The organism is Actinoplanes sp. GCM10030250 (assembly GCF_042666575.1).
Classification (GTDB): Bacteria; Actinomycetota; Actinomycetes; order Mycobacteriales; family Micromonosporaceae; genus Actinoplanes.
Map to the genome: position 1 here is coordinate 22,853 of NZ_JBHTDO010000039.1, position 57,186 is coordinate 80,038.

Consider the following 57,186-nt stretch of genomic DNA (forward strand, 5'->3'; position numbering starts at 1 on the left):
CCGGGCACCCCGCTCGCGTCCAGCTGGTTGGCTCGGCTGGTGCTGAGTGGTGCTTTTCGCGGCCGGGCACCCCGCTCGCGTCCAGCCGGTCGGCTCGGCTGGCGCTGAGTGGTGCTTTTCGCGGCCGGGCACCCCGCTCAGGCCCAGCTGGGTGGCTCGGCTGGCGGCGGTGTTGTTTTGCGGGGCGGGGGCGGCGCTTGGAGCCAGGTGGGCGGGATGGCGGGCGCCGGGGATTGTCGGACCCTCGTGGGATGCTGCGCGGGTGAAGGTGGAGTTCGAGTCGGAGTTGTGGATTTGGGAGGCTCGGCGTGACGAGAGCTGGACGTTTGTCAGCCTGCCTGCTGACGACTCGGAGGAGATTCGGGACCTCACGGCTGACCAGCCGCGCGGGTTCGGCTCGGTGCGGGTGCGGGTGACGATCGGCACCAGCAGTTGGGCGACGTCGATTTTCCCGGACAAATCTCGGGGCGCGTATGTGCTGCCGGTGAAGCGTGCCATCCGCACTGCTCAAAAGCTGAAGCCGGGCGATGTCGTCACCGTCACCGTCGAGTTGGTTGACCTCTGAAGAGGGGGAGCGAGTCGGCTGACCGTTGAAGAGGGGGAGCGAGTTGGCTGACCGTTGAAGAGGGGGAGCGAGTTGGCTGACCGTTGAAAAGGGGGATCAGGCGGTCCAGAGGCCGGTCAGGGCGGTGATCAGGGCGTCTGCGGTCTGGGACCAGGTGGTGTCGGCGGTGTTGTCTTCGAGGGCGCGTTCCAGCTCGGCGCACATGTGTACGACCAGGAGCCGCGTCATGTCGGTGCGCTGACGCTGGACGACTGGCGGGAGAGCCGGGACGCGGAGGGTGATCTCGCGGAGGGTGAGCTGGGTGGATGGGGTGGCCAGGGCCTCCTCGGTGATCACGTTGCGGAGGGCCGGGTCCGTGTTGGCCTGGGCGGCGAAGCGGGCGTACCAGCTCGGCCGGTCGAGGGCGGCGAAGTGGTCGGTGATCGGCCGGACCAGGCAGGCGGTCCAGCCGGTCAGGGTGGCGGGTTCGCCGGTGGCGGCCAGCAGGGCGATCCGGCGTTGCTCGATGTCGGTGTTGTGCGGGCGGACGATGGCGCGCATCAGGTCCGGCCGGGACCCGAAGTGGTAGGCGATGACCGAGTTGTTGGCCTGCCCCGCGGCTTCGCTGATCTGCCGGTTGGAGACGGCTGCGACGCCGTGCAGGGCGAAGAGGCGTTCCGCGGTCACCAGAATCCGCGCCCGGGTGCCATCGCCGCGACTGGGCGGGGAAGCGGCGGGCGGAGAGGCGGCGGGCGGGGAAGCCGCGGGCCGGGTTCTCATCCTTGTCATGTTAAGAGGGGCGTCTTAGATTGACGAGGGTCACTATCTAAGGGAGGGTTCCCGTGTCTTCAGACCTGCCGGAATACCCGTTTCCCCAGCCCACCGCGCTGGAACCGCCGCCGGAGTGGGCCGAGCTGCGAGCGAAGTGCCCGGTCGCCGAGGTGCGGCTGGCCAGTGGTGACCCGGCTCTGGTGCTGACGCGCTACCAGGACGTACGGCAGGTGCTCAGCGATCCACGGTTCACCCGGCAGCTCGACGCCGACGGGGCCGCGCGGGTCACCGCCAACGAGTCCGGGGGCGTGTTCGGGGCCGAGCAGAGCGATCTGCCTGCCGCCGGTGACGGGCATCAGCGCTGGCGGCGCCTGGTCGGACGGTATTTCACCGCCAAGCGGATGGCCGCCATGCAGCCGCGGATCGCCGCGATGGCCGACCAGTTGGTCGACGGGATGGTTGCCGGTGGTGGGCCGGCCGACCTCGTTTCGGCGTACGCGTTCCCTCTGCCTGTGTGGGTGATCTGCGATCTGCTCGGTGTGCCCGACAGTGACCGGAACCGGTTCTCCTACTGGTCGGACACGATGCTCAGCCTGAGCCGATACAAGCAGGACGAGATCGACGCCGCCATGCTCGAGTTCGGCGAGTTCCTGTGGGCGCACATCGAGGCGAAACGCGCGAATCCCGGCGACGATCTGATCAGCGATCTGACCGCGGTGGCCGACGCGGACGACGGGCAGTTGTCCCAGCTGGAGTTGATCGGCACCGCGCAGGGCCTGCTGATCGCCGGGCACGAGACCACCGCCAACATGATCGGCAAGATGGTCGCGATGCTGCTCGCCGAGCGCAGCCGCTGGGAGGAGTTGCTGGCCGAGCCGGCCCTGGTCCGTACGGCTGTCGAGGAGGCGCTGCGCTTCGACGCCAACCCGGGTTTCGGGATGCCGCGTTACCTCACGGCCGAGATCGAGGTCGCCGGTACGACGCTGCCCGCCGGCACCACGGTGGTCAACAGCATGGCGGCGGCGAATCGGGACGAGAAGGCTTTCGAGAATGCGGCCGAAATGGACCTGCGTCGCGTACCCAATGCGCATTTGTCGTTCGGGGCAGGACCGCACTCGTGCATCGGGCAGGCATTGGCGCGCACGGAGTTGCAGACCGCGCTGACCGTGTTGCTGAACCGGCTGCCGGAGTTGCGGCTCGCTGTTCCGGTCGAGGAGTTGCCGCGACGGGAAGGGCTGCTGATCGGCGGCCTCGACCAGGTGATGGTCCGATGGTGACCGGGATGGTGGTGACCGGGATGGTGGTGACCGGGATGGTGGTGACCGGAATAGGGGTGACCGGGACGGGGGTGACCGGGATGGGGGTGACCTTGTGCGAGGGCTGACGGACAAGAGCGTCGTCGTTTGCGGCGGTGCGACCGGAATCGGCGCGGCCACCGCACAGCGTCTCGCCGCGGAGGGCGCCCGGGTCATCGTCGGCGACCTCAACATCGCCGGCGCCAGCCAGACGGCGGAGAGGATCGGGGCGGCCGGTGGTGTCGCGGCGGCGGTCGCGTTCGACCTGGCCGACGAGGCGTCGATCGGTGCGCTGATCGATCGGGCGGTGAGCGAGTACGGCACCGTGCACGGCCTGTTCAACGTGGGTGCCGACCTCTCGCCGGAGACCCTGGGACGCGACGGCGACCTGCTCGAGATGGACCCGGCGGTGTGGCGGCGCACCTTCGAGGTCGACCTGCTCGGGTTTGCGCTCGCCTGCCGGGCCGTCATTCCGGTCATGCTGGCGAACGGCGGCGGCGCGATCGTCAACACGTCGTCGCTGGCGTCCTGTGTCGGTGAGGCGACGCGTCCGGCGTACGCCGCGGCGAAAGCCGGAATCAATGCTCTCACCAGGCACGTCGCCTCCCGCTGGGGCACGGAGGGTATTCGCTGCAACGGTGTTTCTCCCGGCCTGGTGCTGAGCGAGACGGCACTGGCCACCATGAGCGACGAGTTCAAGAGCTTCGGGCTCGCCGCCACCCACAGCACCCGCCTCGGACGCCCCGCCGACCTGGCCGGCACCGTGGCGTTCCTGCTCTCCGACGACGCCGAATGGATCAACGGCCAGACCTGGTCGATCGACGGCGGTGCCACGTTCCACGACTGAGAAACGAGGGGTGGCTGACCGTGCACATCACCGTCGACCAGGACAAATGCTGCGGCGCCGGCCAATGCGCACTGCTGGCGCCGGACGTCTTCGACCAGCGCGAGGACGACGGCATCGTCCTGCTGCTGGACCCGGATCCCGCCGAACCGCTGCACACCATCGCCCGCGAGGCCGCCGCGGTCTGCCCGGCCGGCGCCATCACCGCGGACGACACCTGATCGAAATCGCGTTGAGGTCGACCGGCGCTACCGCCAAACCTTCATCTCACCGCCGGGTATCCACCGGTCATTCTTGGTGGAGACCCATTTTGTACGCCCGACGCAAAGCTCTCCACTGTCCACGCGACAGCATGCAACGCGAGGCCGCAGGGCGGGCTACGGCGGTAGTGGTGGGTCATTGTCCGATGGACACCGGCCACTCACCCGTGACGCAGGACGGCGACGTATTCGGAGTGCTCATCCAGCAGGCGCGCCGCCGCACCGGCACCGGTCTCCTCGCCGATCGTGATGGTCGCCAGCCGCAGGCCGGTGCCCTCCAGCAGCAGCGTCAGGTCGGCGGGCGAGTAGCAGCGCAACATCTGGCTGATCTTCTCGTCCGGTTTCGCGGCTTCCCACCAGGTGTCGGTAGCGGTGTTCGTGACCGGGTCGAAGGTGGTCAACTCGTACAACTCGTGGGCGTAGCCGCGGGCCGGATCCGGTGTGCGATGCGAGAGGTCGTCGTGCCAGCGGGCCCAGACGAACGGGTTGCAGACGTCGATCAGGGCGACGCCGTCCGGTCGCAGCCACTCCGAGGCGATCCGGCGGAGGAGTCTGCGCTGGTCGGCGTCCGAACCGACACCGAAGCCGTTCCAGTACGAGACTACGTCGAACGAGTCGTTCAGCCGTACCCCATAGAAGTTGTCCTTGACGACGGTCAGCGAACCGGGCGCCACCTCGGTGTCGAAGCGATCGGCGAAGCCGGCGCGATCAGTGATCTCGATCGCGGTGACCGTGTGCCCGGCTTTCGCGGTGGTGGCGGCAGTGGTCCCGTAGCCGGAGCCCAGCTCCAGCACCCGCAGCGGTGCGGTACCGGCGTGTTCGTGCAGGACACGCACCCGCCGGTGATCGCGGTCGGTGATGCGCGCCTCGGCCGGACCCCACCAGGAGCCGGTCCGCGAATAGAAACCCTCCACCCAGTCCATGACGGAAGTCCACAGCGCCGGCCCGCCACCGGCAACCGAGTTCGGGCGGGCCGCCGTAAGTGGGCCGCCGCAAGCGGGCCGGCACAGCTGGATTCCAGCGGGGTTGCGCAGCTGGGTTCAGGCGGGGTTGCGCAGCTGGGTTCAGGCGGGGTTGCGCAGCTGGGTTCAGGCGGGCTGGTCGGCGGGGTGGCGTAGGCCGGGGTGATCGGCGGGCAGGGTGCGGCGGATGACCCACCAGCTGACGGCGAGGCAGGCGGCTACCAGGGGCCAGGTGAGGGCGATGCGGGCGGCGGTCAGTTCCATGACCAGGCCGGCGGAGTAGAGGGGCAGGAAGATCGCGACCCGGATGACGTACTGCATGACCCAGACCCAGCTGCCGCGCGAGTACGCCTTGAGCAGTGCCGGATCGCGCCGCCACCGGGTCCGCTGGCCGAGGACGGCGCCGACGACGATGCCGAGCAGTGGCCAGCGGATCACGATGCTGACGATCCAGGCCAGGGCGCTCGCGGCGTTGCTCAGCAGTTGGAGCAGGAAGAAGTCTTCGGCGTGGCCGGTACGCAGGGCGATCAGCGCGGCCACGCACACGCCGAGGAGGCCGATCAGCACGGCGCGCGGTTTGTCGCCGGTGCGCAGCCGCCAGAGGGAGATCCCGGCGGCGCAGGCGACAGCAGTGCCCGCGCCGGCCCAGATGGAGTGTCCGGCGATCAGCCAGCCGGCGGTGAACCCGGCAGCGGGCAGTGTGGCGTCGATCGCCGCTCGGCGCCCGTTGAGCAACTGCGTGAGCGATTCCGGCTCTGCCATCTCCACCCTGTCTGTCGAGGTTAGGGGAGCCTAACCCAAGACCGGGTCATCATCGTGGAGCCGTGTCACCGGCCGAACGCTGGGAGCCGACGTGCTCCGGTCGTCAGCCCACTCACCGTGAGCGGGGTCGAGGCCGTTTGCCGTTGTGCGGAATGTTGGCGCTGTGCTGACCACCACGAGATTCCTCAATCCCACACCGCTCGCCCAGCAAACGACCCAGCCGGCCACCGAGCGTCACCAACGGCACCGACCAAGCCTCAGCGGGCGGCGGGCTGGAACAGCTCGATCAGGTTGCCGGCCGGGTCGGTGAGCAGGATCTGGCTGCCGCCGGGACCGCTGACCACGTCCCCGGTGAAGGCCAGCCCTTCGGCGCGCAACCGCTCCACCTCGGCGCCGAGGTCGTCGAACACCAGGTGCACACGGTTGCCCCCGGCGGTGCGGGCCGACTCGGGAGTGGCCCGGGCGCCGGAGCTGGCCGGTCCGGACAGCAGCAGCCGCAGCGGGCCGCGGAACACCTCGGCGAAGGCGGGCCCGGCGGCGGCTCCGGTGGTGAAACCGAGGTGGCCGGTGTAGAAGGCGACGGCCGCGGGGACGTCGTCGACGAGGTAGCGGACGCTCGCGTACTTGTCGTTCGTGGTCATGGCGAGACCTCCTTGAACAGGGGTAGCAGGTTTCTGACGCGAATATCGATGTCCGCGGCGGCGCGGGCGACTGCCGGGTGGCCGCTCGGCTCCGGAACGCTCCAGTGCACGCGCCGTGGATCGCCGGGGAAGTCGGGGCAGGATTCGCGGGCCCGGTCGCAGAGGCTGATCACGTAGTCGAAACGCCTGCCGGACAGGGTGTCCCAGTGCTGTGGGTGCTGTCCGGTCACGGTGATGCCGTACTCCTCGCGCAGGACTCGCACGGCGTCCGGATGCAGCCCGCCGGTGCGGGGCCGGTTCCCGGCGCTGGCGACGTCGACCCGCCCGCCGGTGTGGTGGCGGAACAGCGCCTCGGCGATGGGGGAGCGAACGCTGTTGCCGGTGCAGACGAAGAGCACCCGGCCGCCGGCAGCGCCCGGCAAGGATGGCCGGAGCGCCGGGTGAAGGAGCGCCCCGGCCTCGGTGAGCGCGCCGGAGCAGCGGTCCAGATCGAGGTGGTAGAAGGTGTCCCGGCCGTCGAAGCTGCTGCGGTTCGTGGTGACCAGCCCACCGTCGCGCAGGAGCCGCAGGTGGTAGGAGACCAGGCTCTGCGGCTCGCCGGCGAGGGCGACCAGATCGCGGACCCGAAGGTCGCTCGCGGCCAGCTCGATCAACAGCTGCCACCGCAACGGGTGCGCGGCCAGCCTGACGAACTGGGGCGGTGGCGGATGAGACGCCATGACCGCACGATACATCAAATCAGTTTGATGAAATATGGGCGGGACTAGGATCGGCGACCATGTATGAAGCTCCTGTACGGCCGGCAGCGCCCATGGTGGTCAAGATCGCGGCCGGCGTGGTCGCCGCACTGGCCGTGGTCAACCTGTTCCGGATCGGGGTGCAGGTGCCGCTCACCCTCGCCGACGACAAGTGGAGCTCGGGTGCGAAAAGCGCCTTCCTCGTGCTCAACGTCATCGCCGCCCTGTTCTCGATTTTCATGCTGGTGCTCGCGCAGGCCCTGTGGCGCGGCCGGATGTGGGCGTGGGTGACGCTCATCGTGCTGGTGAGCCTGGCCATACCGGTGGGCGCGATCTTCCTGCTGCCGCAGCTCATCGCCGGCGAGTTCCCCTGGGTCGGGCTGGCCATCGTGGTGCCCTCGCTGGGGTTGCTGCTCGCGCTGACCGTGCCGCCCTCGGCACGCCGTTACATCCTGCGGAAGCCGGCTCAGCCGGTCGCGTATTGAGGCGGAGCACACCTGGCAAATCGGGTGACAACCGCACCCGTCGATGGGCAGCATGGCCATCGTGGATGTACGGGGGCCCGGAAAGTACCTGTGGTGGCTGGCGCGGCAGTGCAAGGGGCGGGTGGCACTCGGCGCGACGTTCGGGTCGCTCTGGTTCGTGAGTATGGCCGTCACGCCGTACCTGATCTCTCAAGCGATCGATCAGGGCCTGCGACCGCGCAGCGTGCCGGCGCTGCTCGCCTGGTCGGCGGCCGTGCTGGTGGTCGGCTTCGCCACCGCCGGGCTGGGCATGATGCGGCACCGCAACATGACGAAGTTGCGGCTGGAGGCCGCGCTGATCACCGCCGATGTGGTGATGAGCCACGCGACCCGGCTCGGTGCCGCCCTGCCGCGCCGGGTCACCACCGGCGAGGTGGTCACGATCGGCATCTCCGACGTGTGGACGATCGGCCGGGCGATGAACGTCGGCGGTGTGGGTGTGGCCGCGCTGCTGGCCTGCACGGTGATCGCGATCCTGCTGTACCGGACCACGCCGGTGCTGGCAGCCGTGGTTCTGGTCGGTGTGCCGGTGCTGGCCCTGGTGGTCGGGCCGCTGCTGGGCCGCACGCAGCGGGCCGGATCCCGGTATCGGGAGCGGCAGGGCGTGCTGAACAGCCGGCTCGTCGACATCCTCGGCGGGCTGCGGATCCTCAACGGACTCGGCGGCAAGGAGGCCCACCTCGAGAGGTACGAGCGGGAGTCGGCCGAGGTGCGGGAGCAGGGCTACCGGGTGGGTAACCCGTCGAGCTGGATCGGCGCGCTCGGTGACGGGCTGCCGGTGGTGTTCCTCGCGGTGGTGATCTGGCTGGCCGCACGCCTCGCGGCGGCCGGTGAGCTCACCGTGGGTGAGCTGGTGGGGGTGTACGGCTACACCGCCATGCTGGTCATCCCGGTGAGCGTCTTCATCTTCTGCGGTTTCGACCTGACCCACGGTCTGGTGGCCGCCCGCCGCGTGACCGCCTTCCTGCGGCTGCCCGTGGCGGACCCGTCCGGCGCGCACGCTCCCGGCGGACCGTCCGTCCTGATCGACCCGGTCTCCGGTGTGGTCGCCGAACCGGGCCGGCTCACCGCGCTGGCCGGTGCCCGTCCCGCCGACGCCGCCGAGGTGCTCGACCGCCTCGGCCGGTACGGCGCGACCACCGCCACCTGGGACGGCCGCCGCCTCGACGGGATCGCGCAGGCCGAGGTCCGCGACCGGATCCTGGTCGCCGACAACGACGCCGATCTGTTCGCCGGCACGCTGCGCGAGGTGGTCGCCGGGCGTCACACGCCGGACGACGACCGGGTGCGCCGCGCGATCGCCACCGCGGTGGCCCACGACGTGGCCGCCGACCTGGACCGGCCGGTCGAGTGGGGCGGCCGCAACCTCTCCGGCGGCCAGCGGCAGCGGCTGCGGCTGGCCCGCGCGGTCTACGCCGACCCGGAGACGCTGCTCGCCGTCGAGCCGACCTCGGCGGTGGACGCGCACACCGAGGCGGCGATCGCGGAACGCCTGACCACGGCGCGGTCCGGTCGCGGCACCGTGCTGGCGACGACCTCGCCGGTGCTGCTGGACCGGGCCGATCAGGTGCACTACCTGGTGGCCGGCCGGGTGGCCGCCTCCGGCACACACCGCGACCTGCTCGCGGCCGAACCCGGATACCGAGATCTGGTGACCCGAGTGTTCGGAGAAGATCAGTGACCGCCACGCTCCCGATCGCGGACCAGCGGATGGTCGCCCGCGCCGCCGCCCGGATGATCGCCGCCGACCGCCGTTCCGTCGCCCTGCTGATCACGCTAGCCTCGCTGGGTGCGCTGGCCGGCCTCGGCGGTCCCTGGCTGCTGGGCCGGGTGATCGACACGGTCGCGGGCGGTGCCGGTGCCGGGGCCGTCGACCGCCTGGCGCTGGCGGTGCTGGGCTGCGCTGTCGCGCAGATGATCCTTTCGAGGTACGCGCTACGCCTCGCCTATCGTGTCGGCGAGCGGACCGCCGCCCGGATCCGGGAGCAGTTCGTCCGGCGGGCGTTCGGCCTGCCCGCCGCCGTCATCGAGCGAGTGCCCGCCGGCGACCTGGCGGCCCGCGGCACCACCGATGTGGACGAGGTCGCCACGGCCCTGCGCGACGTGTTGCCGACGATCTTCATCGCCGTCGTCCACCTGCTGTTCATCGCCGCCGCGGTGCTGGTGCTGAACCCGCTGCTCGGTGGGGTGGGCGTGCTCGGCCTGTCCGGGATCTGGTTCGTCACCCGGTGGTACCTGCGGGTGGCGCGGGACGCGTACCTGGCGGAGGGTGCGGCGAACTCGCGGCTGGCCGAGGAGCTGTCCGCGACGACCGGCGGCGCCCGTACGATCGAGGCCTTCAGCCTCCAGGACCGTCGCCTGGCAGCGGGCCACGCCGCCCTCGCCGAGACCCGGCGGACCCGGCTGGCCACCCTGCGCCTGCGCAACGTCTTCTTCCCGCTGGCCGAGTCCTCCTACGCGATTCCGACAGTGCTGGCCCTGCTGCTCGGCGGCCTGCTCTACATCGACGGCGCCGTCACCCTCGGTACGGTCGGCGCGGCCGTCCTCTACCTGCGCCAGATGGTCGGCCCGCTGGACACCATCCTGATCTGGATCGAGCGCCTGCAGAGCAGCAGCGCCTCGTTCTCCCGGGTCGAGGGCCTGGCCGCGGTCCCGCCCGCCCCGCCCGTCTGCATTGAGTCCCCGCGCGACGAGGTGATCGAGGTGACCGGCGTGCGGTACGCCTACGACGAGGGCCGCGACGTGCTGCACGACGTGGCGCTGACGGTCCGGCCGGGGGAGCGGCTGGCGATCGTCGGGCTCTCCGGCGCGGGAAAGTCCACTCTGGGCCGCTTGATCGCCGGGGTGGACCGGCCGTCCGCCGGCACCGTGACGGTCGGCGGGGTGCCGATCGCCGACCTGCCGCCGGACGAGTTGCGCCGCCAGGTCGTGCTGGTCACCCAGGAGCACCACGTGTTCCGGGAGTCGCTGCGCGACAACCTGATGGTGGCCGCACCGGACGGCGAGTTGGGCCGGGCGCTGGCCACCGTGGGCGCGGACTGGGCCACCGATCTGGACCGGGACCTCGGCGAGGAGCCCCTCGACGGCGCGCAGGCGCAGCAGCTGGCGCTGGCCCGGGTGGTGCTCGCCGATCCGCACACGGTGATCCTCGACGAGGCGACAGCGCTGCTCGACCCGACCGCCGCGCGGACCGCGGAACGGGCGCTGGCGGCGGTGCTGCACGAGCGTACGGTCATCGCGATCGCGCACCGGCTGCAGACCGCGCACGACGCCGACCGGGTGGCCGTGATGGACGACGGCCGGATCATCGAGCTGGGTACGCACGACGAGCTCGTGGCAGCCGGCGGCCCCTATGCGGCGCTCTGGAACTCCTGGCACGGCGAGCCGGCACTACGGAATTCCTGACATTTTCCTGAACCGGTCCAGTTCCGAAACTTCCGACGTCCCGCAATTTCTCGCGATGGGCGTTCCACGCCTTGACTGCATAGATGGGTAGCTATACGTTACGCCTGCGCTATCGGATTGTTTCCGAAACTTTCGATGCCGGGAGGCGTACCCCACATGCGAAGCTTCCTCGCGAGCGCGTCGGCTGTCCTCGTCGCGCTCACGCTCGTCCCCGCAGTCTCATCCCCACCCGCAGCCGCCGCCTCCCCGGGCAGCGGCAGCTATCTGAGCACCCGGCCCGGACCGGGCAGGTTCCCCCTGGTCGCCGGAAGTTCCGGCGCCCCGATCGTGGCGTCGGCGAACGATCACGCGGGTGTCCTCCGCGTGATCGGCGATCTCCAGTCCGACCTGCACGCCGCCACCGGCGTGCGGCCCGCCACCGTGACCGGTGACATCCCGGCCGGCAAGAACCCGGTCATCGTCGGGACGATCGGCCGCAGCACCCTGATCGACCGCCTCGTCTCGTCGGGCAGGCTCGACGTCCGCGGTGTCGCCGGTCGCTGGGAGACCTCGATCCAGCAGGTCGTCGAGAACCCGCTGCCCGGCGTGCGCCGCGCGTTCGTGATCGCCGGCAGCGACCAGCGCGGCACCATCTACGGCGTCTACGACGTGTCCCGCAAGATCGGCGTCTCGCCCTGGCGCTTCTGGGACGACGTGCCCGTCCCGCACGCCGACGCCTGGTACGCGCTGCCCGGCCGGCACACCCAGGGCACGCCGAAGGTCAAGTACCGCGGCTTCTTCGTCAACGACGAGAACCCGGCCACCGGCACCTGGGCACCCGGCTACTTCGGTCCGGGCAAGGCACCCGGCTTCACCGCCGGGCTCAACGCCAACTACTACGCCCAGGTCTTCGAGACCATGCTCCGGCTCAAGGCCAACTACCTCTGGCCCGCCGTCTGGGGCCGCGCGTTCGCCGAGGACGACCCGCTCAACCACGCCACCGCCGACCGGTACGGCGTTGTCATGGGCACCTCGCACGAGGCGCCGATGATGCGCGGCATCGAGGAGTGGAACCGGCACGCCAAGGCGGCGGTCCGCGACGCGAACGGCGAGATCATCACGCCCGGCAGCGACCCGTACGGCGGCACCGGCGAGTGGAGCTTCCGGCGCAACCGCGACGCGCTCGTGCAGTACTGGCGCGACGGCGCACGGCGGATGAAGGAGCAGGGCTTCGAGGGTGTCATCACGCTCGGCATGCGCGGCAACGGCGACGTCAGCCTGCCCGACGGTGACGGCATCGACCTGATGAGCACGATCATCGAGACCCAGCGGGAGATCCTGCGCGAGTTCGGCCTGCAGGACGCGCCCCAGGTGCAGACCCTCTACAAGGAGGTGCAGCGCTACTGGGACAAGGGCTACCAGCCGCCGTCGGACGTGACAGTCGTCTTCTGCGACGACAACTGGGGCAACATGCGGAAGCTTCCGCATGCCGGTCTGCCGCAGCGCGACGGAGGGTACGGGCTGTACTACCACTTCGACTACGTCGGCGACGGCCGCAACTACAAGTGGGCCGACACGGTCAACCTGGTCAACACGTGGGAGCAGCTGAACCTGTCGTACAGCAAGGGTGTCGACAAGCTCTGGGTGGTCAACGTCGGCGATCTGAAGAACGAGGAGCTGCCCACCCAGTTCTTCCTGGACTACGCGTGGAACCCGGACGCGATTCCGCTGTCCGGCATCAACGACTGGGAGCGGCGGTACGCGGCCGAGAACTTCGGGCCGGCCCTGTCCGCCGAGATCGCCGAGGTGCTCAGCGAGTACTCGCACCTTCAGTCGAGGCGCAAGCCGGAGCTGCTGAACCGGCGGATCACCGGCGAGGGCACGACGGTCATCTACGACGACGAGGGCAACCCGTACAGCCTCACCGACTATCGCGAGATGGACCGGGTGGTGGCCGAGTGGCAGCGCCTGGCCGCCCGCGCCGACCGGATCCGGCACCGCGTCCCGGCGGCCTGGCAGGACGCCTATTACCAGCTGGTCGACTACCAGGTGCAGGCCACCGCCAACATCTACGAGCTGCGCCGCGCCGAGTTCACCAACATCAAGTACGCGGGGGAGCAGCGGGCCGCGACGAACGACCTGGCCGCGGAGGCGGAGGCGCGTTTCGCCGAGGACCAGGCGATGAGCGATTACTACAACACCGAGCTGGCCGGCGGGAAGTGGGCGGGCTGGCAGACCCAACCCAAGATCGGGTACGGCAATGCCGCTCGCTACAACAACGCGGCGTGGCAGCAGCCGCAGACCGACAACCACGTCGCGCTGCCTGACGAGATCTACCCGTACCTGAAGCGGATCGAGGTGCCCGCCGCGGCCGCCATGGGTGTCGCCCTGGACGGCGGTGACGACGACACGCTGCCCGAGTTCAGCCCCTGGCAGTCACAGCCCCGGCAGTACCTGGAGGTCTACAACAAGGGGACTACGCCGTTTTCGTACAAGATCACCGCGGGGCAGCCGTGGGTGAAGGTCACGCCGGCCTCGGGACGGGTGGACAAGCAGGTCCGGGCCACCGTCTCGGTCGACTGGCATCGGGCACCCCGGGGCACTTCCTCCGTACCCCTCACGATCGAAGGCGCGGGAAGCACGAAGGTCGTGCGGGCCCCGGTGCGTAACCCCGCGCTCAGGCCGCAGGGTTTCGCGGAAGCGAACGGTTACGTCGCGATCGACGCGGCGCACCACGACCGCCGGACCGGCAAATGGCGGGTGCTGCCCGGCATCGGTAAGAACAGCGACGGGCTGACGCCGCTGAGCGAGGGCGCGAAGCTCGAATACCGGATGACGCTGACGACGACCGGGCCGGTCAGGGTGTCCGCGCTGCTCTCGCCGCGCAACAACGTGCTGCCGACACCGGGACTGCGGTACGCGATCTCGATCGACGGCCAGGCTCCGCAGACCGTCGACATCATCGCCGCGACGGGTGCTGACGACACCGGGATGAACCGGCAGTGGGCGCGCAACACGTCCGACAACGTCAACGTCACCACGACCACGCACACGATCGACCGGCCGGGGACGCACACGCTGACGTTCTGGGGGGTCGACCCGACGGTGATCGTGCAGCGGCTCGTGGTCGACACCGGCGGCGTGAAGTACAGCTACCTGGGCCCGCCCGAGAGCCGGAGGTACTAGCCATGCGCCGACGTACCGTGCTCGCCTCCGGCGGGGCGGCCGCCTCCGCCGTCCTGCTCGGCCGCGGAATGCAGACGCACCCGCGCTGGGTGCACACCTGGACCGCGATGCCGCAGCTCACCGAGCCGCACAACCTGCCGCCGGTACCGTTCACCGGAACCGACTCGGTGCTGGTGGACACCACCCTGCGGCAGACCCTGCGGGTCTCGGTCGGCGGGCGGCAGCTGAGGGTCCGCTTCTCCAACGCGTTCGGCGGGTCCGACCTGCCGATCACCGGTGCCGCCGTGGCCCTGCCCGCGGGCGGGCTGTCCGGGGTGGCCGACATCCGGGCCGGCACCTCCCGGCCGCTCACCTTCGGCGGGAGCCGCTCGGTGGTGGTACCGGTCGGTGCGCAGATCGTCTCCGACCCGGTGGACATGCCGGTGGCGGCCGAGACCACCCTGACCGTCACCACCTATCTGGCCGCCGGGCAGGCCACCCTGTCGCTGACGTCGCATCCGGGCTCGCGGACGACGTCCTGGCTGATCAACGGTGATCAGCTGGCGGCGACCACGCTGACCGGGGCCACCCCGACCGATCACTGGTATCTGATCAGCGGCGTCGAGGTGACCGCCTCGGCCACGAACGGCCTCGTCCTGCTCGGTGACTCGCTGACCGACGGCCGCGGCTCCACCACCAACGGCAACGACCGCTGGCCCGATCAGCTGCTCGCCCGGCTGCGCGGGCGTGAGGTGGCGGTGCTCAACCAGGCGGCCGGCGGGAACCGGGTGCTGCGCGACGGGCTCGGGCCCAACGCGCTGGCGCGGCTCGACCGGGACGTGCTCTGCGTCAGCGGGGCGACCTGGCTGCTGGTCTTCGAGGGGGTCAACGACATCGGCACGGCTGAGGCCACCCCGGCGGCCCAGCTGCACGTGGTGGCGGAGCTGGTGGGCGCGTACCGGCAGATCGTGATGCGCGCGCACGCGCAGGACCTGACGGTGTACGGGGCGACGCTCACCCCGTTCGGCGGCAACATCTACGACGACCCGTCCGGCCTGCGGGAGAAGGCCCGGCAAGCGGTGAACAACGCGATCCGGGGCCGGCTCTTCGACGCGTACGTGGACTTCGACGCCGCCGTGCGAGATCCGGCCGAGCCGCGGCGGCTGGCACCGGCGTACAACGTCGGCGACCACCTGCACCTGAATCCTGCCGGGTACGCGGCGCTGGCCGCCGCCGTGCCCCGCCGCCTGCTCCAGCGGCCTTCTCCTTAAGTCGAGCGGCACCGAGCCGATGGGGGCGGGGTTGACGGATCCCGCCCTCGGAGGTGAACGCCCATGAACAATGCCGCACGGGCTGCCGCCATCCGCTCCGGAGCGGTGTACTGCTGCCTTCCCATGCTGCTCACCGCCGTCTATGCGGCGGCGACCTGGGGCGCTCCGCACCGTGGCGCGATGCTCGCCGTGGTGGGTGCCGTCCTGGCCTCGACCGGGCTGGCCATGCTGGTGGCGACCCGGATCGCCGGGTCGAAACGGTGGATGATCCCCCAGCATCTCGGTGCGGTCGGCAACCTGGCCGGCTACGTCGCCCTGGCCCTGCTCGACGGCGGGATCGGTGGCCCGCTCGGCACCTTCATCCCCACGTCGACGGTCCTGCTGGCCACCGTGCTGCTACCCCGTGCCTTCGCTGTCGTCCTGGCGCTCAACACCGTCGGCTACGGCATCGTCGTGGTGTACGGCGACCCGGCACCACCCGGCTACTGGCTGGTCCACATGCTCGCCTTCGGCGCCGCGGCGGTGCTCTGCCTGCGGCACTCCATGGTCCTCGCGTCGCTGCGCCGCCGCCTCGCCGAGAGCTCCCGCACCGACCCGCTCACCGGCGCCCTCAACCGCCGCGGCTACGACCAGCGGATCGCTGCCGAGCTCGCCGCCGACCGCCCGGTCACGTTGGTGCTGCTCGACCTCGACCACTTCAAGCAGGTGAACGACGCACACGGCCACCGCGCCGGCGACGACCTGCTCGCCTGGGTGGGCCACGAGCTGCGGGCCGCGGTGGGCGGGCGCGGTGTGGCCTGCCGGCTCGGCGGCGACGAGTTCGCGCTGATCCTGCCCGGCGTCGACGGCGACGCGGCGGCGGGAATCGTGGACGCGGTGCGGGCCCGGCTGCGCGACGGTGCGCCGTCGAGCCTGGGGTACGCGACCTACCCGTACGAGGCCGGCGACGCGGACGTGCTGGCGAGCGTCGCCGATCGCCGCCTCTACGCGGACAAGGCGGCCCGCGAGCGCAGCGCGCCGACCGCCGAGCAGGTTCGCGTGGTCCGGAGCCTGCTCACGGCGGGACCCTCGGCGACCGTTTCCGGACGGGAACGACGGCGGCACTCGATCGCCGACCCGGGCTGGATGGCCGTGGCGCAGACCTCCGTCGCCATGGTCTACATCGCGCTCTTCACCGCCGGGCACGAGCACCGGGCCGAGATGCTGGCGATCTGCCTCTGGGGGTTCGGCACCGGCCTGGCGGTCGTGCTCGGCGCGGACTGGCTGAGCCGGGCGCGGTGGGCCCGGCCGCTGATGCTGGCGTTCGCGGTCAGCTCGTTCGTCGGCTGCGGATCCATCGCGCTGCTCGACGGCGGGGTGAGCAACCCGCTCGGCGCCGGGATGCTGATCGCCATCCCGCTGCTGGTGCTCGGCATGCGGCCCCGGGTGGCGGTGCCGGTCGCCCTGGCCGCCGGTGCGCTGTACGTGACGGTCGGCGTGGTCGGTGGCGACGCCGGAGCCTGGTACGTCGTGACCAACCTGCTGAGCACGACCGCCACGTCGGCCGCCTGCGCGCTGCAGGGACGGGCCGCCGCCCGGCAGCGCCGGATGCTGACCAGGCTCTCCTCGGCCGACGTGCTCACCGACGTGCTCAACCGGCGCGGCTTCGGGGAACGGTTCACGGCGGAGATCGCCCAGGTGCGGCGCACCAGCGGTGCCGCGGCACTGCTCGTCGCCGACCTGGACGGGTTCAAGCAGCTGAACGACGCGTACGGGCACGCGGCGGGTGACGAGCTGCTGCGCTGGGTCGCGGCGACGATGCGTGAGCAAGCCCGGCCGGAGGATGTGGTGGGCCGGCTCGGCGGGGACGAGTTCGTCCTCCTGGTCCACGGTGACTTCGTGGCCACGGCCGAGAAACTGCGGGCGGCACTGGGTGCGCGGACCGGGGTGAGCCTGGGTCTCGCGGAGCTCGACCGGGACGGCGACGATTTCGACAGCCTGTACGCGGTTGCCGACGCCCGTCTCTACCGGGAGAAGGGTTCGCGGCGCGCCGCGGTGGATGAAACGGCCCGGGAACGGGAAACCATGCTGGGATGACGGACGAATCGACATTTCAGCCGCCGCTCTCACCGGACCCGCCGGCGCCTCCCGGCCAGGAGGATCTGCGGGTGCCCGACCTTCCGCTGCCTTTGAGCGAGGAGCGGGAGATCCCTGAGGACGCCGGAACTGACGAGGCGACGGATTAGTCGCCGGCGCTGGGCTTGAAGGCGCCCGCCGCACTGTGGCGGCCCGGGTGCGGGCCGCCACTGATGTGGGCCTTACTTCTTCTTGGCCTTCTTGCTCTTCTTGTCTTTCTTGTCCTTCTTCGACTTCTTCGCCATGGTGAAGCCCCCTTTCGCGGGGTCGCGATGATTCGCAACCGGAAATTAACCTAAGCGGCCATCGTGTGGCCTGTCATCCAACGCAAGGTGAACTAACTGTGTGTTACGACATGTAGGCGAAGGTCGATGCCGCTGCTATCACGCGCGTTTACTCGCGGGCACCCAATAAGGCAATGGGCCGTTCCCGAGTGGCCGACAGTGAGGTGAAAACGCTGGTCAGCGACGTTGCGGCGAGGGTCAGAACGGCCACGCCGGCAAGCAGGAGCCAGGGCGGATCGAGCGTCGCCGTGCCGGTCACCGCCTCGGTGGTGCGCACGATTGACAGAGAAGCGACAGTTGCGGCGGCCAGCCCCAGAATGACGCCGGTCATTGTGACAGCCGTCGACTCAGTGAGTGCCGACCGCACCACCTGAATGCGGGAGAGGCCGGTCACCCGGGCCTCGGCGAACTCCCGGCGGCGTGCGGCGGCGCCGATCACGACCGCGTTGACCACGCCGACCAGGGCGTACAGGCTGCCGAGGCCGAGGATCAGCACCATGATCTTGTCGCTGGTGGAGCTCCTCTCCCGCGCGTCGGCGGCGAGCCACCTGTCGACGGTCGTGACCCGGCCGTGCGCGGCGAGCGCCGCCGACACCGCGGACCGGTCCGCACCGTCCTGAAGCCGGACGAGCGTGGTGCTCGGCGCCGACGCGAGCATGGCCTCCGGCACCCGATCGCGCGGCATCAGCACATCCGGGCCACCGCTCAGCGCCACGGGCACCACTCCGGTCACCGCCACCTCGCCCAGGTCCAGGTCCGGCAGCTCGATCCGGGCACTGCCGGCGCCGATGTCACCGCCCGGCCCTCCGGTGATCCCGTGCAGCTCGCTGCCCGGGTGCACGGCCGCGTACGCCGCCGGATCCACCACCAGCACCGAAATCGTGTCGGACTCCCACTCCTCACCGTCGAAGAACGCCGCCCGGCCCGGGATCGCGATCCCCGCCGAGGCCGCGGCGACCCCGGGCACGGCTGCCGCCCGGTCGCCGATCGGGCCCGCCGACTCGACCACCAGATCCGCCGAGATCAGGCGGCGCTGCTCGGCGATACCGGCCGTGGTGAACGACGTCGACACGCCCGCCTGCCCCACCACGAGCGCGACCAGCACCATCACCGGCGCGGCCACCGAGGCGCTGCGCCGCCGCCCGTCGCGCAGGTTCGCCCGCGCCAGGGAGCTGAGCGGGCCCGGTACGGCCGGAATCAGCCGGGCCACCGCCGGTACGAGCAGCGGGCTGAACGCGGCGACCGCCACCGCGGCGCAGAGCGGGGCGTTCATCGCCATCGCCATGCCGCCCGCCGGGCCGCCGTACGGGGCGACGATGATCAGAGCAGCCGCACCGGCCAGGAAGAACAGCCCGGCGACCCACCGGCCCGCGGTCATCACCCGGGCCGCTTCGCCGCTGTCGCGCAGGGCCTCCAGCGGGCGCACCCGGGCCGCCCGGTGCGCGGCGGTCATCGCGCCGGACACCGCCAGCACCAGCCCGGTCCCGATCGAGGCGCCGATGATCCACATCCGCCACTCACCGCGGAAGCTGTCCGGGACGAAACCCATCGTCCGCATCAACCACGACTGCACGGCCATCACGCCCAGGCCGGCCGGGATGCCGAGAGCCGCGCCGAGCCCGCCCAGCAGCACCGCCTCACCGAGCAGCAGCCGCCGCAGCTGACCCCGGCTGCCGCCCACCAGTCGCAGCAGCGCCAGGTCACGGCGGCGCTGGTCGACGGTGAAGGCGAACGTCGAGCTGATGATGAAGACCGCCAGGAAGGCGGCGCAGCCCATCACCACACCGAGCATCGAGACCGACGCCGCCCGCGCGTCGTCGAACAGCATCCGCCCGGCGGCGTCCAGGCCAGGCGGTGGGTCCATGGTGGCGGCGGTGATCAGCAGGAGCAGCGAGGACTGCACCAGCGCCACACCCAGGCACACCGAGAGCACCGCGCCGGCGAACAGCGGCATGCGCTCGGCCAGGCCCGCTCCACTCATCCGCAGCATGTGAATGCTCCCCTCGTGCGCGTTTCCGGCCACTTCACCCGTTGCATCTGAGCTCGTTGCATCTGAGCTCGTTGCATCTGAGCTCGTTGCATCTCAGTGCTCCCAGGCGGCGAGTCGTTCGGCGACCGCGTGGATGTCCGCTCCGGCCATCCGGTCGACCACCCGGCCGTCGCGGAGGAAGACGATGGCGTCGGCTTGCGCCGCCGCGGCGGGGTCGTGGGTCACCATCACGATGCTCTGTCCGGCGTCTGCCATGGCACGCAGAAGATCGAGCACGGTACGGGCGGACGACGAATCCAGAGCGCCGGTCGGCTCATCGGCGAACAGCACCTCGGGCCGGGTCACCATGGCCCGGGCGATCGCGACCCGCTGCTGCTGACCGCCGGACATCTCCCGCGGACGGTGCCGCACCCGGTCAGCGAGCCCGACCGCGGCGAGCACCCCGCGCACCTCGGCCCGGCCCGGGCTGCGGCCCGCCAGCCTCAGCGGCAGCGCCACGTTCTGCTCGGCGCTCAGCGACCCGATCAGGTTGAAGCTCTGGAAGACGAACCCGATCCTGGTCCGCCGCAGATCCGTGAGCGCGGCGTCGCCGGCCCGGGTGATGTCGGTACCCCCGACCACCACCTGCCCGGAGTCCGCCCGCTCCAGCCCGGCGGCCAGGTGCAGCAGGGTCGACTTGCCGGAGCCGGACGGCCCCATCACCGCGGTCCACCCGCCACGGGGCAGGTCCAGATCCACGTTGTCGACCGCCCGTACCGCGGCACCCCCGCGCCCGTAGGTGCGCGTCACCCCGCGCAGCGAGACCGCCGCGGTGGTTCCCACTGTCGTCGTCATGCCGTTGACGCTATGGATTCGGGCGGCCGGAATCGCTGACGCCTGCACCCGGGTTCCAGGGGGAGAAAACCCTACCCCTGACCACCCCGGGCGCCCATCTCACCGACCGTCAGCGCCAGCGATTCGCCGGTCAGGGTAGTTCGACGATTTCGCGGCCGAGGGGCCACAAGGCGGCCGGGACCAGCTTGAAGTTGGCGATGCCGAAGGGGATGCCGATGATGGTCACGCACTGGGCGACGCCCGCGACGATGTGTGCCAGCGCGATCCACCAGCCGGCGACCAGGAGCCAGACGATGTTGGCGATGCCGGAGGGTACGTTCGCGCCGGGGCGGTCGACGATCGTGCGGCCGAAGGGCCACAGGGCGTAGACGGCCAGCCGCAGTGAGGCGACGCCGAACGGGATCGTGACGATCAGCAGGAAGCAGATCAGGGCGGCGAGCCCGTACCCGAGGGCCAGCACGAAGCCGCTGCCGAAGATGAACCAGAGGACGTTGAGGATCAGTCTCACCGGTTCAGGGTGACGGGTGCCCGCCACCCCGAACCGGTGAGGGCCGTTCAGCCGGCGAAGCGGGGCTTCACCGTACGGTCGCTGTCCCGTGCCGGCAGCCGGAGCAGCCGACGGCGCTCAACCCGGTCCAGCTGTTGAGGTCCGAGCTGGTGGCCGTCCACACCCCGCCGTTGGTGTATTTGTCGACGTAGATGCGCCAGCGGCCGTCGTCGAGCCGGACCAGCGACGGGCCCTCGTAACCGGAGGACCACAGGGTGCCCCGGTTGACCCAGCCCTCGTAGAGGTTCGCCGTGGTGGTCCAGTGCTCGATGTACTTGGTCGTCTCGTTCTTCGTGAAGGCGTGCCAGGTGCTGCCCGACTTCACCACGAAGGTGTCGATGTGGTTCGTGCCGAGACCCCACATCTGCGAGGGGCCGCTCCAGGAGGTCAGGGCACTGTTCTGGGCGGTGTAGACGTACGGGCGGAAGCACCACGCGCAGGCGGTCGAGGCGACACTCGTGATGAGCCGGACGACGCCGTTCTCCACGTAGAACTCGGGGGCCCACGTGTAGTTGGCGCCCGAGATGCCGGCCGGCACGCTGGCGACGTTCGACCAGGACGTCAGGTTGGTGCTCGTCGCGATGTTGAAGTAGGTGGAGTTCGTCGTCCAGGACTGCACCGTGTACGCGATGTAGTAGCGGTTGTTGTACTTGAGGATGCTCGGATCCCGCAGGACGCCCGTCGGTCCCCGGAAGTTGGTGTCGGAGAGCACGCTGTAACTGGTGCCGCCGTTCGTGGACTGGTAGATCCACAACTCCTGGTCGGCCGCACCGTCGCCCTTGAACGTGGAGTAGATCAGCGTGGTCGCGGCACGCGCGGGCTGCGGCGCCACCAGGGCACCGAGCAGTACGGCGAGCAGGGCGATCAGGGAACGTTTCATAACGCCTCCGGTGAGCGCTAACAGGGTCTCGACTAGCGGACGAGAGACCGGCCGGCCTCGATCGCGGTCAGTCCGGCGACGAGAGTGAGGATGAGGACGGAGAGGGTGAAAATCGTCCGGTGGACGAGTTTCCGGTGCTGCGTGGGCATGGCGCTCCCCTTCGTGCCGCGAAGGCGCGGCAGGACACGGGATGGCGGCTCACGTTTCCCGGCGGTGGCGCGGTGCCGGCGAGCCGATGGCGGGGGGCGGGTGCGCGAATGGCCCGAAACGCGTACCCGGACTTCATGTTTCGTCTATGTTAACGATCACAACATTGCTGTCAAGACACGTCGATGCAACCGACTGCCGCCGAGCCCGCGGTCAGCGAGGATGGACGCGACCGGGGGTGCGGCGGAGGGCGGGACAGTGCGACTGGATGTGTCAGGCACGTCGGTGATGACGTTCGACGACAACTCGCCGGTGCGGGCCGCCTCGGCGATCGCGCCCTTCGGCGACGGCTGGCTGGTGGTCCAGGACGACGCCTCGCACGCGGCCTGGGTACGCCCCGGTTCCACCACCGCGGTGCGTGTGGTGGAACCGGTCGAGGGCTATGACGTGTTCAGCACGGACGCCGGCACGAAGCACCTGAAGCCTGACTTCGAGGCGGCCTGCGACGTCGGCTCGGGTGTGCTGCTGCTCGGCTCCGGATCGTCCCCGGCCCGCATGCGTGCCTCTCTGGTGCGCCTCGGCCCGTCCTTCACCGTGGCGGACCTGACCCCGCTGTACCGCGCGGTCGCCGCCGCACTCGGCCTGCACGAGGACCAGCTGAACCTGGAGGGTGCCTGCCTGGTCGGTGATCGGCTGCGCTGGTTCCAGCGGGCGAACCTGGCCGCCGGGGCGCCGACGGGCAGCGTCGACGTCGATCTTGCGGGGCTGCTGGCCGCACTGACCGGCACCGGCGAACCGGACGCGATCGCAGTGGGTGCGGTGCGACGCTACGACCTGGGCGCGATCGACGGTGTCGCTCTGGCGATCACCGACGCGGTGGCGTTGCCCGGCGGCCGGGTGCTGGTCAGCGCCGCCGCCGAGGACACCCCGAACGCGGTGGACGATGGCCCGGTGGTGGGCGCGGCGGTGGCACTGCTCGACGACGACGCGGTGCTCGCCGTCGCCGCGCTGCCCGCCGCCGACAAGGTCGAGGGCCTGGCAGTCGCGGAATCCCGGGCCGACGGCGTGCGGCTGGTCGCGGTAGTCGACGCGGACGACCCCGACGTGCCGTCCCGGCGCCTCGACCTGCGACTGACCTGGTGACCGCGGCTCTGACCGCCCGTGGCTGAGCCGGTGACCGCGACCGCGGCCGCGATCCGTGCATGCGGCCGGGATGCGGCGCCTGTTCAGGAGACCAGCGTGACCAGGCCGGAGTCGAGGTCGTAGCGGGCGCCGGCCACCACCGTCTGGCCTTGCTCCACCTTCTCGCGGACGATGTCGCTCTGCTCGACCACGGCGGCCACCTGGGCGCGGATGTTGGCGCGCACGGAGAGGTCGACCGCGTCGGGGGAGTTCACGTACGGGGTGACGATCGGGCGGAGCGCGTCGACGATGGCGGCGATGTGGCCGGGCGGCTGGGTGCCGGTGCGGACCGCGTCGATGGTGGCGGAGACGGCACCGCAGCGTTCGTGGCCGAGGACCAGGAGCAGGGGCGGGACGAACTCCTCGAGCGCGTACTCGATGCTGCCGAGCAGCAGGTCGTCGACGATGTTGCCGGCCACCCGGTCGTCGAACAGGTCGCCGATGCCCTGGTCGAAGATGATCTCGGGGGAGACGCGGGAGTCGGCACAGCCGAGGATCACCGCGAACGGGTGCTGGCCGGCTGCGACCTCACGTACCCGATCCGGGGTTTGGTGTGGGTGGCGCGCGTGACCGGCGGCAAAGCGCCGGTTACCGGTCAGCAGTTCGTTGATCGCGGCCCGGGGGGTCGCCGGCGGCCTTGCCGTGGCGGTGGCCGACCCGGCCAGGGCTAGCGAACCCGCAACGGCGCCGCCCGCGGTGAAGAGCGCGCGGCGGCGGAGTGATGACTCCAGCATCGGATCTCCAAAGTATCGAGGGATGCCGAAATCCTTCTCCGGTCCGGGCGCGCGGCCTAGACATCTATCGTGATCATCACATGGCCGTAGGATGTATTGAATCGTTCCACCGCATCCGTTGACCGCCGCACAACCAGGCTGACAGGATGCGTGGGAATGCGCTTTCCGGCAGGCTGAAACCTGGCGTCAACCGTCCGCGGCAGTGACGCTCGGCGAGGAGGAGCGGAACGTGTCCGAAACCCGATATCGCGCGGCCATCGTCGGAACCGGTGCCATCGCCGCCGCCCACGCCCAGGCGCTCAAGGACCACCAGGACCGGATCCGGCTCACCGCCGTCGTCGACGTGGACGCCGGGCGGGCCCGCACCTTCGCCGGCGCCTGGGACGCGCGGGCCGTCCCCGACCTGGCCGCGCTGCTGCACGAGGGAGTGGACCTCGTGCACCTGTGCACGCCGCCGTCGACGCACACCCCGCTTGCCCTGCAGTGCCTGCGCGCCGGCGTCAACGTGCTCGTCGAGAAGCCGCCGACGCTGTCGCTGGCCGAGCTCGACACCCTGGCCGGGGCGTCGCGCGAGACCGGGGCGTCGCGCGAGACCGGGGCGTCGCGCGGGACCGGGGCGTCGCGCGGGACCGGGGCGTCGCGCGGGACCGGGGCGTCGCGCGGGACCGGGCCGTTCGTGGCCACCGTCTTTCAGCACCGGTTCGGGGCCGGCGCGATCCGGCTGCGCGAGATGGCCGCCGCCGGCGAGCTGGGCCGCTCGCTGCTGGCCACCTGCGAGACCCAGTGGTACCGCGACGCCGCCTACTTCGAGGTGCCGTGGCGGGGCCGATGGGAGACCGAGGGCGGCGGCCCGACCATGGGGCACGGCATTCACCAGTTCGACCTGCTGCTCTCCGTCCTCGGACCGTGGGAGCAGGTCACCGCCGTGGCGGCCCGCCGCGGTCGTGAGGTGGACACCGAGGACGTGTCGATGGCCCTGGTGACCTTCGCCGACGGCACCCTGGCCTCGGTGGTCAACTCGGTGGTCTCGCCCCGGCAGACGTCCCGCCTGCGGTTCGACTTCGAGCATGCCACCGTCGAGCTGGACCACCTGTACGGCTACCGCGACGCCGACTGGACCGTGACGCCCGTCCCCGGTCATTCAGCTGTAGCCGCCCGCTGGGCCGCCGACCCGTCGGAGGCGGAGAGCGGTCACACCGAGCAGCTCGCCGCGGTGCTCGACGCTCTCGACGCCGGCACGCCGCCACCGGTAACCCTGGAGGAGACGAGACGGACCATGGAGTTCGTGGCCGCCCTCTACGCGTCGGCGTTCACCGGTGCGCCGGTCCGCAGCGGCGAGATCGGCCCGGGCAGCCCGTTCGCCGCCCGCATGGACGGGACCGGCGCGCCGTGGACCCCGGTGCGTGCCCGATGAGCGTCACCGTCGATCACCGCCTGGACGAGTCGGTCACCGTCTCCGCCGGAGGGGTCGGCCTCTTCACGTACGTCTACCGGCCGGACACCCCGCAGTTGGAGTCACCGAAGCCCTACCTGCACCCGATCCGGACCCGGGCGGGCCACCTGGTCTCGCTCTTCCGCCCGCACGACCACGTCTGGCACAAGGGCATCGCCTGGAGCCTGCCCCACGTCGGTGAGCACAACTTCTGGGGCGGCCCGACCTATGTGCACGGCCAGTTCTACGTGCAGCTGGAGAACAACGGCAGCGCCACCCACCGGGAGATGACCGAGCTCTCGGCCACCGGCGACTCCGCCATCGTCGCGCACAGTCTGGACTGGACCTCGCAGCAGGGCGCGCCGGTCATCACCGAGGACCGGTCGCTCACCGCCGCGCTGGCCGGTGACGACAGCTGGACGCTGGTGTTCGAGACGCGGATGACGAACGTCTCCGGCGGCACGCTGACCTTCGCCTCGCCCACCACGAAGGGCCGGGAGAACGCCGGGTACGGCGGCCTGTTCTGGCGTGGCCCGCGCTCGTTCACCGGCGGGACGGTCCTGTCGCCCGATGGGAGCGGGGCCGACGACCTGCGCGGCAAGCGGGCCGAGTGGTTCGCATTCCGGGGCCGCCACGACGGTACGGACACCGCGTCGACGATCGTGATGGTCGACGACACCGCCAACCCGCACCATCCACCGCAGTGGTTCACGCGCAGTGCGGAGTTCGCCTGCCTGAACCCGGCGCCGTTCTTCAGCGAGGAGCTCGACCTGCCCGCTGGGGAGAGCCTGACCTTCCGGTACGCGGTTGTTGTTGCCGACGGTGACCAGGGCGAGTCGTTCGCCCGTACCCTCGCTGATCTTGGAAGAAACGCCCTGGCGGCCGGGGCAGCACGGTGACCGGCCACCCGTTCCCCGGCGGCACCTCGGTGACGCGCCTGACGGTCTATCCGGATCGCTGCGCCGCGGACGGCCTGGCCGGCGGGACCCCGCACGTGCATCTGGCCTCCACCGAGGCCTACGTCGTGATCGGCGGCGCCGGTGAACTGCACACCCTGAACGTTTCCGGTCACCGGACGACACCGCTCGCGGAGGGTCAGACGGTCTGGTTCACGCCCGGCACGATCCATCGCGCGGTCAACCACGGCGACCTGCGGGTGATCGTGGTGATGTCCAACGCCGGGCTGCCCGAGGCCGGCGACGCGGTGATGACCTTCCCGCCGGAGGTGATCGCCGATCCGCGGCGGTACCGCGAGGCGGTCGCTCTGCCGGTGCCGGAGCGCCGGGAGCTCGCGGTCGAGGGTTTCCTGCGGCTGGTGACCGACCGGCGGGCCCTGGCGGAGTTCTACGCCGGCGCGACGGCCCTGATCAGGCCACATGTGGCCGGGTGGCGTGAGCTGTGGGAGGCGACCGCGGCGGCGGAGGCTCGGCGCACGGAGGCCGTGCTCGACGCGCTGAGCAGCGGCGACGGCGCTCACCTGCGGGAGGCGGGTGTCTTCGAATCGCCGCAGAGCGACACCGACCGTCTCGGCATGTGTGGCCGATTACGTACACACGAGGTGAGATTCGTTCAGTAATCGGCACGGCTGCCGATCGTGTCTTTCATGCAGCACATCCACGACGTGCTCGACCTGCGCGCCGTCACCCCGGTCTTCCAGCCGCTGATCGACCTGGCCACCGGCCGTGTCCTGGGATATGAGGCGCTGAGCCGCGGCCCGGCCGGCACTGCCTGGGAATCACCGATGGCCCTGTTCGCCGCGGCCCGCGCGGCCGGCCGGGAAGCCGAGCTGGACTGGATCTGCCGTGCCGTGGCCTACCGCGCCGCGCTCGCCGGCGGCCTCGGGCCGGACCTTACGCTGTTCGTCAACATGGAGCCGACCGCGTGGCGGGCCGAGTGCCCGGCGGACCTGGCTCCCGTCGTCGACCAGGCACGCCACCGGCTGCGGGTGGTCACCGAGATGACCGAGCGGGTCATCGCCGAGGACCCGGCCGCCCTGCTCTCGGCCGCCGAGAACTGCCGTGAGGCGGGCTGGGGTGTCGCCCTCGACGACGTCGGCGCGGACCCGATGTCGCTGGCGCTGATGCCGTTCGTGCACCCCGACGTGGTCAAGCTCGACATGGGTCTGCTGCGGGCACCGGACGACCCGGCCACCGCGCGGGTGGTGGCTGCGGTCTACGCGTACGCCGAGGCCAGCGGCGCGATCGTGCTGGCCGAGGGCATCGAGACGGAGCGGCAGCTGGAGATCGCCGGGGTGATGGGCGCGACGGTCGGGCAGGGCTGGCACTTCGGCCGGCCGGCGCCGCTGCCGCCGGTCCTGCCGCCCGCCGCCCGCCTGCCGCTGCTGCCTCCGCCGTCGCGGGGCGGCCGGACGCCGTTCGAGATCGTCAGTGCGGTGCGCCCGGTCACGAGTACCACGAAGAAGCAGCTCATGCCGCTGAGCCGGCACCTGGAGGCACTCGCCGGCAGCGGCACGGAGCCGCCGGTCCTGCTCGCCTGTTTCCAGGAGGCGCGGCACTTCACCGCGCACACCGCGACGCGCTTCGAGCGGGTCGCGAGGCACAGCCCGCTCGTCGCGGCGCTGGGCGCGGGCCTCACGGCGGAGCCCGTGCCGGGAGTACGCGGAGCGTGCCTCGGCGACGACCGGCTCCGCGGTGAGTGGAACGTCATCGTTGTCGGGCCGCACCGGGCGGCCGCCCTGGTGGCGCGGGATCTCGGGGACGACGGCGCGGACGGGTCACGGCGGTTCGAGTTCGCCCTGACGCACGATCGGGGTCTCGTGGTGGAGGCGGCGCGCTCGCTGCTGCACCACCTGGCACCGGTTCAGGTGCCGGCGCTGCTCACGAGCTGACGGTCAGCCGGGCCAGCTCGGTCAGCATGTCCGGGAGTGATCCGGTACGCCGGAACAGCTCCCGCTGCCGCCGCGCGCCCGTGCCCTCCGCACGCACCCGGGTCAGCTCGGCCCGGATCCGGTCCTCGTCACCGTGCTGCCGCAACGCGGGCGTGACCTCGGTGACCAGGTCGCCGACCAGGTCCCACGCCGGTCGCGCCCGGGCCTGCCGCAGGTCCAGCAGGGTGCCGTCCATGCCCTGGTGTGCGGCGTTCCAATGGGCCGCGCGGAGGACCTCGTCCGGCACGTCGTCGGTGGCGGCCGGCTCGGTGGCGACCAGGGCTCTGATCAGGCCGGTGAGCAGCACGGTGTCGCTGGTGGTGAGGCAGACGTCCGCGACACGGACCTCGAGCGTCGGATAGGCCGCCGACGGGCGGGCGTACCAGAGGACCAGGGACTCGTCGAGCATCGCGCCGGAGGCGACGAGCAGGTCGACCGTACGATCAAAATCTTTCGCCGACCGGAAAGCCGGAGTGGGTCCCAGGGTCGGCCACCGATCGAGTTGCATCGAGCGCCAGCTCGCATGACCGGTGTCCGCGCCGGCGTGGAACGGTGAGTTGACGCTGAGCGCCTGCACCACCGGCAGCCATATCCGCAGGTGGTTGCCGATCCGGACGGCTGTTTCCCGATCCGGTACGCCGACGTGCACATGGCATCCGCAGACTGCCGGGTCCCGCACGATCGGCCCGTAGTGCTCGGCGATCGCGCGGTGACGCGGGTTGTCAGAAACGGTCAGCTGCGGCTCCCCGACGGGGGTGGCGCCGGCCGCGACCAGCCGGCAGCCGGCTGCCTCGGCGGCGCTCGCGGCGGCCCGCCGGTGCCGTCGCAGGTGCTGCTCGATCTCGGTCAGCGTGGTGCAGACCGGCGTCACCATCTCGAACATGCTGTGCCGGAACTCCCGGCGGCTGTGCTCCCGTAGCGCCGCGGGCAGCTCGTCCAGGACGGCCGGTGCCGCGGGCACGTTCTCGCCGGTCTCGGGATCGAGGAGCAGGAACTCCTCCTCGACGCCGACGGTGAGAGGCGTCCTCACGGGCGGGTGGCGGTCAGCACCACGACGGCGATGCGTTCCGCGTGGGCGTAGGCCGGGCCGTCCAGCTCCTCGTCGTAGACGTCAGGATCCACCTCCCGATAGGACCACGTGAGATCAGTCTCGGACAGCCGCTCGGCCGCGGCCGCCCGGAACGGGTCCTGTCCCTCGACGATGCCGGTGCCGCTGAAGAGAACGAGCGACCCGCCCTCGGCCAGCCTCTCGGCCGCCACGCCGATGATCGACAGTGACAGCTCGTAGCCGTGCTCACCCCCGTCGCGATAGGCCCGCCCCGCCGGGTCGATCATGAACGGTGGGTTGGAGATGATCAGGTCGAAGGTCCCGTCGACGTCAGTCAGCAGGTTGCTGTGGCAGGGCCGCACCGTGCTCACACCGGCCAGCTCGGCGTTGACCCGGGCGAACCGCAGCGCCTCGGGGTTGATGTCGACCGCCAGCACCTCCGCGCCCGGCGCGCGCTTGGCCACCGTGATCGCCCCGGCACCGGTACCGCAGCCGATGTCCACCGCCCGCCGCACCGGCCGGCTCCGCGCCTCGACGTGCGCCGCCGCGGCGTCGGCCATCCGGTAGGTGTCCGGGCCGAAGAACACCGAGTCCTCGGCATTCGTCGGGAACGCCGAGTGCACGAAGATCTCGTCGTCGTAGCTGGAGAACCGGACCAGGCTGCGCTGAAGCCCGTCGCCGGTGGTCGCCAGCGCGCCGGCGGCGTCGAGCAGCTTCACGATCCGGTCCGGCAGCAGGCCGGGCTCGAACGGGCGGCTCCATCCCAGCACGTCACGCAGGCTCTTCGCCCGCTCGTTGCCGGGACGGCGGTTGACCCGCTCGTGGGTCGCCGGAGTCACCGTGGTGAAGTGATATCCGGAGTCCCGCAGCTCCCTGCCGAGTTCCACGAGCGTCATGCGGCCACCCTTTCCACGGCGTCGCTGTGTGCCGTCCGCAGCGACGACTCCCCGGCGTCCCAGGCGTCCAGCACCTCCTGGGCCCACAGGTCGTCCAGCGCGAGCGCGCACCGGGCACCGAACAGCACGTCGCCGGCGAGCTCCGGCTCGGACCGGGCGAACGAGCCGGCCAGGTCGTACGCGGCGATCTGCTCGTGCACCGCGTCGGCCTCCACGTGCTCGTCGTAGAAGGCCGTGGCCACCTCGTCACCGCCGAGCCGCCGCAGGCCGTTGCCGTACGAGCGGTTGGGCTTGGTGGAGGTCATCTCGTAGGCGGCGAGGTGACCGATCAGGGAACCGCGGCGGCGCCGGTGCAGACCGAAGAAGGACATCACGTTGTTCGTCGCCAGGGTCGCCGCGCCGGCCGAGTCGACGTAGGCGCCGTACGTCAGATCCAGGTCGAACCAGCGCATCGTCTGCTTGAACAGCTCCTGGTGCATGCGGTTGGTGACGCCGCCGCCGTACTCGTCGAGCTGGATCTCGATCAGAGCGGCCTTCGGGTCGCCGGCGAGCCGCGGTATCGCGAACGTGTGCGGGTCGGCCTCCCGCAGGTGATAGATCGAGCGGTGCATGACGAACTCACGGAACTGCTCGTACGTCGCCCGTCCCCGCAGCCGCCCGGACAGCGACGGCCCGTCGTCGGACTCGGTCAGCTCCCGCAACGCCCCCGGCACGGACTCGGGGTCCACCGGCGACGGCGGGCCCGCGAGCGCGTACAGCTCGGCCTCGAACTGCGCCTCGGCCGCCGCGCGCAGGCGTAGCAGGCGGACGTCCCACTCCCACGCGTCGTCGACGCCGTCCCAGCCCCGGTACGCCAGCTCGTAGCAGACGAAGAGCGTGAGGTGCAGGTCCTCGTGGTCCCAGGGACCGGGCCGGCGCGGCAGGGCGCCACCCTTCCCACTCAGAACGTCGATGAGTGCGGCCGACACCGGCCCCCGAGGTGCGGGAAGTTTCATGGGCCTCTGGCTTCCCCGGTTACGGGGCCGCAAACGATCTGTTTCCGACAAGCGTTCCAGGGAATCTGTCAGGCATGTCGACCTCCATCGTCCCCTACGAGGACGGCCCGCTGATCGTGCGGGGCGACTTCGAGCTGCGTACGCCCGACGGCGAGCCGATCGATCCCGGACGCGGCACTGTCGCGCTGTGCCGGTGCGGCCGGTCCGCGATCAAGCCGTTCTGCGACGGCACCCACAAGGCGGTCGGCTTCCGCGCCGCGGCCGGCCGTCAGACCCCCGCACCGCGCAGCTCCTGATCGTTCATGCGAGCGCTGATCTGCTCCGGCGGGACCGGCCGGGAGTAGAGGTAGCCCTGGCCGTACTCGTAACCCAGCTCCCGGATCAGGTCGCGCTGCTCCTCGGTCTCGATGCCCTCGGCCACCGAGGCGAACTCCAGCGCCAGGGCCATCTGGCTGACCGCAGTGGCGACCGCCGCCTGGCGGCCCACCGTGGTGATCGACTCGACGAACGAGCGGTCCAGCTTGAGGGTGGTGACCGGGCAGGTCAGCAGCAGGCCCAGCGATGACGCGGCGGTGCCGAAGTCGTCGAGGGCCAGCTTCACGCCGAGGCCGCGCAGGGCCAGCATCGCCTCGTTCGACTCCTCGTCGTCGAGGACCGCCGTCTCGGTGACCTCGATGCTGAGGCAACCGGCCGGCAGCCCGGTCGCGGCGAGCAGCGCGGCCACCTCGCCGACCAGGGCGGGGTCGCGCAGCTGGCGGCCGGCCACGTTGACACCGACGGTCAGCGGCTCGGCGTCGGGGAAGGCCCGCCGCCACTCGGCCGCCTGCCGGCAGGCCTCGCCCAGCGCCCAGCGGCCGATCGCGACGATCTGCCCGGTACGTTCGGCGACCGGGATGAACTCCACCGGCGAGACCAGCCCGCGGGTGGGGTGGTTCCACCGGATCAGCGCCTCCACCCCGGTCATCCGGTCGTCGGCGAGCCGCACGATGGGCTGGTAGACCAGGGTGAACTCGTCGGCCTCGATGGCCTGGGTCATCTCCCGGATCAGGACCGCCTCGGCGCTGATCCGGGCGCCCATCTCGTCGGTGTACTCCACCCACATGCCCTTGCCGCGGCGCTTCGCCTCGTACATCGCGATGTCGGCGTTGCTGAGCAGCGTGGACGGGTCGTCACCGGGCCGGGAGCCGGTGACACCGACGCTGGCCCGGGTGACGATGGTGTGCTGCTGCACGTCCATCGGCTCGCCGAGGCTGCGCAGGATCTGCTCGGCCACCAGCCCTCCATCCGCAGGACCGGCGCCGGGCAGCAGGACGGCGAACTCGTCACCGCCGAGCCGGGCCACCACGTCGTTCCCGCGGACCGCCTCGCGCAGCCGCTGCGCCACGGTGACCAGCAGGGCGTCGCCGGCGGCGTGACCCATCGTGTCGTTGACGGTCTTGAAGTCGTCCAGGTCGATCAGGAGCACCGCGACGTCGTCCGGTCCGTCCAGCATCGCCTCGCTGAAGTGCGCGCGGTTGGCGAGCCCGGTCAGGCTGTCGTAGGAGGCGCGGACACGCAGCTCCTCCATCGCACCGTCGAGACGCCCGATCAGCACCATGTTGTCGTGGAAGGCGACGAGCTGCCGGCCGGCGACCAGGCACGTGATCACCACGACGCCGATCGTGGCGCCCACCAGCTGCGAGGACGCCCGATCAGGCAGCATCAGGAAGAAGACCACAAACGTCACTGCGATCATTCCGTACGGCAGCAGGCTGTACGGCCGGCGCTTGATGTTCTCCTGCGGGTCGCTGGTCCGCAGCACGATCTCCTGGATCCGCGGTCCGACAGCGATCAGCACCGACGGCAGCAACCGGATCACGAAGACGTACGGGTTGTCGACGCTCTGGAAGGCGCCCGGCAGGAACGTGCTGACACCCTGCACGATGGGTGCCGCCACCATCGGCCAGGCCGCGATCCTGGCCATCGGCGGCTTCTTGATCAGCGCCACCTTCGTCGCCGAGAACGTCGCGACGAGCACCAGCGCGGCGGTGACGCTCGCGTTCAGGCGGTCGGTGTCGCTGCCCGACACCGGGTTGAACGCGAAGCACCAGGCCACCACGCCGCCGCCGACCAGCACGGTGGTCGCGTCCAGCCAGAAGACGAACTTCTCCCGGTAGGTACGCAGCCCCTGCGGGAAGATCAGGCAGGCGACCACGTTGCTGCACATCCCGATCGCGAACAGCACGGTCTGGAACGTGTTGCCGGTCAGCGAGGCCGGGCCCGGCGCGACGAGCGTCTGCACCGCCTGGACCGAGTCGCCGACGGTGAAGGCGGCACCGGCGAAGCTGATCATCGACCAGAACCGGCGATAGCGGACGTGCGCGAGCCCGCGCAGGCGCCAGGCGCCGGTGGCGAGAGCCGCGTCCAGGGGTACCTGTGCGAGCCAGTAGACCTGCATCTGGCGTACCGGATGCCCGGCGAGGACGAAGAAGAGCACGCTGCCGAGAAGCGTGACGCCGATCAGCGCGCGCAGCACGGGGTCCCGCCGGAGGCTGTGGAACGCCATCCGCACTCATCCTCCCTGGGTCCCCGCGATGGGGTTCTCCCACGAAGGATCGGACCGTGCGGGGGAGATCCAAGGATTAGGCCGTCTTCGTCTCCCACAAAATCCCGGCGAGGGCGGTGGTGTACTCGCGGGCGTGGTGGATCAGGGGTGCGCCCTCCGGCCCGAGGATCACCTCGAGCACCGCCGCGACCACGACCGTCGAGTCGCCGACCGGGACCCGGTGCAGTGGCGCGGCGCGCAGGCGGGCGAGCGCCCCGAGCAGGACCGGCTCGCCGGTGGGCAGGACGTCCCAGCCCTGCTCGGGGGTGAAACGCGGCCCGCCCCTGCGGGCGAAGTCGTGCGCCAGGCCGGCGTGCTCGTGGCCGAGCAGGTTGACCACGAAGCTGGGCGCCTCGACGACGGCCCGCGCCGACGGCGAGCCCATCACGGAGAACGACAGGGCCGCCGGGTCGAGCGACACCGAGGCCACGCTGGAGACGGTCAGGCCCGCCGGTCCGTCCGGTCCGGCAGCCGAGATGATCGCGACCCCGGTCGGGTAGCGGCGGAACGCGGCCTTGAACCGTTCGCTGAGCACGTGGCGACCCTAAAACCTCAACTCGGCTTGAGGTCAAATCGAGGACCGGACTCTTGACGGGTTGCCAACAGGTATCTATCTTTTGTCGCAAGTATTTTCAGAAAGTTTCAGGCTTGTTGCTGCAAGAGATCCCCGCCTCCCCCATCAGGAGATCCATGTGGACACCTCATCCCCCCGGCGCAGCCGGCTCGCCACCGCGCTAGCCGCCACCACACTCGCCGTCGGCATCGGCGGCTTCGGCCTCGCCTCGGTCGTCAGCGGCCCCGACGCCTTCGCCTCCCCGCCCGGCTCCAAGGACGTCACCGCTGTCATGTTCGAGTGGACCTTCGCGTCGGTGGCCCGCGAGTGCACCACCAAGCTGGGCCCGCTCGGCTACGGCTTCGTTCAGGTCTCCCCGCCCCAGGAGCACATCCAGGGCAGCCAGTGGTGGACGTCGTACCAACCGGTCTCCTACAAGATCGCCGGACGGCTCGGTGACCGGGCGGCGTTCTCGGCCATGGTGAAGACCTGCCACGCCGCGGGCGTGAAGGTCATCGCCGACACCGTGGTCAACCACATGAGCGCGGGCTCGGGCACCGGCACCGGCGGCACGTCGTACTCCAAGTACAACTACCCGGGCCTCTACTCCGACCAGGACTTCCACTCCTGCCGCACCGCGATCAGCAACTACGCGAACCGCTCCAACGTGCAGGACTGCGAGCTGGTCAACCTCTCCGACCTGAACACCGGCAGCGACTACGTCCGCGGCAAGATCGCCGGCTACATGAACGACCTGGCGTCGCTCGGCGTCGACGGCTTCCGGATCGACGCCGCCAAGCACATGGCCGCCGCCGACATGGCCGGCATCAAGTCGAAGCTGAGCAACACCGGGGCGTACTGGAAGCAGGAGGTCATCTTCGGCGCCGGCGAGGCGGTCCAGCCGACCGAGTACACCGGCCTCGGCGACGTGCAGGAGTTCCGCTTCGCCCGGGACCTCAAGCGGATCTTCCTCAGCGAGAACCTCGCCTACCTGTCGAACTTCGGCGCCTCGTGGGGTTACCTGCCGAGCAACCAGGCCGCGGTGTTCGTCGACAACCACGACACCGAGCGGGTCGGTGACACGCTCAACTACAAGAACGGCTCGGCGTACACGCTGGCCCAGGTGTTCACGCTGGCCTGGCCGTACGGCGCGCCCGACGTGAACTCCGGCTACGAGTTCAGCAACCACGACGCCGGCCCGCCGAACGGCGGCACGGTGAACGCCTGCTACGCCGACGGCTGGAAATGCCAGCACGCCTGGCGCCAGATCGGCAACATGGTCGGCTTCCGCAACGCGGTCTCCGGCACCGCCGTGACCAACTGGTGGAGCAACGGTGCGGACCAGATCGCCTTCAGCCGGGGTAACCGGGGATATGTGGCGATCAACCACGAGGGCAGCGCGCTGAGCAGGACGTTCCAGACGTCGCTGCCGGCGGGGAACTACTGCGACGTTCAGCACGGGGATCCCACCAGCGGGGGCGGCTGCTCCGGTACGACCTATGCCGTCAACTCGTCCGGTCAGTTCACCGCGACCATCCCGGCCGGTGAGGCGATCGCCCTGTACGTCGGAGCCAGCGGGCCGGCCCCGACCACCTCGACACCTTCCACCTCGCCGCCGGCCTCGACCTCGGGCGCGACCTTCGGCGTCAACGCCACCACGTCGGTGGGGCAGAACATCTTCGTGGTCGGCAATCAGCCGGCCCTCGGCAACTGGGCGCCGGCGAGTGCGGTGGCTCTTTCCTCCGCTACCTACCCGGTGTGGAGCGGCACGGTGTCGCTGCCGGCCGGTACGTCGTTCGAGTACAAGTACCTGCGAAAGAACAGTGACGGCTCGGTGACCTGGGAATCCGGCGCCAACCGCACCGCAACAGTCCCGGCAAGCGGCCGAGTGACCCTCAACGACACCTGGCGCAACTAAGCCGTTTTCCCCTTCGGCCCCGCGCTGCCCCTCCGGCGCGGGGCCGGGTCCATCTTCCGGGGCTTTCCGGGTTCGGGAGATGGGGTCGTGGGTAGAAGGTCTCCTGTCCCGTTAGCCGGATCTAGGAGGTCTCATGAGTGCTGTCGCCGATCCCGCCACCGTTGAGGACTGCCTGCGGGTGGGTGCCGGATTCTCGCAGGGTGACCGCACCTGGATCGCCGAGCAGTGCGCCACCCTGGACGCACGGCTCGCCGCGTTCCACGCCGACACGACCGAGCTCGAGATCTCGGTGAAGGACCGTGGTGCCCGCGGTCAGAAGGTCACCCTGGAGTGCTGGATCAGCGGCCGCGAGAAGGTCGTCACCACCTCCAGCGAGGAAGATCTGCACGCTGCGGTGATGGACTGCCGCGACGACCTGCGCCGCCGCCTGAACGACTCGAAGACCAAGCAGGAGCCCCGGCACAACCGCCACCTGCGCGAGGTGCCGCAGCCCGACGCGGCCCTGCTGGAGACCCTCGAGCCCTGATCCACCCGTCCCCGCCCCGGCCCACCGCCGGGGCGGAGCCATGTTCAAGGACACTCGTTCAAACAGGTGGGAAACGCCGCCCCCGGCCTGATTCCGTGCACCGTCGCCCCGGAGTATGTCCCGCGACCAGCACGGCGAGATCTTGACGGAAGGACGCCCGACCCGTGACCCTGACCCAGCACACTCCCGCACCGCTCACGCCTACCGCACCTCTCACGCCGGCCGGCACCACCGCGAACCAGGCCGTGTTGATCGTGCACGGACGCGACCGGACCGGGATCGTGGCGGCGATCAGCGCGGTGCTCGGCAAGCACGAGGCGAACATCGTGTCGCTCGACCAGCACTCCGACAACCCGCACGGAGGGGCGTTCTTCCAGCGCACCGTGTTCAGCAAGCCCGGCCTCAAGGCGGCGCTACCGCACATCGAACACGACCTGCGCGAACACCTCACCGACGGCTTCGACCTGGAATACACGCTGCGCGATCTCTCCGTACCCAAACGGGTTGCGATCTTCGCCTCCAAGGCCGACCACTGCCTGCTCGACCTCCTCTGGCGCCACCGCCGCGGCGAACTACCCATCAACGTCGCGATGGTCATCTCCAACCACCCCGACACCGCCGACGAGGTCCGCTCCTTCGGCATCCCGTTCTTCCACGTGCCCTCCGCGGGCCCCGACAAGTCCGCCGCCGAGGCCCAGCACCTGCGCCTGCTGGCCGGCAACGTCGACTTCATCGTCCTGGCCCGCTACATGCAGATCCTGTCGGGCGATTTCATCGAGCGGGTGGGCGTACCCATCATCAACATCCACCACAGCTTCCTGCCCGCGTTCATCGGCGCCGGCCCCTACGCCAAGGCCAAACAGCGCGGCGTCAAGCTGGTGGGCGCCACCGCCCACTACGTCACCGAAGACCTCGACGAGGGCCCGATCATCGAGCAGGACGTGGTCCGCGTCAACCACGCCCACACCGTCACCGAACTCCAGCGCCGCGGCGCCGACGTGGAACGCGCAGTCCTCTCCCGCGCCGTCCAATGGCACAGCGAAGACCGCGTGATCCCCCACGGCAACCACACGATCGTCTTCCAATAAGGCGCCCCGCCCCTTGTGGCGGTCGATCCGCCCGGGTCCGCTGACTCTTCCCACCAATCAAGATCAACACCGTTTTCTTGTACGCGTTTCCGCCCCGCCGTCGCCCGCCGTCGCCCGCCCTTCGCCGTCGGCAGTTGCGGAGGGGCGGAACTTGTCGTACCCGTGGGCGATTATGGGTCGACGCCTGACGGAGGAGAAACGATGATCGGCACCTTGAAAACCGTCGTGCTGGACGCCGGCGACATCACCGCCCTGGCCCGGTTCTACCAGGAGCTGGCCGGCTGGACGCAGATCTATGCCGACGACGAGTGGATCACGATGACCACCGACGACGGCTGGCGGATCGCGATCCAGTCCGCACCCGACCACGTCCCGCCTGACTGGCCGGATCCCGCCCACCCCCAGCAGGCCCACCTCGACCTGCGGGTGCCCGATCTGGAGGCGGCAACCGCCCACGCGGAGAAACTCGGCGCAACCCTGCTCCGCCGCAACGAACGCTGGCACACCCTGACCGATCCAGCCGGCCACCCGTTCGACCTGTGCATCAACGCCGACGACCCCCGCACCACGCTGATGGGCGTGATGCTCGACTGCCCCGACGCCAAGACCCTGAGCGCCTTCTACGCCGAACTCCTCGGCAAACCCGTCACCTACGAGGCCGACGGCATGGCCATGATCGGTGAAGACGGCTCCCGGCCCCTCCTCTTCCAGCAGGTAACCGACTACTCACCACCCCGCTGGCCCGACCCCGCCCACCCCCAACAGTTCCACCTCGACATCCACGTCGACGACGCAACAGCCGCCGAGCCGAAGGCGCTCGCTCTCGGCGCCACCCGCCTCCCGGGCGAGGGCGACAACTGGCGGGTCTACGCCGACCCCGCCGGCAAGCCCTTCTGCTTCGTCTGGAACTCAGAAGCCTGACCGAACCGATACCCGCCGGGCGGCTGCGCGCGGGGCGGCTGCGCGCGGGGCGGTCACGCGCCGAGCGGCGGCTGCGTGCCGAGCGGCGGCTGCGTGCCGAGCGGCGGCTGCGTGCCGAGCGGGCACTGCCGAGCGGGCACGCGTCGGCGGCCGGGCGTTGGCGGCCAGGGGTCGGGTAGCCGCGCGCTGGCAGCCGCAGGCGCACACGTTGAGGTTGCGTGTGCGCTGGTCATGCCTATGACGTGGGTAGACGCGCACCGAACTCCAACGTGTGCGCCTCTTGTCCCGAGCGGGGGTCGGGCGCCGAGTGTGGCGGCTGTTCAGCGTGCCAGCCAGCCTCCGTCGACTGGCAGGACGGTGCCGTGGACGTAGCGGGCGGCGTCCGAGGCGAGGAAGATGATCGCGCCCGCGAGGTCGTCGGGTGTGCCCCAGCGGCCGGCGGGGATGCGGTCGAGGATGGCGGCGTTGCGGGCTGGGTCGGCGCGCAGGGCCTCGGTGTTGTCGGTGGACATGTAGCCGGGTGCGATCGCGTTGACGTTGATCCCATGGGCCGCCCACTCGTTGGCCAGGGCCTTGGTCAGGCCGACCACCGCGTGTTTGGCCGCCGCGTAGGCCGGTACCCGGAGCCCGCCCTGGAACGACAGCATCGAAGCGATGTTGATGATTTTGCCCGAACCCGCGCCGTCCGAACCCGCGCCGTCCGAACCACCCGAACCCGCGCCGTCCGAACCACCCGAACCCGCGCCGTCCGAACCACCCGAGCCCAAGCCGCCCGAGCCCGCGCCCGAACCGCCCGAACCTCCCGAGCCCGCGCCCGAACCTCCCGAGCCCTGGGCGATCATCACCCGGCCGGCGGCGCGGGACAGGTAGAAGACGGCGTCGATGTCCACCCGGAGCACGTCGTCCCAGTCTGCTGCCGTCGTCTCCAGAGCGGGCGCGCGCCGGATGATCCCCGCGTTGTTCACCAGGATGTCCAAGCGGCCCAGCATGTCCCGCACCGTGTGCACCGCCGCGGCGATCTCCGCCGGTCCCGCGGTGGCCAAATCGCACCGGACCTGCGGGAACGGAACCGGATCATCCGTGCGGGTCAATACCACCACCGACGCCCCCGCCGAGGCCAGCGCCGAAGCTGCCGCCGCGCCGAGGCCTCGGTTGCCGCCGGTGACCAGGGCGACCCGACCGTCGAGACGGAAGTTCACCATGGGTCCGTCCAGTCCGGGAGGGTCACTCGGGCCAGAGCTTCCAGATAGAAGTAATCGCCCCACAGGTTGCCCTCGTCCACACCGACACCCTTGGGCTTGTCATAGACGCCGTGCAGGAGCAAGGCCGTCGAGCCCGCAGCCGTCGAGTCCGGCGCCGTCGAGTCCGAAGCCGTCGATCCCGGCGCCGTCGCGTACCCGTTGATCAAAGATTGGAGGATGTCGCCGGCCGCCGCCCGGTATGTCCCCACCCCGGACTGGGTGGCGAGCTCCAGCAGCCCGCAGACCGCGATCGCCGCCGCCGAACTGTCCCTCTCCTCACCGCTGCCGTCGCCGAATTCCAGGTCCCAGTAGGCGATCCGGTCGGCCGGCAGGTGCTTGAGGAAGTACCCGGCACACCGCTGAGCCGCCCGCAGGAACGACACGTCACCCGTATAGCGGTAGTTCAGCGCGAACCCGTAGATCCCCCAAGCCTGCCCCCGCGCCCAGCACGAGTCGTCCGAGTTCCCCTGTTCGGTCTCGCCGCGTAACGGCTCGCCGGTCTCCGGGTCCCAGTAGAACGTGTGGAAGGTGGTGTCGTCGGGCCGCAGGATGTGGTCGCGCAGCTGGGCGGTGTGCCGGCGGGCGGCGTTCGCGTAGCGGGGGTCGCCGGTGGTGCGGCTCGCCCAGAAGAGGAGCGGGGTGTTCATCAGGCTGTCGATGATGGTGCGGCCGCGCTGCCGGGGGTCGGTCAGGTCGCCCCAGGCCTGGATGATGCCGGCCGGTTCGAGGACGCGGGAGAGCAGGTGGTCGGCGGCGGCGAGGGCGGCGGTGCGGGCGGGTGACCGGCCGGAGCGCTGCCACGGGACGATGCAGGACAGGGTGTAGAGGAAGCCCAGGTCGTGGGTGTCCAGGTCGACGCCGTTGTGGACGCGGTCGGCGAAGCTCGCCGTGTGTGCCTCGGCGGCGCGGCGGTAGACGTCGGCGCCGCTGAGGTCCCAGGCGAGCCAGAGCATGCCGGGCCAGAAGCTGGTGGTCCATCCGACGTTGCCGCCTTCGGGCACGTCGCCGGTGGCCGGGCGCAGCCGGTATCTGCCCTGGACGGTGGTGTCGCCGGGGTATCGGTCGCCGAATGCGGCGAGGTTCGTGTCGATGGTGCGCAGGGCTGCGGTCACGGCGGTGCTGAGAACCTCGGCGTCGGTTACCGTCATGAACGTCCTTTCACGGGGGTGAACGTGTATCGGCTGTTGGCCCAGACCACGTAGAGCAGCGGGGCGGCGGCCAGTCCGGCGGCGATGGCGGGGCGGCTCACCAGCAGGGCCTGGAGCACGGTGAGCACGGCGAGCGAGATCGCGGTCAGGTACCAGCGGCGCACCGCGAGGTAGGCGCAGGCGCGGGCGGCGTCGCGCAGCCGCACGTCGGGGCGTTCCACCAGCAGCACCAGCGTGAGCAGCGTGGTGGCGGCAACCAGGACGATCGTGACCGCGAGCACCGGGATGGCGACCGCGCCGGCCGGGCGGCCCCAGAGGGCGGCGATGTCGACGCCGAGGACGACGATCAGCGCGGTCGCCGCGGCGGTCACCAGGGTGGCGCGCCGCCAGGTGGCACGCCAGGCCCGGCTGAAGGTCGCGACCACCGTCGTGGCACTGCTGTCGGTGTACCGCGCGAGCACCGTGAACACCGCGCAGAGCGCGGGCCCGGCCATCGGTGCGAGCAGGGCGAGCAGCGGCCAGGTCTCTGCCGGGTCGGTCAGCAGAAAGATCACCAGCAGGGGTACGCAGGACGCGCTCAGCATCAGGTTGGTCATCAGGAAGACGTACGCGGCATCGAGTACCACCGTGAACGTCTCGTGGCGGATCCGCATCTCCTCAGCCCTTCAGCCCGGTGGTCGCGACTCCCTCGACGAAGTACCGCTGGCCGAGCAGGAAGATCACCACGATCGGGAGTACCGAGAGCACCGAACCCGTCATGATCAGCGCGTACTCGGCGTTGTACTGGCTGATGAACGACTTGAGCCCGATCTGAATCGTCCACACGTCCGGGCTGCGCAGGTAGAGCAGCGGCCCGAGGAAGTCGTTCCACGTGGTGACCAGCGTGATCAGGCTGAGGCTGGCCAGCGCCGGCACCGAGAGCGGCAGCATGATCCGGCGGTAGATGCCGTACTCGCTCATTCCGTCGATGCGGGCCGCGTCGATCAGTTCGTCGGGGATCGAGTCGTAGAACTGTTTCATCAGGAAGACGCCGAGCGGCCCGAACGCCTGGAGCGCGATGATCGACCACAGCGTGTCGGTGAGCTGGAACTTCGACATCAGGACGAACTGCGGGATCATGTACGACTGCCAGGGCACGGCCAGGGTGCCGATGTAGGCGAGGAACAGCGCGTTCCGGCCGGGGAACCTGACCTTGGCGAACCCGTACGCGGCGAAGCTGCCGGTGAAGACCTGGAGCAGGGTGACCGCCGCGGCGAGCAGCACGGTGTTGCCCAGCCAGGTGGTCATCTCGGATTTGGCCCAGATGTCGGCGTAGTTGCTCCACACCGGGTCGCTCGGCCACCACTGGATCGGAATCGTGAAGACCTCGTTGTTCGTCTTCAGCGACGACATGACCATCCAGTAGAACGGCATCAGGATGCCGACTGCCGCGACGCCGAGCGCCAGATAGCCGAGGGCCCGCCAGAGGTAGCGCCTCCGGCGGCGGGAGGGTGAGGAGTCGAGCGGCAGGGCGCCGACCGGCGCGGGCCGCAACAGAGTGCTCATAGCGAGATCACGCATCCCTGCGCTTGTTGACCACGAACTGGACGATCGTCACCAGGAAGCAGATGGCGAACAGCACGATGGACAGCGCCGACGCGTAGCCGAACTGGTTCTCCTCGAAGCCCTTCTGGAAGATGTACTGCGACAGCACCAGCGTCGACTGTCCCGGCCCGCCGTCGGTCATCACCAGGATCAGGTCGAAGACCTTGAAGCTGTTGATGGTCAGCAGGACCGTGATGAAGAAGGTGGTCGGCCGCAGCCCGGGCAGGGTGACCGCCCGGAACCGCTGCCAGGCGTTCGCGCCGTCGACGGTCGCGGCCTCGTAGAGCTGTGCCGGGATGGTCTGCAGCCCGGCGAGGAAGAGCAGCATGTAGTAGCCCATGTCGCGCCAGGTCCCGACGATGATCACCGCGGGCATCGACCAGTCGGCCGACGTGGTCCAGCCCGGCGGGCTGTCGACGCCGATCGCCCGCAGCAGCTCGTTGATCGGCCCGAATCCCGGGCTGAACAGCATGTTCCAGATCTGCGCGATCGCCACGATCGACGTGATGTAGGGGAAGAACGCCACGGTGCGGAAGAACGCCACTCCCCGCAGCTTGCGGTTGAGCAGCAGGGCGAGGCTCAGCGAGACGACGAGGGTGAGCGGGAGGTGGAAGGCCGCGTAGTAGAAGGTGTTGCGCAGCGCGGTCCAGAAGCTGGCGTCGCCTGCCATCTGCCGGAAGTTGGCCGTCCCGCTCCAGGTGCTGCCGCCGAAGATGTTCCACTCGGTGAACGAGTAGTAGAAGAGCAGCACCACCGGCACGAGGGTGAGCACCGCGAAGCCGGCGAAGTTCGGCAGCAGGAAACTCCACCCCACCGCGGTGTTGCGGAGGCGGGTCACGGGCGTGGTTGACATCAGGACTCCTTACGGGCGTCCGGGTCCGGTGGTGTGCCGGACCCGGCGAGCACACCCCTATTTGCTGAGGACCTCGTTCTTGGCCCGGTCCTGTGCCTCGGTGATCGCGGCGTCCAGCGGCTTGCTGCCGGAGAGCACGGCGCTGTGCATGTCGTTGAGGATGTTCTGCAGCGGCGCGGTGTACTTCGACACCGGGTTCTCCGGCTTGGTGTCGTGCGTGGCGAAGGTGAACTTCGACAGGTCGTCGGTCGGCAGGCCGGAGACGGTGAAGAAGGAGTCCTTCGTCGTGGTGGTGTCGGCCGGGGTGATGGCGATGCCGGCGAGGGCCTTGGCGCCCTCCGGACCGGCCGCGTAGGCCAGGAAGTCCTTGGCGGCCTGGGCCTTCTTCTCGTCGATCTTCGGGTTGATGCCGAAGCCGGTGGGGTCGGCGAAGGTCACCGGTGTCGCCGAGGTGCCGGTGGTGGCCTTGGTGAGCTGCGGTGCCGGGGCGATGCCCCACTCGAACTTGTCGGCGTCGCCCTTCTCCTGCTGGCTGCGCAGTGTTGCCATGTACCAGGTGCCCATCACCATCATGGCGGCCTGCTGCTTGCCGAACTGCGCCTGGTAGGTGAGCTTGTTGGTGGTGGCGTCGCCGAAGCTGGCCTGCGCTCCGGCGGTCTGCAGGTCCAGCGCCCGCTGGTAGTACGGCTTCAGGTAGCTGAAGTCACCGCTCTGGAGGTCGGCGCCGGCGGTCTGGGCCAGCGCGAAGCCCTGGAGGGTGGACTGCCAGGTGTGCTGGTAGGTGCCGAGCGCCTTGGAGCCCTTGGCCTTCAGCTTGGTGGTCAGGTCCTTGGCCGCCGCCGCGTAGTCGTCCCAGGTCCACGACCCGTCCGGGTGCTTGACCCCGGCCTGGTCGAACAGCGCCTTGTTGTAGTAGACGACCCACGAGTCCTGCCGGTACGGAATCGCGTACGTCTTCCCGTCCACCTGGTACGCCGACAGCCCGCCGACCGTGCTGCCCAGCTTGCCCGCCACGTCCGAGACGTCGAGCAGCTGTTTGCCGCTCTGATAGGTGTAGAAGTTCTTCAGCGTCTTCTGCGTGTAGATGTCCGGCGCCTTGCCGGCCGCCAGGTCGGCGATCATCTGCGTGTCGTAGTTGGCGGCGTCGTACTCCTTGACCTCGATGGTCACGTCCGGGTTCACCGACCGGAAGCCGTCGGCCAGTTTCTGGAACTCGGGTGTGGTGGCCAGGCTCCAGCCGGCGAGCGTGATCGTCGCCGGGCCGGAGGCCTCGTCCGAGTCCCCGCCGCTGCAACCGGCCAGGACCAATGAGATCGCCGTGGCAGCGCCGAGGGCGGCCGCGATCGAGCGTTTCATCTTTGCTCCTTCGATTTTTACTTTTGTGAGGGTGTGTCGATGCGGGTGCGCGTGGAGATCCCGTCGGGCCAGGTGATCCGGACTTCGGGCCCGTCGAGTTCGCACACGGGTGTCGTGGTGGCCGCCGGGTCGCCGGTGAGCTGCACGAGGGTGGCTGTCCAGGTGCCGGGGGCGATGGGGTGGTCGATCCAGGGCACCCGGACCGGGGTGCCGAGCGGCCCGCCGTCGTCGTAACGGGCGATGCCCGCGGTGCCGCCCGCGGAGACGAGGCGAGAGGTGAGCCCTGCGCCGGTCACCGTCACCTCGCCGGTGCCGGTGGCGGCCGGCCCGTCCCCGGCGACCGGCCAGCCGGCGAAGCGGAGCCGGGCCGCGGCCGGAATCGGGTCGTCGACACGGGCGAGGCGCACCTCCCACGGGCCGCGGACCAGTGAGAAGACCGTGAGGTGGCCGGCCGTCTCGGACGAGCCGGTGCGCCCGGCGCCGTGGTCGATCTGGCCGGGGCCGGGTTCCACCCAGCGGGCCGGGCCGGTCGAGCCGGCGACGCCGACCGGTGCCGGGCCGTCGTCGTCGACCCGGACGGTGAGGGTGCGCATGCCGGTCCGGTGGGTGCACCGGCCGGCCTCGTCGATCAGGGTCACCGACATGTCCACCGGCGCGGTCCAGCCCGGTTCGGACAGGATCGGCGCGGTCGCGGTGGAGTAGCCCAGGCGGGCGTACAGGGGTGAGTCGGCGCTGGTGGCGCCCTCCGTGGCGTGGTCGGTGCCGTGGTTGACGACACGGACGATGCCGTCGTCGCGCGTACCGGAAAGGATCCATCCGGGGGCGCGGACCGCGCGCAGGGTGTCGGCGGTCTCGACCGGCAGGGGTTCCTCGGGCGCGGTCCAGACCGGGTGGCCGGCCGGGAGCGCGATGCCGAGCATGCCTTTGACCGCCCAGTACGGCGAGCCGGGCCCCGAGTACGACTGGGCGAGCCGCGGCCACGGATCGTGCCAGCCGAGCGTGAGCAGGCCGTCCTCGCCGGGTGCGCCGTTCGTGGCGAAGTGCCCGACGATCTGGGCGGCCGCGTGGCGCAGCCGTCCCGGTGACACCGACGGCACCCCGGACAGCGCACCGGCCCAGAACGGCGCGGCGGCGGCGAACCGGTAGGTCAGGCTGCGGCCCTGCAGCAGCGGCGATCCGTCCCCGCCGACCAGCTCCCCGGCGTCGCGCAGGAAGCGGTCGAGCGCGGCAACGTCCCGCTCGCGGCGGCCGGCGGCCAGGTCGGCGGCGCCCGCCATCCGCGCCCAGAGCGCCGGGTAGAGGTGCAGCGCCCAGCCGGTGTAGTGGTCGTACGCCCGGCGCGTGCCGTCGGACAGCCAGCCGCCGGCCCGCCGGAACGTGTCGTGGGTGGCGAGGTCCTCGGCCATCTCGACGAGCGAGTGCGGCCCGCCGACCGAGCGCAGGAAGGTCTGCACCACGAGCCGGAACCAGACCCAGTTGATCTGCGGGTAGGTGTCGTCGCCGACGGCGGGGGAGAGGTAACCGATCACCCGCTGCTGCACGGCGGGAGTGAGGCGGTCCCAGATCCACGGGCGGGTCATGTCGAGGATCAGGGCGATCGAGGCGGCCTCCACCTTGGCCTGGCCGTGTTCCTCGAGGCGTACCCAGCGTTCGGGGGAGTCCGGGTCGGTGCCGGTGGTGATGCCTGTCGCGTACCACTCGGCGAGGTCGGCGGATGCCGCGTCGTCCGGGCTGCCGGCGATGCGGAAGCCGGCGAGCAGGAACGTGCGGGCGAAGCCTTCGAGGCCGTCGACGTCCCGGCCGTAGCCGCCGGCGGGCCCGGGCGGGGTGATCCGGGCGTGGCCGGGGGAGGCGTGACGTCGTGCGGCGGTGAGCATCCGGTCGGCCAGCCGAAGCCAGTCGTCGCGGCTTTTCAAGGGGGTGTCGGGCACGCGTCGCTCCCCGGGTCAGGTGAACGGCTGTGGTTTCGGGAAAGTTAAACGCTCACAATCAATCATGTCAATGGTTGCGCAAACATCCCGTGAATTTGCAGGTCAGACAGCTTCTCGTCGAACCGGTCTTGTCTCGGAGGCGACGAAACGATCTAATGCGATCAGATTCGTTCACGGTGAGAGGCGGGGATGATGTCGTTGCCGGTGCCTACCGCGAGCGACCGGCAGGTGTGGGACTGCGTGGACGTCCCGACGCTGCGCGCCCTGACCGCGCGTGCCGAGGCGAGCCGGGGCACACCATGGCCCGTGCCGCTCGCCTCCGGATATGCCCGGTACTTCCGGGACGGCGACCGCGACGCGTACGAGCAGGTGCTCTGGGCCCGGCAGGAACGGCTGACCCGGGCGGCGGTCCTGGCCGCGGCCACCCTCGACCCGCTGTGGATCGACGAGACGGCCGACGGGGTGATCCTGCTCTGCGAGCAGAGCTCCTGGTGCTGGCCCGCGCACGACGACACGTTCACCCGGCACGGCGCGGTCGTCCCGACCGTGACCGACCCGTGCGTCGACCTGGGCGCCGGTGACGTGGCCGCGCTGCTCGCCTGGATCGACCACCTGCTCGGTGACCAGCTCGACGAGCACGTGCCGGGTGTCCGCGCCCGGATTCGGCACGAGGTGGACCGCCGGGTCCTCACCCCGTTCCAGCAGCGGCGGGACTGGCACTGGCTGGGGCTGGACGGCCCGGCCGGCAACTGGACCGCGTGGATCCACGGCGACATCCTGGCCGCGGCACTCCAGCTCAAGCCGGAACCAGAGCTGATCGACCTGGCGGTCGCCGGCCTGCGCCGGTTCGCCGCCGGACTACCCGAGGACGGCGCGATCGACGAGGGTTACCACTACTGGTGGAACGGGGCAGGCCGGCTCCTGGAGGCACTGGAGCTGATCGGCGAGGCCGGGAACCCGCAAACCCTGGCCTTCCCGCACCGGATGCAGCTGGGCGGCCCCTGGCACCTCAACCTCGCCGACGGCCCGGCGCGGTATCCATCGGAGCGGATGTGGGCCGACCTTCCGTGGGCCGCGCTGCACCGTCTGGCGCGCCGGGCCGGAGACACCGAGGTGCAGGCGTACGCCGCCGCGCACCGCCGCCCGGACGAGGGCGTCGCGGACGAGTCCGGCGGCGTCGGCCGGCTGGTGCGGGCGCTCACCGATCCGGAGTGGGCCGCCGCCCGGCCCGGCCCGGAGCCGCTGCCCCGCGACGTGTGGCTGCCCTCCATCCAGGTGCGGATCGCCCGCACCCGGGACGGCAGCGCGGCCGGGCTCACCGTGGCGATCAAAGGCGGTCACAACGACGAGCACCACAACCACAACGACGTGGGCAGCGTGGTGATCGCGCTGAACGGGGTGCCGGTCGTCGTCGACGCCGGGCGGCCCACCTACACCGCGCAGACCTTCGGCCCGGACCGCTACCGGATCTGGACCATGCAGAGCACCTGGCACAACGTGCCGACCATCCGCGGTACGGCGCAGGGGCACGGGCGGGAGTACGCGGCACGGTCGGTGACCGTGGACGAGGAGGGTTTCGCCATCGAGATGGCGGATGCTTATCTCCGTACCGATGTGGTGTCCTGGCGAAGAACCGCCCGCCTGGACCGGACCGCCGGCCGGGTGATCGTCGGTGATGCCTGGCAGTTGACCCCGGCTGATGATCCGGAACCGACAGTCCTGCATCTGCTGCTCGCGGGTGAGGTGACCGCCGGGCCGGGCCGCGCCGAGGTGATCGCCCTCGACGGCGCCGGCGTGCTGATCCTCACCTGGGATCCGGCCCTGCCGTGCGACACGGTGGTGCGCGATCTGGACGACCCCATGCTGACCTCGGTGTGGGGTGATCGGCTGACCCGGCTCGACATCGACGTCACCACGATCGGCCCGGTCGGTAACCTCGACCTGACGTGTGAGGAGCAGCGGTGAGCGGATCGGAACAACGCGGGCCCCTGCAGGCGACCCGCCAGGCCCGGCTGCTCGAGGCGCTGCAGCGTGACGGCGTGCTCCGGGTCTCCGACCTGTCCGAGACGCTCGGCTCGTCGGTGGTGACGATCCGCCGTGACATCGCCCGGCTCGCCGCCGAGGGCCTGGTCCGCCGGGTGCACGGCGGTGTGACGCTGCCCAGTACCGACGACGGGCCCGATACCCCGACCGGCCGGGCGCTCGGCATGCTGGTGCCGTCGCTCGACTACTACTGGCCGCACGTCGCCCGCGGAGCCGAGGAGGCCGCCCGCGAACTCGACATGCGTGTGGTGTTGCGCGGCTCCTCGTACGAGACGGTGAACGACAAGCCGCAGCTGGCCCGCCTGCTGGACCAGCAGGGGGTCGACGCCCTGGTGGTGGCGCCGCGGATGGACGCGCCCACCGCGCAGGGCACCATCGAGTGGCTCGCCGGCACCGGCATCCCGGTCGTCCTGCTGGAGCGCACCGCTGCCGCCGGGCCGCACCACGCCGTCCTGGAGTCGGTGGTGACCGACCACGCGCTCGGCGCCGCGATGGCGGTCCGGCACCTGGCGTCGCTGGGGCACCGCCGGGTCGGCCTGGTGCTCGCCGAGAACAGCCCGACCGGCCCGCACGTCCGCCGCGGCTGGGCGGAAGCGGTCGCCGACTGCGGGCTCGACACCACCACTGTGGACGAGCGCGTGCCGGACGCCGCGCAGCCGGAGTGCACCGCGGCGCTCGACGCCGTGCTCGACCGGACGCTGGCCAGCGGGACGACGGCGCTGCTGGTGCACGCCGACGCCGAGGCGATCGCCCTGGTGCAGCGGTGCGAGGAGCGGCATCTGACGATTCCCGGCGATCTGTCGGTGATCGCCTACGACGATGAGGTGGCGGGGATGTTCAGCCCGCCGCTGACGGCGGTGCGGCCGCCGCGACGGTCGATCGGGCGGGCCGCGGTGCGCCTGGTCGCTGACCGCCTGGCTGATCCGGATCGGCCGACGCACCGGATCGTGATAAGCCCCGCGCTGCGCATCCGGGGGTCGTCCGCCGCGCCCGGGCGTTGATCACCGGCTTTCCCGGGGCGGGCCGGTGGAGCCCCGGACCACCAGTCGGGTCGGCACGATCACGCCGTCCGTGACGTTCTCGCCGCCCAGCAGCGCCAGCACCATCTGCCCGGCCCGCGTGCCCTGCTCGCGCACCGGCTGGGCGACGGTGGTCAGGTCGGTGAGCCCGGCCAGCGGGTGATCGTCGATGCCGACCACCGAGACGTCTTGGGGTACCCGCAGCCCGGCGCGCCGTAGCGTGCGCATCGCCCCGAGGGCGACCTCGTCGGAGTGCGCGTAGACGGCGGTCGGCGGCTCGCGCAGGCTGAGCAGCTCGGCCATCGCGCCGGCGCCGCCGTTGCCGCCCCACGGGATCTCCACGATCAGCCGGGGATCGACCGGGATCCCGGCGTCGGCGTGCGCCTCGTGGTACGCCCGGGTGCGGCCCGGGCTCACCGGCCAGCCGGGCTGAGCGGGGTCGACCGCGGCGATCATGCCGATCCGGCGGTGCCCCAGGTAGAGCAGGTGGCCGACGGCCTGCCGCCCGGCGGCCAGGTCGTCGATCGCGACGAACGGAAAACTCTCGGCCTGCCCGCCGGCGGCGACGATGTGCACGCCCATCAGCCCGAGCCGGTCGCGTTCCGGCTCGGCGACGGGCATGCCCAGCACCACGACCGCGTCGGCCTTGCGGCGGGCCGGTAGCCGCTGGAAGAACGCGCTGCGGTCGGCGGCGTCGCCGACGTGGTAGATCAGCACGTCGAGATCGGCCTCCCGCAGCACCGCCTCGAGACCCTCGAGCAGCGCGCCGAAGAACCAGCGGGAGATGTGCGGTGTCACCACGGCGATCCGGCCGGTGCTGCCGCCCGCCAGACGGGACGCCTCGGGGGAGATCACATAGGACAGTCGCTCGGCGGCGGCCAGCACCCGGGCGCGGGTAGCGGGCGCCACGTGCGGGTGATCGCTCAGGGCGCGCGACGCGGTCGCCATCGACACCCCGGCGAGACGGGCGACGTCGGCCAGCTTGACCACCGCCGGACGGTATCAGTCTGGAAGCGGTTCCAGGACCGCGTTTCCGCCAAAATTCCAGATTGTGACGACTGTGTTGACATGAGACCCACGTCACACCAGCGTGGATTGCTGGAAGCGATTCCACAGGAGGCATTCCTCCCAAGGAGGCATCGTGTCCGGACCGAGAACTCGGACTGCCGCTCTGACCTCACTCACCCTGCTCGCCGCGACGCTCACCGCATGCGGTGGCGGCGACGGCGGCGCCAACTCCCTCACCTACTTCATCGCCGACGCCGCCCAGCAGGACGTCGCCGAACGCTGCGCGGCGGAGTCCGGCGGCGCCTACGTCTTCAACATCCAGCGCCTGCCGAACAACGCGGCGGGCGGCCGGGAGCAACTGCTGCGCCGGCTCGCCGCCGAGGACAGATCGCTCGACATCGTCAGCGTCGACCCGCCGTTCATGGCGGAGTTCGCCAACGCGGAGTTCCTCCGGCCGTTCACCAGCGAGGAGCAGGCCGACTTCTCCAAGGGCGTGCTGAAGGGTCCGCTCGAACAGTCCACCTTCCGCGACACCCTCTTCTCCGCCCCGCTCTACGGCAACACGCAGCTCCTCTGGTACCGCAAGTCGGTGCTCGCCAAGGCCGGCGTCGACCCGTCCGCCGGACCGGTCACCTGGGACCAGCTGATCCAGGGTGCGAGCCGGTCGGGTGTGACCCTGGCCGCGCAGGGCCGCCGCAACGAGAGCCTGATGGTCTGGGTCAACGCCCTGATCGCCTCGGCCGGCGGCTCGATCCTCGCCGAGGGCTCCCAGGACCTCCCGGCCGACCAGGTCAAGGGCGGACTGGACAGCCCGGCCGGCGCCACCGCCGTCAAGATCATGCACGATCTCGCGGTCTCTCCGGCGGCGCCGGCCGGGTTCAGCACCGCCGGCGAGGAGGACTCCCGGGCCGCGTTCCAGGCCGCCGACGGAGGCTTCATGGTCAACTGGCCGTACGTGTGGGCGGCGTTCGACTCGGCGATCGAGGAGGGCTCGCTGCCCGCCGACTTCAAGAACGACGTGGGCTGGGCGGCGTACCCGCAGGTGGATGCCGGTATGCCGACCGCACCGCCGTCCGGTGGTCTCGGCCTGTCGGTGAGCGCCTTCAGCAGCAAACAGGATCTCGCCGTCGAGGCCATCAGGTGCCTGGCGTCGCCGCAGAGCCAGAAGGAATTCATGATCAAGGCGGGCAACCCGGCTGCGCTGGCCTCGGTCTTCGACGACCCGGAGATCAGGGAGATGTTCCCGATGGCCGACGAGATCCGCACCGGGATGGACACCGCGACACCGCGGCCGGTCAGCCCCTACTACGGCGACGTCACCGGCTCGATCCAGGCCGGCTTCCACCCGCCGGACTCGCTCGATCCGCGGACCACTCCCCGAGAGGCCAACCAGCTGCTCGAGGACGTCCTGTCCAACAAGCGACTGATCTAGGAGGGGCTGTGAGCGTGACGATCCCCGCGGTGCGGCGGCGCACCCGGCGCGTCGTACTGACCGACCGCACCCGCCACGAGCGCAACCTGGGCTGGATGCTCGCCGGACCGGCGTTCATCGTGATGGTGGCGGTCACCGGCTATCCGATCCTGAACGCGATCTGGCTCTCGCTCTTCGACTACCGGCTCACCGACCCGGACGGCCGGCAGTTCATCGGCATCGGCAACTACACCATGATCCTGAGCGACTCGCTGTTCTGGCAGCAGTTCGGCGTGACCTCGATCCTCACCGTGGTGACCGTGGCCGCCGAGCTCGTGCTCGGCTTCGCCCTCGCCATGGTCATGCACCGGGCGCTCTACCTGCGGACCGCGCTGCGCACGGCCATCCTCGTGCCGTACGGGATCATCACGGTGGTCTCCGCGTACGCCTGGGCCTACGCTTTCAGCAACACGTACGGCTTCGTCAACCCGCTGTTCGGGATCGGCGACTTCGACTGGTTCGGCGGTACGTGGTCGGCGCTGTTCACCGTCGCCGTGGCGGAGATCTGGAAGACCACGCCGTTCATGTCGCTGCTGCTGCTCGCCGGGCTCGCCCAGATCCCCGACGACTACCTCGAGGCGGCGAAGGTCGACGGCGCCAAGGCCTGGCAGCGGGTCAAACGCGTGATCCTGCCGAACATGAAGGCCGCGATCATGGTGGCGCTGCTGTTCCGGACGCTCGACGCGTTCCGGATCTTCGACTCGGTCTTCATCATGACGGCCGGCGCGCAGGGCACCGAGACGCTGTCGTTCCTGGCGTACCGGCAGACGATCAGCCGCGTGATGATCGGCTCCGGCTCAGCGGTCAGCGTCATCCTCGCGATCCTCGTCGTGCTCATCGCGTTCCTGTTCATCAAGGTCTTCCGTACCGACCTGTCGCAGGCGAGGGGGGATCGCAAGTGAAGGCCAGCCGCAGGACACAGGCACTCTGGATCATCGGTGCCATCGTGATCATCGCGTACGCCATGGTGCCGGTGCTCTGGATCGTGTCGCTGTCCTTCAAAGCGGGCGACGACATCACCAACAACGCCTTCCTGCCCACCGTGTGGCGCTGGGACAACTACCGGACCGTGTTCGCCTCCGACCTGTTCACCACCGCGCTGCGCAACTCGGTCGGGATGGCACTGATCGCGACGACCATCTCGGTCGTGCTGGCGACCATCGCGGCGTACGCGATCTCCCGTCTTGAATTTCCCGGCAAGCGCCTGGTCCTCGGCGTCGCCCTGGCGATCACGGTCTTCCCGGTCATCTCGATCGCCACGCCGCTGTTCAACCTCTGGCGCACGATCGGCCTGTACGACACGTGGCTGGGACTGATCATCCCGTACCTCTCCTACTCGTTGCCGCTGGCGGTCTACGTCCTGGCCGCGTTCTTCCGCGAGATCCCGTGGGAGATGGAGCAGGCGGCCCAGGTCGACGGTGCGACCGCCTGGCAGGCGTTCCGGCGGGTGATCGTCCCGCTCGCCAGCCCCGGCGTCTTCACCGCGGCGATCCTGACGTTCTTCGCCGTCTGGAACGACTTCGTCTTCGGCATCACGCTCACCTCCAGCGAAGCCGCCCGGCCGGTTCCGGCGGCCCTCGCCTTCTTCCAGGGCGCCTCGCAGTTCTCCCAGCCCACCGCCCCGATCGCGGCGGCCGCCGTGGTCGTCACCATCCCGGTGATCGTGCTGGTGCTCCTCTTCCAACGCAAGATCGTGGCCGGCCTGACGTCCGGCGCCGTCAAGGGCTGAAGGGACCAGTCATGGCAGCCATCGAGATGCGCAACATAGTCAAGGAGTACGGCGACGGCTTCAAGGCGGTGAACGACGTCAGCCTCGACATCGCCGACGGCGAGTTCATGATCCTGGTCGGGCCGTCGGGCTGCGGTAAGTCCACGCTGCTCCGCATGATCGTCGGACTGGAGGACATCACCTCCGGCGACATGCTGATCGGCGGCAACCGGGTCAACGAGAAGGCGCCGCGGGACCGCAACCTGTCCATGGTCTTCCAGAACTACGCGCTCTACCCGCACCTGACTGTTTTCGAGAACATCGCCTTCCCGCTGCGCCTGCAGAAGGCTCTGAAGGAGGAGGAAATCCAGCGGCGGGTCCGCGAGGCGGCCTCGATGCTGGAGCTCAACGAGCACCTGGACCGCAAACCGGCGAACCTCTCCGGCGGCCAGCGGCAGCGCGTCGCCATGGGCCGGGCCATCGTCCGGCAGGTGCAGGCGTTCCTCTTCGACGAACCGCTGTCCAACCTGGACGCCAAACTGCGTGGGCAGATGCGCACTGAGATCTCCCGGATGCAGCGCCGGCTCGGCACCACCACGGTCTACGTCACCCATGACCAGACCGAGGCGATGACGCTCGGCGACCGGGTGGCGGTGCTGCGACGCGGATTGCTCCAGCAGGTGGCATCACCGCGTGAGCTGTACGAGCAGCCGGTCAACATGTTCGTCGCCGGCTTCATCGGCTCCCCGCCGATGAACTTCCTGCCCGCCGTCGTCTCCGGCAGCCGGCTGCAACTGCCGTTCCTGGAGGCGGACGTGCCGGCGGCCGCGGCCGGCCGGGTCACCGACGGGCAGCTGCTCATCGCCGGTATCCGGCCGGAGCACTTCGAGGATGCCCGGGTGCTCGACTCCGCGAAACGGGAGAAGGGTGTCCTGTTCCGGGCTCGCGTCGACGTCACCGAGTGGCTCGGCGACTCGCAGTACGCGTACATCCCGTTCGACTCGAACCCGGAGGTGGCGCAGCAGCTCGCCGACCTGGCCGCCGAGCTCGACAGCGAGGCCCTGCGCAGCCAGCTGATCATCTCGATCGACGCGATGAGCCGGCTGCGGGAGAACCACGAGGGCGAGTTCTGGGCCGACACCCGCCGGATGCACCTGTTCGACCCGCGTACCGGTGAGAACCTCACCCGCGACGAGGACGCCGCCGCGGACCTGGCCCGGCTCGAGGAGGAGGAGCTGCGCGAGCGGATGGATCAGCCGAAGTGAGCTCGTCCGCCTGGTGGCGCCACGCGGTCATCTATCAGGTGTACGTGTGGAGCTTCGCCGATTCGGACGGTGACGGTATCGGCGACCTGCCCGGCGTCCGGTCCCGCCTGCCGTACCTGCGAGAGCTGGGCGTCGACGCCGTCTGGCTGAACCCGTTCTACCCCTCGCCGCAGGCCGACAACGGGTACGACGTCGCGGACCACCGCGGCGTCGACCCCCGGTTCGGCACGCTCGCGGACGCTGAGGCGCTGATCGGCGACGCGCACGAGCTGGGGCTGCGGGTCATCCTCGACCTGGTGCCCAACCACACCTCCGACCAGCACCCGTGGTTCCGTGCCGCGCTCGCCGCCCCGCCCGGCAGCCGGGAACGCTCCCGCTACCTGTTCCGCGACGGCCGCGGCCCGGACGGCGACCTGCCGCCGAACAACTGGATCAGCATGTTCGGCGGCCGGGCGTGGACCCGGATCACCGAACCGGACGGGCGGCCCGGCCAGTGGTACCTGCACCTGTTCGCCCCGGAGCAGCCCGACCTCGACTGGACCGACGGCGAGGTCCGCGCCGAGTTCGAGGACATCCTGCGGTTCTGGTTCGACCGGGGAGCCGACGGCTTCCGGGTCGACGTCGCGCACGGCCTGGCGAAGGACCCGCAGATGCCGGACCTGGGGGAGAAGCACTTCATGCTCGGCCCGGCGCCCGAGGGGCACCCGCACTGGGACCTCGACGAGGTGCACGACGTCTACCGGGCGTGGCGGGCGCTGAGCGACGGCTATCCCGGTGAGCGTGCGTTCGTCGGCGAGGTGTGGGTGCAGAGCCCGGCCCGGCTGGCCCGGTACCTGCGCCCGGGTGAGCTGCACACGGCGTTCAACTTCACGTTCCTGATGGCGAAGTGGACGGCGGCGTCGTTGCGGGAGGCCATCAACGAGAGCATCGGGAACCTGTCTGCGGTGGGAGCCCCGGCGACCTGGGTGCTTTCCAATCACGACGTGATCCGCCACGTCACCCGGTACGGCGACGGGGCGGTGGGGCTGCGGCGGGCGCGGGCTGCGGCGTTGCTGATGCTGGCGTTGCCGGGCGGGGCGTACGTCTACCAGGGTGAGGAACTGGGACTGCCGGAGGTGCGGGACCTGCCGGACGGGGTGCGGCGGGACCCGACGTTCGCGCGCACCGGGGGAGGGGACCCCGGACGGGACGGCTGCCGGGTGCCGCTGCCGTGGGCGGGGGCCGTTCCGTCGTACGGATTCGGGCCCGGCCCGGTGGCCTGGCTCCCGCAACCGCCGGAGTGGGCGGCGCTGACCGTCGAACGCCAGGACGCCGACCCGGACTCCATCCTCAACCTCTATCGGGCGGCGCTGCGGCACCGGCGCGCGCTGGACGGCCCGATGACCTGGCTGCCCACCACCGGCGACGTGCTGGCCTTCCACCGCGGCCCCACCTTCACCTGCGCCGTCAACGTCGGCGACGAGCCGGCCCCCCTGCCCGCCGGGCTGCGCGGCGCCCCGGTCCTGCTCGCCAGCGAGCCTGTCACCAGCGAAGACTCGCTGCCTCCGGCCACCACGGTGTGGTTCGGTCTTTTCAACTCGTAACGGAGAAGGCTTGCCAAATCCCGCACCATCCAAGATCATGGATTGCGACGCGCCCGTCCCGGTTCCCCCGTGCCAGGACGGGCGCGTCCTTTTCTTTGCGGCGGCTTGGGTTTTCGCCGTTTCGTTGCGCCCTCGTTAACGACGTGAGTCAATGGGTTGGCCCTCTTGGGAGCGCTCCCATCATCCCCCGTCCAGAGGTAGGTCATGAAACGCCGACTCGCCACCATCGGCGCCGCACTCCTCGCGGCCGCCACC

The 57,186-nt window shown here is 70.6% G+C and carries 52 protein-coding genes (1 of these 52 running past the window's edge); 29 read left to right on the forward strand and 23 right to left on the reverse strand.

What is annotated here, in order from left to right; translation table 11 throughout:
* The first annotated feature begins 262 nt into the window (after positions 1-262).
* The gene (locus ACFQV6_RS36025; protein WP_378032160.1) at positions 263-565 is read left to right on the forward strand and encodes a DUF1905 domain-containing protein; all 303 of its coding nucleotides are present in this window, start codon (positions 263-265) and stop codon (positions 563-565) included.
* A gap of 96 nt (positions 566-661) precedes the next feature.
* On the opposite strand, the gene ACFQV6_RS36030 is transcribed toward ACFQV6_RS36025, so the two are convergent.
* Positions 662-1,324: a TetR/AcrR family transcriptional regulator gene (locus ACFQV6_RS36030; RefSeq protein ID WP_378032161.1), complete on the reverse strand. Its 663-nt coding sequence runs from the start codon at positions 1,322-1,324 to the stop codon at positions 662-664.
* Between the two features lie 62 nt (positions 1,325-1,386).
* On the opposite strand from ACFQV6_RS36030, the gene ACFQV6_RS36035 reads away from it, so the two are divergent.
* From ACFQV6_RS36035 to ACFQV6_RS36045, 3 genes are all read left to right on the forward strand, one after another.
* Positions 1,387-2,592, forward strand: coding sequence for a cytochrome P450 (locus ACFQV6_RS36035; protein ID WP_378032162.1), 1,206 nt, complete (start codon positions 1,387-1,389; stop codon positions 2,590-2,592).
* A 94-nt stretch (positions 2,593-2,686) separates the two neighbouring features.
* Positions 2,687-3,457, forward strand: coding sequence for an SDR family NAD(P)-dependent oxidoreductase (locus ACFQV6_RS36040; RefSeq protein ID WP_378032163.1), 771 nt, complete (start codon positions 2,687-2,689; stop codon positions 3,455-3,457).
* 20 nt (positions 3,458-3,477) lie between these two features.
* Positions 3,478-3,675, forward strand: coding sequence for a ferredoxin (locus ACFQV6_RS36045; RefSeq protein WP_378032164.1), 198 nt, complete (start codon positions 3,478-3,480; stop codon positions 3,673-3,675).
* A 200-nt stretch (positions 3,676-3,875) separates the two neighbouring features.
* On the opposite strand, the gene ACFQV6_RS36050 is transcribed toward ACFQV6_RS36045, so the two are convergent.
* The 4 genes from ACFQV6_RS36050 to ACFQV6_RS36065 all read right to left on the reverse strand — a co-directional run bounded on the left by ACFQV6_RS36050 (position 3,876) and on the right by ACFQV6_RS36065 (position 6,798).
* The gene (locus ACFQV6_RS36050) at positions 3,876-4,637 is read right to left on the reverse strand and encodes a class I SAM-dependent methyltransferase (protein WP_378032165.1); all 762 of its coding nucleotides are present in this window, start codon (positions 4,635-4,637) and stop codon (positions 3,876-3,878) included.
* 165 nt (positions 4,638-4,802) lie between these two features.
* The gene (locus ACFQV6_RS36055; protein WP_378032166.1) at positions 4,803-5,438 is read right to left on the reverse strand and encodes a DUF3159 domain-containing protein; all 636 of its coding nucleotides are present in this window, start codon (positions 5,436-5,438) and stop codon (positions 4,803-4,805) included.
* Between the two features lie 257 nt (positions 5,439-5,695).
* Positions 5,696-6,079: a VOC family protein gene (locus ACFQV6_RS36060; RefSeq protein ID WP_378032167.1), complete on the reverse strand. Its 384-nt coding sequence runs from the start codon at positions 6,077-6,079 to the stop codon at positions 5,696-5,698.
* A complete protein-coding gene (locus ACFQV6_RS36065) occupies positions 6,076-6,798 on the reverse strand; it encodes an ArsR family transcriptional regulator (protein ID WP_378032168.1) in 723 nt (240 codons plus the stop codon). The genes ACFQV6_RS36060 and ACFQV6_RS36065 overlap by 4 nt, the downstream gene beginning before the upstream one ends.
* A gap of 59 nt (positions 6,799-6,857) precedes the next feature.
* Here ACFQV6_RS36065 and ACFQV6_RS36070 point away from each other — a divergent pair, with 59 nt between their 5' ends.
* The 7 genes from ACFQV6_RS36070 to ACFQV6_RS36100 all read left to right on the forward strand — a co-directional run bounded on the left by ACFQV6_RS36070 (position 6,858) and on the right by ACFQV6_RS36100 (position 17,385).
* Entirely contained in the window at positions 6,858-7,301 is a 444-nt protein-coding gene (locus ACFQV6_RS36070) for a hypothetical protein (RefSeq protein WP_378032169.1), read from the forward strand.
* A gap of 121 nt (positions 7,302-7,422) precedes the next feature.
* The gene (locus tag ACFQV6_RS36075) at positions 7,423-9,021 is read left to right on the forward strand and encodes an ABC transporter transmembrane domain-containing protein (protein ID WP_378032224.1); all 1,599 of its coding nucleotides are present in this window, start codon (positions 7,423-7,425) and stop codon (positions 9,019-9,021) included.
* Between the two features lie 29 nt (positions 9,022-9,050).
* Entirely contained in the window at positions 9,051-10,745 is a 1,695-nt protein-coding gene (locus ACFQV6_RS36080) for an ABC transporter ATP-binding protein (RefSeq protein WP_378032225.1), read from the forward strand.
* Between the two features lie 156 nt (positions 10,746-10,901).
* Complete coding sequence (locus ACFQV6_RS36085; protein ID WP_378032170.1) at positions 10,902-13,910, forward strand: glycosyl hydrolase 115 family protein; 3,009 nt, start codon at positions 10,902-10,904, stop codon at positions 13,908-13,910.
* A 2-nt stretch (positions 13,911-13,912) separates the two neighbouring features.
* Complete coding sequence (locus ACFQV6_RS36090) at positions 13,913-15,160, forward strand: SGNH/GDSL hydrolase family protein (protein ID WP_378032171.1); 1,248 nt, start codon at positions 13,913-13,915, stop codon at positions 15,158-15,160.
* Positions 15,161-15,223: 63 nt separating this feature from the next.
* Positions 15,224-17,236 carry a diguanylate cyclase gene (locus tag ACFQV6_RS36095; RefSeq protein WP_378032172.1) on the forward strand — a complete coding sequence of 671 codons (2,013 nt, stop codon included), beginning with the start codon at positions 15,224-15,226 and terminating at the stop codon, positions 17,234-17,236.
* Positions 17,233-17,385: a hypothetical protein gene (locus tag ACFQV6_RS36100; RefSeq protein ID WP_378032173.1), complete on the forward strand. Its 153-nt coding sequence runs from the start codon at positions 17,233-17,235 to the stop codon at positions 17,383-17,385. Before ACFQV6_RS36095 ends, ACFQV6_RS36100 begins: the two co-directional genes overlap by 4 nt.
* Positions 17,386-17,668: 283 nt before the next feature.
* Here the strand turns inward: ACFQV6_RS36100 and ACFQV6_RS36105 are convergent, their stop codons facing one another.
* The 4 genes from ACFQV6_RS36105 to ACFQV6_RS36120 all read right to left on the reverse strand — a co-directional run bounded on the left by ACFQV6_RS36105 (position 17,669) and on the right by ACFQV6_RS36120 (position 21,810).
* Positions 17,669-19,549 carry an FtsX-like permease family protein gene (locus ACFQV6_RS36105; RefSeq protein WP_378032174.1) on the reverse strand — a complete coding sequence of 627 codons (1,881 nt, stop codon included), beginning with the start codon at positions 19,547-19,549 and terminating at the stop codon, positions 17,669-17,671.
* A 93-nt stretch (positions 19,550-19,642) separates the two neighbouring features.
* Positions 19,643-20,383, reverse strand: a complete 741-nt coding sequence (locus ACFQV6_RS36110; protein WP_378032175.1) for an ABC transporter ATP-binding protein — start codon at positions 20,381-20,383, stop codon at positions 19,643-19,645.
* Between the two features lie 130 nt (positions 20,384-20,513).
* Positions 20,514-20,891: a YccF domain-containing protein gene (locus tag ACFQV6_RS36115; protein WP_378032176.1), complete on the reverse strand. Its 378-nt coding sequence runs from the start codon at positions 20,889-20,891 to the stop codon at positions 20,514-20,516.
* Positions 20,892-20,958: 67 nt separating this feature from the next.
* On the reverse strand, positions 20,959-21,810 hold the full coding sequence (locus ACFQV6_RS36120; RefSeq protein WP_378032177.1) for a family 43 glycosylhydrolase: 852 nt from the start codon (positions 21,808-21,810) through the stop codon (positions 20,959-20,961).
* Between the two features lie 405 nt (positions 21,811-22,215).
* Between ACFQV6_RS36120 and ACFQV6_RS36125 the strand changes: the two genes are divergently transcribed.
* Complete coding sequence (locus tag ACFQV6_RS36125; protein WP_378032178.1) at positions 22,216-23,100, forward strand: DUF6910 family protein; 885 nt, start codon at positions 22,216-22,218, stop codon at positions 23,098-23,100.
* A gap of 83 nt (positions 23,101-23,183) precedes the next feature.
* Here ACFQV6_RS36125 and ACFQV6_RS36130 read toward each other — a convergent pair whose 3' ends face one another.
* A complete protein-coding gene (locus ACFQV6_RS36130) occupies positions 23,184-23,873 on the reverse strand; it encodes a carbonic anhydrase (protein WP_378032179.1) in 690 nt (229 codons plus the stop codon).
* Positions 23,874-24,102: 229 nt separating this feature from the next.
* On the opposite strand from ACFQV6_RS36130, the gene ACFQV6_RS36135 reads away from it, so the two are divergent.
* From ACFQV6_RS36135 to ACFQV6_RS36150, 4 genes are read left to right on the forward strand one after another with little or no spacing between them, the layout of a single operon-like run.
* Entirely contained in the window at positions 24,103-25,287 is a 1,185-nt protein-coding gene (locus tag ACFQV6_RS36135) for a Gfo/Idh/MocA family protein (protein ID WP_378032180.1), read from the forward strand.
* Positions 25,284-26,204, forward strand: coding sequence for a PmoA family protein (locus ACFQV6_RS36140; protein ID WP_378032181.1), 921 nt, complete (start codon positions 25,284-25,286; stop codon positions 26,202-26,204). The genes ACFQV6_RS36135 and ACFQV6_RS36140 overlap by 4 nt, the downstream gene beginning before the upstream one ends.
* Positions 26,201-26,881 carry a cupin domain-containing protein gene (locus tag ACFQV6_RS36145; RefSeq protein WP_378032182.1) on the forward strand — a complete coding sequence of 227 codons (681 nt, stop codon included), beginning with the start codon at positions 26,201-26,203 and terminating at the stop codon, positions 26,879-26,881. Before ACFQV6_RS36140 ends, ACFQV6_RS36145 begins: the two co-directional genes overlap by 4 nt.
* 27 nt (positions 26,882-26,908) lie before the next feature.
* Entirely contained in the window at positions 26,909-28,153 is a 1,245-nt protein-coding gene (locus ACFQV6_RS36150) for an EAL domain-containing protein (protein ID WP_378032183.1), read from the forward strand.
* Here the strand turns inward: ACFQV6_RS36150 and ACFQV6_RS36155 are convergent.
* From ACFQV6_RS36155 to ACFQV6_RS36165, 3 genes are read right to left on the reverse strand one after another with little or no spacing between them, the layout of a single operon-like run.
* On the reverse strand, positions 28,143-29,222 hold the full coding sequence (locus ACFQV6_RS36155; RefSeq protein ID WP_378032184.1) for a glutamate--cysteine ligase: 1,080 nt from the start codon (positions 29,220-29,222) through the stop codon (positions 28,143-28,145). The genes ACFQV6_RS36150 and ACFQV6_RS36155 overlap by 11 nt on opposite strands.
* Positions 29,219-30,136 carry a methyltransferase gene (locus ACFQV6_RS36160; RefSeq protein WP_378032185.1) on the reverse strand — a complete coding sequence of 306 codons (918 nt, stop codon included), beginning with the start codon at positions 30,134-30,136 and terminating at the stop codon, positions 29,219-29,221. Before ACFQV6_RS36160 ends, ACFQV6_RS36155 begins: the two co-directional genes overlap by 4 nt.
* A complete protein-coding gene (locus ACFQV6_RS36165; protein WP_378032186.1) occupies positions 30,133-31,131 on the reverse strand; it encodes an iron-containing redox enzyme family protein in 999 nt (332 codons plus the stop codon). The genes ACFQV6_RS36160 and ACFQV6_RS36165 overlap by 4 nt, the downstream gene beginning before the upstream one ends.
* Positions 31,132-31,205: 74 nt before the next feature.
* Between ACFQV6_RS36165 and ACFQV6_RS36170 the strand changes: the two genes are divergently transcribed.
* Entirely contained in the window at positions 31,206-31,427 is a 222-nt protein-coding gene (locus ACFQV6_RS36170) for a CDGSH iron-sulfur domain-containing protein (protein ID WP_378032187.1), read from the forward strand.
* Here ACFQV6_RS36170 and ACFQV6_RS36175 read toward each other — a convergent pair.
* Both ACFQV6_RS36175 and ACFQV6_RS36180 read right to left on the reverse strand, forming a co-directional pair.
* A complete protein-coding gene (locus ACFQV6_RS36175; protein WP_378032188.1) occupies positions 31,400-33,676 on the reverse strand; it encodes a putative bifunctional diguanylate cyclase/phosphodiesterase in 2,277 nt (758 codons plus the stop codon). The genes ACFQV6_RS36170 and ACFQV6_RS36175 overlap by 28 nt on opposite strands.
* 76 nt (positions 33,677-33,752) lie before the next feature.
* Positions 33,753-34,250 (reverse strand): flavin reductase family protein, encoded by a 498-nt coding sequence (locus ACFQV6_RS36180; RefSeq protein WP_378032189.1) that lies wholly within the window; start codon positions 34,248-34,250, stop codon positions 33,753-33,755.
* A 157-nt stretch (positions 34,251-34,407) separates the two neighbouring features.
* Between ACFQV6_RS36180 and ACFQV6_RS36185 the strand changes: the two genes are divergently transcribed.
* The 4 genes from ACFQV6_RS36185 (at position 34,408) to ACFQV6_RS36200 (ending at position 38,721) form a co-directional block, all read left to right on the forward strand.
* Entirely contained in the window at positions 34,408-36,186 is a 1,779-nt protein-coding gene (locus ACFQV6_RS36185; RefSeq protein WP_378032190.1) for a carbohydrate-binding module family 20 domain-containing protein, read from the forward strand.
* 133 nt (positions 36,187-36,319) lie between these two features.
* Positions 36,320-36,712 (forward strand): HPF/RaiA family ribosome-associated protein, encoded by a 393-nt coding sequence (locus ACFQV6_RS36190; protein ID WP_378032191.1) that lies wholly within the window; start codon positions 36,320-36,322, stop codon positions 36,710-36,712.
* 164 nt (positions 36,713-36,876) lie between these two features.
* Positions 36,877-37,800, forward strand: a complete 924-nt coding sequence (gene purU, locus ACFQV6_RS36195) for a formyltetrahydrofolate deformylase (protein WP_378032192.1) — start codon at positions 36,877-36,879, stop codon at positions 37,798-37,800.
* Positions 37,801-38,001: 201 nt separating this feature from the next.
* A complete protein-coding gene (locus ACFQV6_RS36200; protein WP_378032193.1) occupies positions 38,002-38,721 on the forward strand; it encodes a VOC family protein in 720 nt (239 codons plus the stop codon).
* 320 nt (positions 38,722-39,041) lie between these two features.
* On the opposite strand, the gene ACFQV6_RS36205 is transcribed toward ACFQV6_RS36200, so the two are convergent.
* From ACFQV6_RS36205 to ACFQV6_RS36235, 7 genes are read right to left on the reverse strand one after another with little or no spacing between them, the layout of a single operon-like run.
* Positions 39,042-39,923, reverse strand: a complete 882-nt coding sequence (locus tag ACFQV6_RS36205; RefSeq protein WP_378032194.1) for an SDR family oxidoreductase — start codon at positions 39,921-39,923, stop codon at positions 39,042-39,044.
* Entirely contained in the window at positions 39,917-41,110 is a 1,194-nt protein-coding gene (locus tag ACFQV6_RS36210) for a glycoside hydrolase family 88 protein (RefSeq protein WP_378032195.1), read from the reverse strand. Before ACFQV6_RS36210 ends, ACFQV6_RS36205 begins: the two co-directional genes overlap by 7 nt.
* The gene (locus ACFQV6_RS36215; protein ID WP_378032196.1) at positions 41,107-41,763 is read right to left on the reverse strand and encodes a DUF624 domain-containing protein; all 657 of its coding nucleotides are present in this window, start codon (positions 41,761-41,763) and stop codon (positions 41,107-41,109) included. Before ACFQV6_RS36215 ends, ACFQV6_RS36210 begins: the two co-directional genes overlap by 4 nt.
* Before the next feature lie 4 nt (positions 41,764-41,767).
* Positions 41,768-42,655: a carbohydrate ABC transporter permease gene (locus ACFQV6_RS36220; RefSeq protein ID WP_378032197.1), complete on the reverse strand. Its 888-nt coding sequence runs from the start codon at positions 42,653-42,655 to the stop codon at positions 41,768-41,770.
* Positions 42,656-42,662: 7 nt separating this feature from the next.
* Entirely contained in the window at positions 42,663-43,547 is an 885-nt protein-coding gene (locus tag ACFQV6_RS36225) for a carbohydrate ABC transporter permease (RefSeq protein ID WP_378032198.1), read from the reverse strand.
* Positions 43,548-43,604: 57 nt separating this feature from the next.
* Positions 43,605-44,903, reverse strand: a complete 1,299-nt coding sequence (locus tag ACFQV6_RS36230; RefSeq protein WP_378032199.1) for an ABC transporter substrate-binding protein — start codon at positions 44,901-44,903, stop codon at positions 43,605-43,607.
* Between the two features lie 17 nt (positions 44,904-44,920).
* A complete protein-coding gene (locus tag ACFQV6_RS36235) occupies positions 44,921-46,834 on the reverse strand; it encodes a DUF2264 domain-containing protein (protein WP_378032200.1) in 1,914 nt (637 codons plus the stop codon).
* A gap of 204 nt (positions 46,835-47,038) precedes the next feature.
* Between ACFQV6_RS36235 and ACFQV6_RS36240 the strand changes: the two genes are divergently transcribed.
* Both ACFQV6_RS36240 and ACFQV6_RS36245 read left to right on the forward strand, forming a co-directional pair.
* Positions 47,039-48,799 carry a heparinase II/III family protein gene (locus ACFQV6_RS36240; protein ID WP_378032201.1) on the forward strand — a complete coding sequence of 587 codons (1,761 nt, stop codon included), beginning with the start codon at positions 47,039-47,041 and terminating at the stop codon, positions 48,797-48,799.
* Positions 48,796-49,878: a substrate-binding domain-containing protein gene (locus ACFQV6_RS36245; RefSeq protein WP_378032202.1), complete on the forward strand. Its 1,083-nt coding sequence runs from the start codon at positions 48,796-48,798 to the stop codon at positions 49,876-49,878. Before ACFQV6_RS36240 ends, ACFQV6_RS36245 begins: the two co-directional genes overlap by 4 nt.
* Here ACFQV6_RS36245 and ACFQV6_RS36250 read toward each other — a convergent pair whose 3' ends face one another.
* Positions 49,879-50,886: a LacI family DNA-binding transcriptional regulator gene (locus ACFQV6_RS36250; protein ID WP_378032203.1), complete on the reverse strand. Its 1,008-nt coding sequence runs from the start codon at positions 50,884-50,886 to the stop codon at positions 49,879-49,881.
* Positions 50,887-51,037: 151 nt separating this feature from the next.
* Between ACFQV6_RS36250 and ACFQV6_RS36255 the strand changes: the two genes are divergently transcribed.
* The 6 genes from ACFQV6_RS36255 to ACFQV6_RS36280 all read left to right on the forward strand — a co-directional run.
* Positions 51,038-52,336 (forward strand): extracellular solute-binding protein, encoded by a 1,299-nt coding sequence (locus ACFQV6_RS36255; protein WP_378032204.1) that lies wholly within the window; start codon positions 51,038-51,040, stop codon positions 52,334-52,336.
* Positions 52,337-52,344: 8 nt separating this feature from the next.
* A complete protein-coding gene (locus ACFQV6_RS36260) occupies positions 52,345-53,277 on the forward strand; it encodes a carbohydrate ABC transporter permease (protein ID WP_378032205.1) in 933 nt (310 codons plus the stop codon).
* A 62-nt stretch (positions 53,278-53,339) separates the two neighbouring features.
* Positions 53,340-54,104 carry a carbohydrate ABC transporter permease gene (locus tag ACFQV6_RS36265; RefSeq protein WP_378032226.1) on the forward strand — a complete coding sequence of 255 codons (765 nt, stop codon included), beginning with the start codon at positions 53,340-53,342 and terminating at the stop codon, positions 54,102-54,104.
* Between the two features lie 11 nt (positions 54,105-54,115).
* Positions 54,116-55,348: an ABC transporter ATP-binding protein gene (locus ACFQV6_RS36270; RefSeq protein ID WP_378032206.1), complete on the forward strand. Its 1,233-nt coding sequence runs from the start codon at positions 54,116-54,118 to the stop codon at positions 55,346-55,348.
* Positions 55,345-56,931, forward strand: coding sequence for a glycoside hydrolase family 13 protein (locus ACFQV6_RS36275; RefSeq protein ID WP_378032207.1), 1,587 nt, complete (start codon positions 55,345-55,347; stop codon positions 56,929-56,931). Before ACFQV6_RS36270 ends, ACFQV6_RS36275 begins: the two co-directional genes overlap by 4 nt.
* Before the next feature lie 204 nt (positions 56,932-57,135).
* Positions 57,136-57,186, forward strand: partial view of a cellulase family glycosylhydrolase gene (locus tag ACFQV6_RS36280; RefSeq protein ID WP_378032208.1) — the 5' portion only. The gene runs 1,374 nt beyond the window's last position; the window shows 51 of its 1,425 coding nt (coding positions 1-51); it begins with the start codon at positions 57,136-57,138; its stop codon lies beyond the right edge, outside the window.

Excerpts from the sequence above, each read along its gene's own strand:
- ACFQV6_RS36140 (WP_378032181.1), top strand. The coding sequence starts at position 25,284 with ATGAGCGTCACCGTCGATCACCGCCTGGACGAGTCGGTCACCGTCTCC.
- ACFQV6_RS36175 (WP_378032188.1), bottom strand. The coding sequence starts at position 33,676 with ATGGCGTTCCACAGCCTCCGGCGGGACCCCGTGCTGCGCGCGCTGATC.
- ACFQV6_RS36215 (WP_378032196.1), bottom strand. The coding sequence starts at position 41,763 with ATGCGGATCCGCCACGAGACGTTCACGGTGGTACTCGATGCCGCGTAC.
- ACFQV6_RS36225 (WP_378032198.1), bottom strand. The coding sequence starts at position 43,547 with ATGTCAACCACGCCCGTGACCCGCCTCCGCAACACCGCGGTGGGGTGG.
- ACFQV6_RS36030 (WP_378032161.1), bottom strand. The coding sequence starts at position 1,324 with ATGAGAACCCGGCCCGCGGCTTCCCCGCCCGCCGCCTCTCCGCCCGCC.
- ACFQV6_RS36120 (WP_378032177.1), bottom strand. The coding sequence starts at position 21,810 with ATGAAACGTTCCCTGATCGCCCTGCTCGCCGTACTGCTCGGTGCCCTG.
- ACFQV6_RS36230 (WP_378032199.1), bottom strand. The coding sequence starts at position 44,903 with ATGAAACGCTCGATCGCGGCCGCCCTCGGCGCTGCCACGGCGATCTCA.
- ACFQV6_RS36100 (WP_378032173.1), top strand. The coding sequence starts at position 17,233 with ATGACGGACGAATCGACATTTCAGCCGCCGCTCTCACCGGACCCGCCG.
- ACFQV6_RS36095 (WP_378032172.1), top strand. The coding sequence starts at position 15,224 with ATGAACAATGCCGCACGGGCTGCCGCCATCCGCTCCGGAGCGGTGTAC.
- ACFQV6_RS36060 (WP_378032167.1), bottom strand. The coding sequence starts at position 6,079 with ATGACCACGAACGACAAGTACGCGAGCGTCCGCTACCTCGTCGACGAC.
- ACFQV6_RS36270 (WP_378032206.1), top strand. The coding sequence starts at position 54,116 with ATGGCAGCCATCGAGATGCGCAACATAGTCAAGGAGTACGGCGACGGC.
- ACFQV6_RS36210 (WP_378032195.1), bottom strand. The coding sequence starts at position 41,110 with ATGACGGTAACCGACGCCGAGGTTCTCAGCACCGCCGTGACCGCAGCC.
- ACFQV6_RS36110 (WP_378032175.1), bottom strand. The coding sequence starts at position 20,383 with ATGACGACGACAGTGGGAACCACCGCGGCGGTCTCGCTGCGCGGGGTG.
- ACFQV6_RS36150 (WP_378032183.1), top strand. The coding sequence starts at position 26,909 with ATGCAGCACATCCACGACGTGCTCGACCTGCGCGCCGTCACCCCGGTC.
- ACFQV6_RS36205 (WP_378032194.1), bottom strand. The coding sequence starts at position 39,923 with ATGGTGAACTTCCGTCTCGACGGTCGGGTCGCCCTGGTCACCGGCGGC.
- ACFQV6_RS36065 (WP_378032168.1), bottom strand. The coding sequence starts at position 6,798 with ATGGCGTCTCATCCGCCACCGCCCCAGTTCGTCAGGCTGGCCGCGCAC.
- ACFQV6_RS36050 (WP_378032165.1), bottom strand. The coding sequence starts at position 4,637 with ATGGACTGGGTGGAGGGTTTCTATTCGCGGACCGGCTCCTGGTGGGGT.
- ACFQV6_RS36080 (WP_378032225.1), top strand. The coding sequence starts at position 9,051 with ATGGTCGCCCGCGCCGCCGCCCGGATGATCGCCGCCGACCGCCGTTCC.
- ACFQV6_RS36165 (WP_378032186.1), bottom strand. The coding sequence starts at position 31,131 with ATGAAACTTCCCGCACCTCGGGGGCCGGTGTCGGCCGCACTCATCGAC.
- ACFQV6_RS36265 (WP_378032226.1), top strand. The coding sequence starts at position 53,340 with ATGGTGCCGGTGCTCTGGATCGTGTCGCTGTCCTTCAAAGCGGGCGAC.
- ACFQV6_RS36085 (WP_378032170.1), top strand. The coding sequence starts at position 10,902 with ATGCGAAGCTTCCTCGCGAGCGCGTCGGCTGTCCTCGTCGCGCTCACG.
- ACFQV6_RS36055 (WP_378032166.1), bottom strand. The coding sequence starts at position 5,438 with ATGGCAGAGCCGGAATCGCTCACGCAGTTGCTCAACGGGCGCCGAGCG.
- ACFQV6_RS36220 (WP_378032197.1), bottom strand. The coding sequence starts at position 42,655 with ATGAGCACTCTGTTGCGGCCCGCGCCGGTCGGCGCCCTGCCGCTCGAC.
- ACFQV6_RS36130 (WP_378032179.1), bottom strand. The coding sequence starts at position 23,873 with ATGCTGGAGTCATCACTCCGCCGCCGCGCGCTCTTCACCGCGGGCGGC.
- ACFQV6_RS36170 (WP_378032187.1), top strand. The coding sequence starts at position 31,206 with ATGTCGACCTCCATCGTCCCCTACGAGGACGGCCCGCTGATCGTGCGG.
- ACFQV6_RS36190 (WP_378032191.1), top strand. The coding sequence starts at position 36,320 with ATGAGTGCTGTCGCCGATCCCGCCACCGTTGAGGACTGCCTGCGGGTG.
- ACFQV6_RS36070 (WP_378032169.1), top strand. The coding sequence starts at position 6,858 with ATGTATGAAGCTCCTGTACGGCCGGCAGCGCCCATGGTGGTCAAGATC.
- ACFQV6_RS36200 (WP_378032193.1), top strand. The coding sequence starts at position 38,002 with ATGATCGGCACCTTGAAAACCGTCGTGCTGGACGCCGGCGACATCACC.
- ACFQV6_RS36105 (WP_378032174.1), bottom strand. The coding sequence starts at position 19,549 with ATGCTGCGGATGAGTGGAGCGGGCCTGGCCGAGCGCATGCCGCTGTTC.
- ACFQV6_RS36090 (WP_378032171.1), top strand. The coding sequence starts at position 13,913 with ATGCGCCGACGTACCGTGCTCGCCTCCGGCGGGGCGGCCGCCTCCGCC.
- ACFQV6_RS36160 (WP_378032185.1), bottom strand. The coding sequence starts at position 30,136 with ATGACGCTCGTGGAACTCGGCAGGGAGCTGCGGGACTCCGGATATCAC.